This window comes from Streptomyces sp. NPDC002206, from assembly GCF_053593595.1.
Genome location: NZ_JBSFCW010000019.1, coordinates 56926 through 112051, shown reverse-complemented (window position 1 = coordinate 112051; position 55126 = coordinate 56926). Strand labels below are relative to the sequence as shown.

Below are 55126 nucleotides of genomic sequence, written 5' to 3'. Positions count from 1 at the left end.
GTCGTAGACGGCCAGTCGGTCGAAGGGGAGCGAGCGGGCGTCGACGAGCGTGAGGCCGGACGGTACGCCGATGTCCGCGGCCGGCCGGCCGACCCACCGCATGTTCGTCCAGGCAGAGCGGAATCCGGACTTCCGGTAGTTGGCCTGCTGGGCGACGACGCCGTCGAGTCCGACGTTGCGCCCGGCGAGCCGGTCCATGCCGGCGTGCCAGACCTGAATGCCGTAACCCTGGCCGCGAAGTTCCGGGCGGGTGAGATAGAAGCCCAGGAACCCGAAGCCGGAGCCGTACCGGACGACGGAGACGGAGGACACGGGCACACCGTCGAGCCGGCCGATGAGGAAGCCGCGCGGGTCGGTGGCGAAGAAGGCGTGGCCGTCGGTCCAGCCCGGGTTCCAGCCCTCGGCGTGGGCCCACTCGCCCAGCATCTCGATGTCGTCGGCGCTTGCTGTGGTGATCTCGAATGTCGGCACGGGGCACCTGTACCCGGGACACGATCGCTTCAAGGGCGGCTGTTCGGCCATTCGCCGCTCCGTTACCACCCCGTCCAGAGCAGGTGGTTGACCAGCAGGGCGACGACGGCCTGCGCGGTCAGCCAGCCGCGTCGGGTGTCCGGGGGAAGCAGCGCGGCGGCGGGCAGGAGCCAGAGGACGAACGGCTGCCAGATGCGTTCCGTCTCCGCCTTGCTCATCCCGGACAGATCCGCGACGAGGAGAGCGAGGAGCGCGGCCAGGGTGACGAGCATCAGCCGTTGCCGAGCGGAGGTGGTGCCGGTGCGCAGTGCGCGTACGGATCCCGGAGCGCCGGCCGCGGCCCGGCGGAGGCCGGCGACCGTGGCGAGACCGGCGGAGACCGTGGTGGCCGCGAGGTTCGCCCAGACCCAGTAGGAGTACGGGCGGATCCCGCCCGCCCCCTGGTAGTACCGCTCGACCAGCAGCCGGTACCCCTCCCACCAGTTGAAGCCCGCCAGGGTGAACGCGACGGGAACGACGAGCGCCCCGAGAAGGAAGAGGGGCACGGGGCGGGCCGTGCGGGTCAGGAGGAGGACGGTGAGGAGCAGGATCGCGATGAGCGTCAGACCGTACGAGAGGTAGCAGGTCAGGCCGTAGAGCAGTCCGGAACCGAGGGCGGCCGCGGCGGCCGGGCGGGGACTGTGGGGCCGGCGCGTCGCCGCCAGGGCGAGGAGCGCGACCGACCAGGCGGCGACCGCGGCGAAGTAGCCGTCCGCCGAGGCTCCCGTCCAGACCGCCATCGGCGCGAGGACGAGGAACGGCGCGGCGCCCCGCGCCAGGCGTTCGTCGGCCAGGGCGCGCACCGCGATCAGCGCGGCGACCACCGCGGAGCCGCCGAGCACGATGCACCAGACACCGGCCCATCCGCCGCCGCCGAGTCCGATCCGGTCCAGCAGGACGAAGGTGAGTGTGGCGCCCGGCGGATGACCGGCGACATGCGCGGGCCAGTTGTCCGGACGGCCGCTCAGGATGTGGCCGGTGAAGCCGTGCAGGGCCGCCCCGATGTCGCTGAACCGGCCGATGACCTGGAGATATTCGTGCTTCGTGGTGAGCCGTTCGGCGATGCCCCGGCCCCAGCCGTCGATCATCGCCAGCGAGAGGATCCAGGCCAGGGAGGCGGCCCACGCGGTGGCGAGCAGGCCCCGCCAGGGCAGCCGGCCGGCGAGGCCCGGCCCGTACGCGACGACGGCCGCGGCGACGACGACGGCGGCCGGGGTGCCGGGGCCGGTGTGCGGATACCAGGACGCCAGCAGGGGTGGCCAGTGGGCGACCAGGGTTCCATGGGCGTCCTGGATCGCGCGCCCGATCAGGACGGCCGCGGTGACGAGCAGGACACCCGCGGCGGCGGCGATCAGATCGCCGCGGCGGCCGGTGGCGCGCTGCTGCGGGGGGTGGGGGCCGGTGGTGCGTTCCTCGGTCTTCACGCAGGCACGCTATGCAGGGTGGGGCGGCTGCGGGCGGTGCAACCGGGCCACGTCACCGAACTGTCAGATCCGGCCCGGAGATCTTGGCCCGGTTGGCCGTCGCGAGGAGTGACGTCAGCGTTTCGTCAGGAGTCGTGCGGGCCCGGGCCCGGCAGCCCGGGCATAGCTTCGGGGCATGGGCGACACGCGTCACGGCAGAGCATCCCGATTCCCGTTCCCGGCGTTCCCGGACCGGTCCCGGGTCCGGGAACGGCTGCCTTCCGCGCCCGGGTTCTGGCGCAGTCCGGTGCGCGGTGTCCGGTTCACGGCGGTGCTCGGTCTCGTCCTCCTCGTCGGGCTGACGCTGGTGTTCGTGACGGGTCTGCTGTCGTACGCCGCGTACAACCCGGATCTTGCCGCGGTCAACGACAAGACGCCGGGCAAGGGGCTGCTGGGGTTCTACCTGTTCGCCTGGCCGACCGGGCCGCACTGGCTGTACCGGCTGGACCAGGGAGTGCATGTCACGGGCGGCATCGTGCTCGTACCGGTGCTGCTGGCGAAGCTGTGGTCGGTGATCCCGAAACTCTTCGCGCTGCCACCGGCCCGGTCGGTGGGGCATGCGCTGGAACGCGTCTCGTTGCTGCTGCTCGTCGGCGGGGCACTGTTCGAGTTCGTCACGGGGCTGCTCAACATCCAGGTGGAGTACGTCTTTCCGGGGTCGTTCTATCCGCTGCACTTCTACGGCGCGTGGGTGTTCTTCGCCGGGTTCGTCGCCCATGTCGGGCTGAAGCTCCCACGGGCAGTACGGGTGCTGCGCAGCGGGGAACTGCGCGGTGAGGTGGACGAGTTGGCTGCCCCCGCCCCCGATGCGCCGACCATCTCCCGACGCGGCGCGTTCGCCATGGTGGGCGCCGGATCGCTGCTTCTGCTGGTCACCTCGGTGGGCCGGAGTTTCGACGCGCTGCGGAGCACCGCTCTCCTCACCCCGCGCGGGGTCGCCGACCCCGGATCGGGACCCAATGGGTTCCAGATCAACAAGACGGCCGCGTCCGTCCGGGTCACCCCGGCCGACACGGGGGAACGGTGGCGGCTGACCGTCCAAGGCCCCGCCGGGGAACTCACGTTCACCCGGGAACAGCTGCTGGCCATGGACCAGTACAGCGCGGCGCTGCCGATCGCCTGCGTGGAGGGCTGGTCGACCTCGGACCAGTGGTGGCGCGGGGTGCGGCTGCGGGACCTGGCGGCGCTCGCGGGGTATCCGGACCGGCCGCCGGGAGTGCTCGTCGAGTCGGTGCAGCGCAGCGGGCCGTTCCGTAAGGCGGCACTGCGGGACAACCAGGTGCGCGACCCGCGCTCGCTGCTGGCGCTGGAGGTCAACGGCGAGACGCTGTCGCTGGATCACGGGTTTCCGGCACGGATCATCGTGCCGGCCGCGCCCGGTGTGCTGAACACCAAATGGGTGACCCGGCTGACGTTCGGAGAGCTGTGATGAGACGGAGCGGTGAGCAGGCGAAGCGGGCGAGGCCGACCGGGCCGGGGGCGGTCTTCAGGCGTTGGTACGGGGAAGGGCCGCTGCAACTCGTCCTGCTGGCGACCACGTTCGCGCTCGCGGGCTATGCGGGGGTGCGGCTGCTGGAGGGGGACACGTTCGCCGTGGTGGTGTGGTTCGTCGGGGCGGCGCTGCTGCACGATCTGGTGCTGCTGCCGGTGTACGCGACGGCGGACCGGGTCGTTCGCGTGGCGCTCGGACCGCGCACCGGTCTGGTCAACTTCGTCCGCGTACCGGCCTTCCTGTCCGGGCTGCTCCTGCTGATGTGGTTCCCGCTGATCACCCGGCAGGCGAAGCACTACGAGCCGGCGAGCGGACTGTCCCCCGACGTCTTCCTCGGGAATTGGCTGCTGATCACGGCTGCGCTGTTCGCGGTGTCGGCGCTCTGGCTCACGGTCCGGACCTTCCGGTCGCGGCGCAGGGCGACGAAGGGGCGGCCGTCCGCCACCCATTGATCGACCGGGTGCCAGCCGTTCGGCTGCGCGTACCGGAGCAGGGCAGGGGTGCCGATCCGGGCCCACGGGAAGTGCCCGTCCCCGGCATCGGTACGGTCCGGCCCGCCGGCCCCGTCCGGTGCGCGGCGGCCGTCGTACAACCGGACCTGGACCCGCTCGTCGATGTCCGGCGACGCGGTCTCCGCGATGAGCAGACCGCCGGGGGCGAGCAGCTCCGCGGTGCGCAGCAGGAGGCCGTGCGGGTCGCCGCCGATGCCGATGTTGCCGTCGATGAGCAGGACGGTGCCCCAGCGGCCCTCGCCGGGCAACGGGTCGAAGACGGAACGGCGCAGCGCCGATCCGCCGATCCGCAGTGTGTGGGCGACGGCCGTCTCGCTGACGTCGATGCCGAGCGCACGGTGGCCGCGGGCGGCCAGTTCCGCGACGAGCCGGCCGGGCCCGCAGCCGATGTCGAGGACCGGCCCTTCGCAGCGGCGCAGCGCGGACAGGTCGGCGGCGTCGGCGCCCCCGCACCAGCGCTCGACGTCCAGGGGGAGCAGCCAGCCGTCCGTGCGGCGGAGGAAGAGCGGACCGTGGCCGTTGCGCAGCGCGTCGGCGTACGGATCGGTGCTCCACGGGGTGATGTCCGGATGCGCCGTGCCGGGGTGGTCGGTGTCCGGGCGCTGGGTGTCGGGGCGCTGGGTGTCCGGGGGCGCGGGAGTCAGCACCGAGCGGTTCGGCACCGTCCCGCTCATCGGCTCGCCGCCCCGGTCAGCCGGGCGAGGGTCGAGGCGAACTGTCCGTGCGGTGCGGCAGCTGCGACGTGCGCGGCGTCCGCCGCGGTGTCCACGTCCCGCAGCGGCGGCAGATCGCGCACGGTCAGCCCCGCGTCGACGAGTCGGCGCCGCTGGACGGCGCCGGTCTCCGGGGCGGACATGGGCACACCGCGCACCAGGTCCGGGTCGGGTGCGGCCAGGCCCAGCGCCCAGAAGCCGCCGTCGTCGGCGGGCCCGAACCAGGCGTCGCACCCGTCCCAGGCGTCCGGGGAGAGCGCGGGCGTCAGATGGGCGGCGGTGATCTGAGGAGTGTCCATGCCGATGAGCAGCGCCGGTCCGACACAGCCGCCGAACGCCGCCGCGAGCCGCTCGTCGAGGCGGCCGGTGGACTGCGCGACGACTTCGATGCCGGGCGGCAGCCAGGGACCGGGCCGTCCGTCGAGTACGAGGACGCGCCGCCGGGCCGGCAGGGAGAGCGCCGTGCGCAGCGTGTCACTGAGTGCGGCCTCGGCGAGCTGTGCGGCTTCGGCGGGGGTGAAGGGCGGGGTCAGCCGCGTCTTGACGAGGCCGGGCAGCGGTTCCTTGGCGATCACGAGGAGAGTGGTGGGGCCGGTCGCGACGTCGCGGCGGGCGGGCGCCACGCTCATCGGGACGCCCCCGGGCGTACCGCCCGCGCCGAGGTTCGTTCCGGCGGCTCGCGCAGGACGGCGCGCATGTCGCGTACCGCCTGCCACGTTCCCCTCCAGGTGCCGGTCACCTTGGATCTGCCGGTGCGCGGGAGATAGGGGACATCCGTCTCCGCGACACGCAGCCCGGCGTCCGACGCGCGTACCACCATCTGCAGCGGGTAGCCGCTGCGCCGGTCGGTGAGGTCCAGTGCCAGCAGGTCCGCCCGGCGCCCGGCCCGCATCGGACCGAGGTCGTGCAGGCGCAGGCCCGTCCTGCGGCGCAGCATGCGGGCGAGCACCAGGTTTCCGGCGCGGGCGTGCAGGGGCCAGGCGCCGCGGCCCTCGGGGCGTCGGCGGCCCAGCAGCAGATCCGTGTCCCCGTCGGCGATCCGGCGTACGAAGCCGGGCAGCAGCCCCGGGTCGAGGGAACCGTCGCAGTCGCAGAAGCAGACGAACTCCGCCCCGGCGGCGAGCAGACCGGCATGGCACGCGGCGCCGAAGCCGCGCCGCGGCTCGTGCACGAGGGTCGCCCCGAGGGAGCGGGCGAGGTCCGCCGACCCGTCGGTGGAGCCGTTGTCGACGACGATGGCGCGCCAGCCGTACGGGATGCCGGCCAGCACCCGGGGCAGCGCCGCGACCTCGTTCAGACAGGGCAGGACCACATCGGCGCGCGGGGACTGAGTGCGGAAGGAGTCGGTCACCTTGCTCACCCTACGGAGCAGAAACCGGCATTTCGGGCTTCAGGTTCTTACGAAAGCCGGACGTCGGCCCTTCGGCGGACCGCCGACCGGCTCTCCCGGCAACCGGGATGCCAAAGTGGCTGTATGGAGAACATCCCGGACGCCCCGGGTTCCGGCACCGCCCCCGGCGTTGCGCGCGGCCATGTCCTTGTCGTGGACGACGATCCGACGGTCGCCGAGGTGGTCGTCGGCTATCTGGACCGGGCGGGTTACGACGTCCGGCGGGCCGGCGACGGTCCGGCGGCGCTGGAGTGCTTCGCGGCTCGCCGGCCGGACCTGGTCGTCCTCGACCTGATGCTGCCCGGCATGGACGGCTTCGAGGTCTGCCGCAGGATGCGGGCGCACGGCCGTGTGCCGGTCATCATGCTGACGGCGCGCGGGGACGAGGACGACCGCATCCTGGGCCTGGAGACGGGCGCGGACGACTACGTCACGAAGCCGTTCAGCCCGCGCGAGCTCGTGCTGCGCGTCGACGCGGTGCTGCGCCGGGGCCGGGGAGCGGCGCCCGGCGCGGACGCCGCCCGGGCCCCGCTGGAGTGCGCCGGACTCCGTCTCGATCTCGCGGCCCGCCGCGCGGTGCGGGACGGCCGCGAGCTCGCCCTCACCCTCCGGGAGTTCGACCTCCTGACCTTCTTCCTGCGCCATCCCGGCCGGGTGTTCACCCGGGAGGAACTGATGCGGGAGGTCTGGGGGTGGGACTTCGGGGACCTGTCGACGGTGACGGTCCATGTGCGGCGGCTGCGCGGCAAGGTCGAGACGGATCCGGCCCGTCCGCAGCTGATCCAGACGGTGTGGGGCCTGGGCTACCGCCTGGACCCGGCCCCGGCCCCGGTCCCGGCCCGGCAGGACGGCACGAGAACCGCCCCGCCGGGCGCCCCGACCACTGATGCGGACCCCTCATGACCGACCTCCTCCTCATTGCGCTCTTCGCGTTCCTGGGCGCCGCAGCAGCCGGGCTTCTCGGTGCACTGGTCCTGCGCCTCTTCCGGCACCGTTCGCTCGTCGTGTCGCTGGCCGTCGTCGCCGCCGTCGCCGTGACCGCGATGCTCGCCGGGACCCTCGCGGTCGCCTGGGCGATGTTCCTGTCGCCGCACGATCTGACCGTCGTCACGACCGTCGTCGCCATGGCCGCCGTGGTGTCCCTCGCCACCGCGATGCTGCTGGGCCGCTGGGTCGCGGCCAGGAGCCGGGACCTGGCGCTCGCGGCCCGCTCGTTCGGCGACGGCGGTACGTTCGCCGCCCCCGAGGAGCAGGCGACCGCCGAACTCTCCTACCTCGCAAAGGAACTGGCGGCCACCAGCGCCAAGCTCGACAGCTCCCGGGAGCGCGAACGCGCACTGGAGACGTCGCGCCGTGAGCTCGTCGCATGGATCTCGCACGATCTGCGGACCCCGCTCGCCGGGCTGCGGGCCATGTCGGAGGCGCTGGAGGACGGCATGGCCGCCGACTCCGGCCGCTACCTGCGGCAGATACGGACCGAGGTGGAACGCATGAACGACATGGTCGGCGACCTCTTCGAACTCTCTCGGATCCACGCCGGATCGCTCACCCTGACCCCCACCCGCATCTCCGTGTACGACCTCGTCGGCGACGCCCTCGCAGGCGCGGACCCGCTGGCGCGCGAGCACGGGGTACGGCTGGTCGGCGACCGTATCGACGCCGTACCGGTGGAGGTCGACAGCAAGGAGATGAGCCGGGTCCTGGGCAACCTCCTGATCAACGCGATCCGCCGTACCCCGGCCGACGGCACGGTGGCGGTGGCCGCTCGCCGCGCCGAGAGCGGGGTGGTGCTGTCGGTGACGGACGGCTGCGGTGGCATCCCCGAGGAGGACCTGCCGAGGGTCTTCGACACGGGCTGGCGCGGCAGCCACGCCCGTACGCCACCCGCCGGTGCGGGACTCGGGCTGGCGATCGTCCGCGGCATCGTGGAGGCGCACGAGGGCCGGGCAGAGGTCCGCAACGTAACGGGCGGCTGCTGCTTCGAGGTCACCCTCCCGGCGGCCGCTCAGGCATGAGCGGGCCGTCCTCGACCGCCCGCCGGGCCCGGCCTCAGCTCCGCCTCCGCGAACTCCTTCATCCCCTCCGCGAACCCCACCTCCGGCCGCCAGCCCAGCTCCTCCCGCAGTCGGCGCGAGTCCGCCGTCACATGGCGCACGTCCCCGAGCCGGTACCCACCGGTGATCTCCGGTGCCGGGCCGCCGTGCGCGCAGGCCAGTGCCGTGGCCATCTCGCCGATCGTGTGCGGTTCGCCGCTGCCCGTGTTGTACGCGGTGAAGCTGCCGGCTGCCCGTTCCCGCACGGCCTCCAGCGCCACTGCGTTGGCGGCAGCCACGTCGCGTACGTGGACGAAGTCCCGCCGCTGGCAGCCGTCCTCGAAGACCTGCGGCGCCTCGCCCCGGGCCAGCGACGAGCGGAAGAACGACGCGACACCCGCGTACGGGGTGTCGCGCGGCATCCCCGGCCCGTACACGTTGTGGTACCGCAGGGCCGTCGCCCGGCCGCCCGTCGCCCGCGCCCACGCGGCGGCGAGATGTTCCTGGGCGAGCTTCGTCGCCGCGTACACATTGCGCGGGTCGGCCGGTGCGTCCTCGGTGACCAGGCCCGGGTTCAACTCGGCCCCGCAACGCGGGCAGCGCGGTTCGAACCGGCCCGCCGCCAGATCGTCCACGGCTCGCGGCCCGGGCCGGACCTGCCCGTGCAGGGGACAGTCGTACCGCCCCTCGCCGTACACGACCATCGACCCGGCGAGCACCAGATCGCCCACCCCGGCGCGGGCCGTCTCCGCCAGCAGGACCGCCGTCCCCAGGTCGTTGCAGCCGACGTACTCAGGGGCGTCCGCGAAGTCCTTGCCCAGGCCGACCATCGCGGCCTGGTGGCACACCGCGTCGACTCCCCGCAGCGCATCGGCCACGGCGTCCCGGTCCCGTACATCGGCGACGATCATTCCTTCCCGGCCGCTGCGGGCACCCCCGCCGTGCGCCGACTCCAGCAGCGCGTCGAACACGACCACTTCGTGGCCGCGCGCGACCAGCGCCTCGGCGATGTGTCCCCCGATGAACCCGGCTCCGCCGGTGAGCAGTACGCGCATGACGCCACGTTAGGTCCTCGGGCGCGCTCCGCTCCGATGCCGTACGGGCACGTCACCGGAGCGTAAGGACCAGGATCACCGGGTCGCGCTCGGTCAGGGCGTCACGATGGGGAAGTCCGGGTCGGTGGTGTCCAGGACCGAGACCAGGGTCCGGAGCGCGCCGATGTCCCCGGTGTGCTCGATGGTGTCGAGCCCCTTCCCGGCCAGCAGGTCCAGCAGCTGCGGCCGGGTCAGGGTGAACGTCACGTCGGCGGGGGTGCCTTCGAAGCCGGGGGCGCCTTCGAAGCCGACGGCGGCGTCCGCCGGATCCATCCTCGTCGGTACGAGGACACCGTTGCGCAGGCTGGTGCGGAACTGCTCGTCCAGATCGGTGAAGTGCCAGTCGAGAGTGGCCCGGTGGTCCCATGCCTCGGGGCCGTTGATGCGGATGGCGAGCGAATCGAAGATCTGCTCGACGCTCAGTGCGTCGGGCACGCTTCCGGTGGAGGAGGCGGTCCTGGTGACGCCCTGGCGCAGTTCGAGGGCGCCCATGAGGTAGCAGTTGCGCCAGGTCGCGTTCTCGGCCCCGTGGGCGAGCTGCTCGAAGGTCCGGGCGAGCAGTTCCTTGGCCCCGGTGTGGTCGGGCTGCGCGAAGACCGCGTGCTTGAGCAGCTGTGCGGCGAACCGCAGATCGCCGTCGGAGACGTACTCCCCGGCGCGGGCGACCACCGCGTCGACGCCACCCATGCAGTCGACGTACCGGCGGGCGGACTCGGTCGGCGGGTGCTCCCACAGCGAGGAGGGGTGGCCGTCGTACCAGCCCAGGTAGCGCTGGTGGATCGCCTTCACGTTGTGACTGACGGAACCGTGGTAGCCGCGGGCGTGCCAGGAGCGGGCGAGGCCGGGCGGCAGTTCGATCACCTCGGCGATCTCGGTGGCGGTGCGGCCCTGGTTGGCCAGGCGCAGGGTCTGGTCGTGCAGATAGGCGTACAGGTCGCACTGCTCGGACAGGAATGCGGTGAGCCGCTCCGTGCCCCAGGTGGGCCAGTGGTGGGAGGCGAAGAGGACGTCGCTCTCGGAGCCGAAGAGCTGGACGGCCTCGTCGAGGCAGCGGGACCAGGTCCGGGCGTCGCGGACCACGGAGCCGCGCAGCGACAGGATGTTGTGCAGGGTGTGGGTGGCGTTCTCGGCCATGCACAGGGCGCGGTGTTCGGGGAGATGGAAGTTCAACTCCGAGGGTGCCTCGGTGCCGGGCGTCAGCTGGAAGTGGAACACCACGCCGTCGACCGTCTCGACCTGTCCGGTGCCGGTGATCTCGATGGTGGCCGGGAGGAGGCCGGGGGTTCCGGTGGAGGTGGTGAAGCCGAGGCCCGTCCCGACCAGACCGGTGGGGCCGGGGTCGAGGTTCGTGCCCGAGCAGTAGGCGCCGCGCCGCAGCACGGCCGTACCGGCGTACAGGTTCTCCGTGCCCGAGTGCTCCATGAAGCCCTGCGGGGCGAGGATCGGTACGCCGTCGACCTGCTCGGCCCGGCCGATGACGCCGTGGACGCCGCCGAAGTGGCCGAGGTGCGAATGGGTGAAGAGCACGCCGGTGACCGGGCGGTCGCCGCGCTGCTCGCGGTAGAGCGCGAGGCCGGCCGCGGCGGTCTCGGCGGAGGCGAGCGGGTCGACGACGATCACACCGATGTCGCCCTCGATGAGGGTCATGTTCGACGTGTCGAAGCCGCGGATCTGGTAGATGCCGTCGGTCACCCGGTACAGGCCGGCGCGGGCGCACAGCTGGGACTGCCGCCACAGGCTCGGGTTGACGGTGTCCGGGCAGTCCCCTTCCAGGAAAGCGGTGCCGGCGAAGTCCCACACCATGCGTCCGTCGTCGGTGGTGATGGTCGTGGACGAGGGGCCGGCCACGAAGCCCCGGTCGGCGTTCTCGAAATCGGTGCGGTCCGCGAAGTCCGGCGTGACCGGAGCGGCAGGTGTGCCCGATGCGGCGGCTGTGGTCATGCTGATCTCCTGGGGCCGATGGCGATACCAGCCGCCGAGCTGGGCATCTGGCCGATGGCGTCGCCCACGAATCCCTCCCGGGGCACGTGAAGCGCCGTCCCGGCCCCGTACCGCAGGACGCTTCAGTCCGTAAAAGTCCGTCGGTACACGACTATTTGGGTATGCCTGACGTTACGCAACCGGGGATGCGCCGAGGGAAGCACCGGTGACCGGCCGGCCGTCAGGCGAGCAGGAACGCGCCCGCCGTCGCCGCGCCCAGCGACGCTCCCGCCACCACCTGTGCGGCGGTGTGGTACCCGAGCGCCACCCGTGACCAGCACACGGCGGCCGTCATCGGGTACGCCAGGAGCCACCACGGGGAGTGGACGGCGGCGAGCAGCGCGACGACCGCCGAGGCGACCGACGCGTCCACCGAGATCTTCCAGACGGTGTTGACGGCCAGCAGGACGACCGTCATCGCCCACAGCGCCAGCATCGCCACCAGGATCCCGGTCGGCGCGTGCCCGAGGACCATGACGACCGAGCCGGCACCGATCGAGCCCAGGATGACGAAGAAGATCGGCGCACGCTTCGTACGGTCGACGACATGCCGGTCGCCCCAGGTGCCGCGCCCCCGCTCCCATTCGATGTAGCCGGCCGGGACGAGCCCCGCGCACAGGGCGCCGAGCAGGCCCCACAGCAGACCGGTCCAGTGGCCCGCGGCGGCCGGCCCGATGGCGAGCATGCCGATCAACAGGACGTTGCGGGGTTGGAGCACGTCCGTGACCCTGCGGGCGGCCGACGCCCCGGCGCCGACGGTGGGGTCGATGGTGGACGTCACGCCGTCTTCTCCAGGGCGGTGATGGACGCCAGGACGCACCGGGCCCGGTCGTCGGTGATCGTTCGGTACGCGGCCGCCACCTGCACCAGCCACGCCACTTCGCCGTCCTGGTCGGTGGCGTGCTGCGTGCCGACCGCCCCGGCCGGTCCTGCGGGGGCGCCGGCGTTCCTGGCCGTCAGGGCGGCCTTGATCCAGTAGGCGTCGGCGAGCGGTCCGGACTTCGCGGGGTCCGGCGTGTCGGCGGCGGCCGCGGCCTCGGCGGCCGGCAGCAGGCCGTCCGGTACGTAGTGGCGCAGCTTCTCGACCGCGTCCGCGATGTCGGCGGCCCACCGGTCGATCCGCAGATCGGCGGGGGTGTCGAACCGGGTCAGTTCTCGGCGCAGCGACCGCGGCGGCTCGAACGGCTGGTCGGGAAACGCGGTCATCAGCTCGTACCACAGGGCGTGCAGCCGGCTCTGGGCCCGCCACAGCTTCGCCCGGCGGCCGCCCTTGCTGAAGGCGGGGAGGGACGCGCCCACCGCGAAGAACGCGAACAGCACGAGCTGCGCGGCCTCGGTGACCTCGTCGAACTCCAGCGCGAAGGCCGGGCTCGGCCGGTCGATGACGCTGACCCACAGGAACAGCGTGCGGCTGACGGTGTAGCCGACCCCGATGAACATCGCGAACGTCATCATGCCGAGCCCCACCCGCAGATGACGCAGCCGGGTGCCGGCGGTGGCCAGCGCCCACTGGTACGCGCAGACCGCGGACGCGGCGCCCAGGTAGAGGTAGAACACGCTCATGTACAGCGTCGCGCCCCACTGGCCTGCGTGGTCGGAGACGAAGCGGTCCGACGGTACGGAACGGTCGACGACGGTGAAGAAGAGCACCGTCAGCAGGACCAGCGTGGCGACGGATGCCTTAGCCGCCACCTGCTGGATCGTCCGGGCGAACCGTACGTGCCGTGGGATGTCCCCGGCGTCGGGGTACCGGCCGTAGATGGCGACGATGTAGCTGAGGATCGCCAGGATCGCGACGGTCGCGGTGTAGTGCTTGATCAGGACCGAAAGGTCGGTGACCGGGCTGTCGTTGAGGCCGATCCGGACGACCCGGGTCTTGGTCCACAGGGCGGCGGCGAATCCGGCGTAGCAGCCCCACAGGGCCCGGCGACGCTTGTCCTCCTCGTCGCCCCACAGGGCGGCCGGCATGCGCCACACGGCGACGGCCGTCATCAGGCCGGCTATGAGATAGCCGGCGAGGTCGAGCGGGGTCACGGCGAAATTCCTCTGGGTGGGGGACGGCTGGAGGGCGGGGCGGGGAGGGCCGGGTGGTCAGGTCCGGCGGAACAGGCCGCGGCGACGGCGGTGTGCGACGGGGCGGGAGAGCGAGTTGGCGAGGCGGCCCATCATGTCGTCGCTCGTCACGTCCCTGGCCATACGGGGGATGAGCGAGGCACCGAACTCGGCGACCCGCTCGTCATGGGTGTCGTACTGGGCGCGCGCCTGCACCGTGCCGTCGCCCGCCCGCAGTGCGTCCGCGACACCGGAGTCGAGGACCCGGGAGATCAGGGACGTGTCGAAGACGGGCAGCAGCCGCTGGAGCTGCTCAGCGTCGAGCGACGTGCCGTGGTCGAACCACTCGTGGCACAGCTCGTGCAGGATGACGTGCTGTGTCTGGTACGCGGTCGGGCGCCGCCGGTAGAGCACGAAGCTGGTCCGGGCGGAGGCCAGGCGCAGCCCGCAGGCGGCGTTGACCCGCGCCAGCCGGTCGGGCATTTCATGCAGCACGATGGTGCGCCCGCGGGCCGCCTCCATGTTCGTCACCAGGCCGGCGACGGAGAACGGGGCGGGGATGGGAAGGTCGGCCAGCCCGGCCTCGCACTCTTTCCGCAGTGCACGCAGGGACATGAGGTCTACTGCTCCGACCGGCCGTCGGCTGCGTCGCCCCGGCGGTCCTTCGCGTCCTCCAGGAGCGAGAGCGCGAACTGCAGGAGCTCCGGCGGAAGACCGTCGTCGTCGAGGCCACGGCCTGCCAGCCCGCTGATCTCCCCGGTGCGCCGCTTCGCGAGGAATCGCAGCCCCGCGACGACATCGTCGACGACCTCGGACTCCTCCTTGAAGAAGCGCCAGTCGACGCCGAAACCCAGCCCCAGGGCCTTGAGGATCTCCTCGGACGGCTGGGTGACCTTCCCGGCGAGGATGTTCGAGAAGTAGCTGTGCGACAGCGAGCCGCCGCGCTCCTTGACCAGGTCCGCGAAGACCCGCCCGGAGATCTTCTGGCCGGGGAAGGTCTCCTCCACCATGTACTCGACCTTCTGCTGCAGCGTCCGCAGCTCCGGCGCGTGTTCTTCGCCGTTGTCCATCGGGGCCCCCACGTCCACGTCCGCCGTACGCGCGTCCGTCCGAGCGGAACATCCTGCTCCGGTGCCAGGAGCGGGCTTGCGCAAACACTCTACGTCACTGTTAACTCGAAAAAACATGGGCAAGGGACCACGAGGGGAGTCCCTTGCCCATGAAGTCGTCGTACGTCCGCGCGGGCCCGCAACGAGTCGTAGCCCTTCACGACGGGGGATGCGTGAAGGGCTACCCGTCCATTATGGCCACCGGCCGGGCCGTCATCAACTGACCGTCCGGTCAGTGTGCCCTGACCAGGTGTGCGGACAGGCGTACGAGGACGCGTGCGGCGGCCCTCGCGCTCCGGGCGCGACCCTCTCCGGCAGGCAGATAATTTCACCTGACAGGCCCGGGAAATCTGTCGCGGCTATGATAGAGATGATGGCTCGCACCATGAGAGTTTCTTTTTCGGTCAACGAAATCAGAGACACTCCCGATGTCTCTCGCCGCGGGCCCGGAAGAGGTGCAAATGCCCGCAGAGACCCCTCCGCATGCCGCCGGTCGACTCGATGACGACGACTACCCCGCCTACACCATGGGGCGCGCCGCGGAGATGATCGGCGCCACGCCGGGCTTCCTCCGGGCGATCGGTGACGCCCGCCTGATCACGCCCCTGCGGTCCGAGGGCGGCCACCGCCGCTACTCCCGCTATCAGTTGCGTATCGCGGCCCGCGCCCGTGAGCTCGTCGACGGCGGCACGCCGATCGAGGCGGCCTGTCGCATCGTCATCCTGGAGGACCAGCTGGAGGAGGCACTGCGCCTCAACGCGGAGCTGCGCCGGCCCACGGCGGGTTCGGCCGGTGGGGCGGGTGCGGGGTCCTGAGGCCGGTCCGCGGGACAGAATATCTGCTGCCGCAAGCGCAGAATTTTATGCAATGCGCGATGAAGGTTTATGACACATCGGACGGAGTGTAATTACTTGCCGCGCCCGGACGCCTCCATCGTGCTAGTGTGGATGTCAGTTGCAGTTGTGGTTCCCAAAACTCCAAGTGCTCTCGCCGACGTTATGTGCCGGTGGGTGCGCTTTTGTATTTCCGGCATTCTTATTCCGGACGGGGTAATCATCGCGGCGACGCGGGTTCCGCACAGTGCGGGTCCCCGGGCACTGCCCCAGAAGGAGATAAAACATGGCTACTGGCACCGTTAAGTGGTTCAACGCGGAAAAGGGCTTCGGCTTCATCGAGCAGGATGGTGGCGGCGCTGACGTCTTCGCCCACTACTCGAACATTGCCGCGAGCGGCTTCCGTGAGCTGCAGGAAGGCCAGAAGGTGAACTTCGACGTCACGCAGGGCCAGAAGGGCCCGCAGGCGGAGAACATCACCCCCGCGTGATCCTGCGAATGCTCCGGCGCTGACGCGCTGACACGCACTTGCGCAGCTGGGGCCCGCACCTTGGGGTGCGGGCCCCAGCTCGTTGCTTTTTCCGGGCCCGCCACCGTGCGCCGCCCCCAAGTCCCTGTGACGGACACGGTTCATCCGTGTCGGACACGGCTCATTCTTCGCAGCCGGGCTTCGTCCACGCATTTCATCGGCCCGTTCTTGCGATTCCTGCGCCGCTCCGCCGCAGCGAATTCCTCGATACGCGCCATATCGAGGAAGGGTTCTGCATGAACCGCACAGCTCGCACGAACGACCGATACTCCCGCAGCGGCGGCTTCCGCTCCCAGGCCGGCAGTGGCCAGGGCGGCCAGAGCCGCTACGGCGCCCCGGGCCGCTCCGCCTCCGGATCGCGTTCCGGTTCCGGTGGCTACGGCCGTCGGCCCGCCGCCAAGCAGGGCGAGTTCGCCCTGCCGAAGACCATCACCCCCGCGCTGCCCGCCGCCGAGGCGTTCGCCGATCTGGACCTGCCCGCGCCCCTGCTGGCGGCGCTCGCCACCGAGGGCGTGACCACGCCGTTCCCGATCCAGGCGGCCACGCTGCCCAACTCGCTCGCCGGGCGCGACGTCCTCGGCCGCGGCCGCACCGGCTCGGGCAAGACGCTCGCCTTCGGCCTCGCCATGCTGGCCCGTACCGCAGGCCGGCGCGCCGAGCCCCGGCAGCCGCTCGCCCTGGTCCTCGTCCCCACCCGCGAGCTGGCCCAGCAGGTCACCGACGCGCTCACCCCGTACGCCAAGTCGCTGAGGCTGCGCCTGGCGACCGTCGTCGGCGGGATGTCGATCGGCCGGCAGGCCGGCGCGCTGCGCGGCGGCGCCGAAGTCGTCGTCGCCACCCCCGGCCGGCTCAAGGACCTCATCGAGCGCGGCGACGTCCGCCTCGACCGGGTCACCATCACCGTCCTCGACGAGGCCGACCAGATGGCCGACATGGGCTTCATGCCGCAGGTCACCGAGCTGCTCGACCAGGTGGCGCCCGAGGGACAGCGGATGCTGTTCTCGGCCACCCTGGACCGTAACGTCGACCTGCTGGTCCGCCGTTACCTGCACGACCCGGTGGTCCACTCCGTCGACCCGGCGGCCGGTGCGGTCACGACGATGGAGCACCACGTGCTGTACGTCCACGGCGCCGACAAGTACGCCACCACGACGGAGATCGCGGCGCGCGACGGCCGGGTGATCATGTTCCTGGACACCAAGCACGCCGTGGACAAGCTCACCGACCACCTCCTCAACAGCGGTGTACGGGCTGCCGCGCTGCACGGCGGCAAGTCGCAGCCGCAGCGCACCCGCACCCTGACCCGGTTCAAGACCGGGCACGTCACGGTGCTGGTCGCCACGAACGTCGCGGCCCGCGGCATCCACGTCGACAACCTCGACCTGGTCGTCAACGTCGACCCGCCGAGCGACCACAAGGACTACCTGCACCGCGGCGGTCGCACCGCCCGCGCCGGCGAGTCCGGCAGCGTCGTCACGCTGGTGCTGCCCAATCAGCGACGTGAGATGACCCGCCTGATGGCCGACGCGGGGATCACCCCGAAGATCGCCCAGGTCCGCTCCGGCGAGGCCGAACTGAACCGGATCACCGGGGCGCAGGCCCCGTCGGGTGTACCGGTCACCATCACGGCACCGGTGACGGAGCGCGCCAGGAGCGGCGCGTCGTCGTCCCGTGGCCGCCGCAGCCGCCCGGCACAGGCGCGCCGCACGTCGTCCTCGTCGTCGCAGTCGTCCTCCTCGGCCCGCGGAGGGAGCGGCAGTTCGCCGCGCAGGTCCTCGGGCAACCGCGCGGCCTGAGTGATCCTCGGCCTACTGATCCCGTTCCTTCTCTTCAACCCCGTTGAGGCACTATGCGCTGCGTAATCGCCCGCTTCCCCTTCGACCTGTTCAAGAGCGAGGTCATGGATTCGATGAAGGGCATCAAGCCGGAGCCAGTCACAGGTGATTCGGTGGTCATCGGCCGCCGGGTCTATCCGGTCAAGCAGGTCGGCGAGGTGATCACCCGCCAGGACCGCCGCGACTTCACCTCCGGCGAGGTGACCCGCGCGCTGACCCGTCTGGGCTTCACCTGCCGTACCGCGGATGTACCCGTCCCGGCGACCGCGCCGACGCCGCTCGAGGCGGCGTCGGCGATGCTCGGATCGGCGACGACCGTCTGACGCCTGGGCGGGTGAGCGGCACGAGGGCCGGGGGCCGGGACGCACGTCCCGGCCCCGGCCCTTTCGCGCGTGCGTACCGAACGGGCCTACGTCCACAGGGCATCGGCGATCGCGACCCCCGCGAACACCGCGACCAGCCCCGCCACCACGCTCGCCACTACGTTGGCCGCCGCGTAGAACTTCGCCCCGTCCTCCGTCAGTCGCAGCGTCTCGTAGCTGAACGTCGAGTACGTCGTCAGCGCCCCGCACAGCCCCGTACCCACGAACAGCTGCACCTGCGACGACGACGCGCCGGCCGCCACCGCTCCGGTGAGCAGGCCCAGCACCAGGGAGCCGGCCACGTTGACCGTGAACGTCCCCCACGGGAAGACCGTGTCGTGCCGGGACTGGACCGCCCGGTCGGTCAGATAGCGCAGTGGTGCGCCGATCGCCGCACCGACGATCACCAGCAGCCAGTTCACCGGCTCTCCTCCCGGCCGGGGTAGTGGATGACCTCGCAGGCGTCCAGGACGACCACGCCTTCCCCGATCACCTCGTCGACGAGCGGCAGGAACGCGCGGATCCGCTCCTCCGTGTCCACGATGACGACGGCCACCGGCAGGTCCTCGCTCAGCGACAGCAGCCGCTGGGTGTGGATCATCGACGAGGCGCCGAACCCCTCGATGCCCCGGAACACACTCGCGCCCGCCAGCCCCGCCCGGTGTGCCCGGTGCACGATCTCGGAGTAGAGGGGCCGGTGGTGCCAGCCGTCGGACTCCCCGATGAGGACCGTCAGGCGCAGACCCCGCTCGGTCACCCTGGTCCCCTCGGTCACCCTGTTCTCCTCGGTCTCGTTCGTCCTCTTGGACTTCCTCGTCATGGCTGCCTCCACGCCAGCACGCGGCGCGTCAGCCACACCGCACTCCACACCGCGGCCAGCGCCGCCAGCAGGGTCAGCCCGAGATACGCGATACCCGTACGGGCACGTCCGGCGTCCACGAGCCGTTCGATATCCACCGCGTACGTGGAGAACGTGGTGAACCCGCCCAGTACCCCCGTACCGAAGAAGGGCCGCACCAGCCGGTGCACCGACCGGACCTCGCTGATGACCGCCATGAACACGCCGATAGCCGCACACCCGACGACATTCACCAGCAGCGTCGTCCAGGGGAAGCCGCCCGGCGGAGTCGTCCAGATCAGCGAAGCCCAGTAACGGCCGCACGCCCCGAGCGCACCGCCGAGGGCGACGACGGCGACGACAGGCCCCTGCCTGCCGGACCACCTTCGGCCGGACCACCGTCGGCCGGACCGCTCGGCCCGCTGCTCGGGTACGGACATGGCAGCCTCGGCGTCGTCGGGTTCATCCGCCGCAGATCCCTGAGACCTTGTGGGTACGGGGGACACGTGGGGCTGCTGGGCTCCCATGGGCATACGTCTCCTACCTGCTGGGTGCCCGTACGCGGGCACACTCCACCGCAAGTAGGGACCGTTGGCGGCACTGCTGCCGCGGTTCGGGTACGGCGGGCCCCACCGCCGCGCAGCAACCGTCAGTCACCATCACAGTCCCTGCTCGCACCAGAGTATCGCCCGCGTGTGCGCCCCGCCCGGCGCAGAGGCTCCGGATGACAGGTGCTCGGCCGGGTCAGCACCTGCCCGGCCGTGCGTACAGCGTGACCTGGCCACCCTTGGCCTGCACCCGGCGGCAGACGACGAATTCCTGCCGTAGGACGTCCCGCTTGACCGCCTCTTCGGGAAACGCGTCCTCCGGCTGCCCCGGAGGATCGGTGAGCGCCACGATCCGGTCGAACGCGCGCAGCCGGACCCGGATCCGGTCGGCCGAAAACTCGGTGCCTTCAAGGGTGTTGTCGGACCTCGGTCCCCGCTGCAGGGCCAGATCGGTCAGGCCCCGGAAATCGTCCGGGTAGGAGAGGGCCCATTCCCTTCGTCGCGACGGCATGAAGAGCACGCCGGCGCCGTCCGACGCCATGGCCCGCACCTGGGTGGCGATGGCGGTGACGTTGTCCTTGCGGCTGTCGGGGGTGCGCATCTGGAGCGTCACCGGGAGGAGCGCGACGACCACACCGGCCGCCGCGATGCCGAACACCACGGTCCGCGACCGGGACGCCGCCGGCCGGGCGGTCCGTCCCGCGGCGTCCCACAGCCGGTCCACGGCCACTCCGATGAGCAGGGCCAGGGCGAGCTGGGAGTAGAGGACATAGCGGTCCAGGTACATCGGGTCGTGGAGAGAGGCGAGGAGGAGCGCGGCCGTGGGCACGATCAGCAGCGGGAGGGTCAGCCTGACCAGACGGAGCACGCCCGCCCGAGCCCTCGTACCCGTGGCCGGTTCGGCCGGCTGCGTCGCGTACCCGGCGCAGAGCACGCCGACGAGGGTGACGGCCGCGATGACGAGCCATTCGCCCGGATGCGGCCACCCGATCCAGGAGACCTGCCCCGACTGGTGCGTGGACCGGAGGGCGAGCGGGGCGACCGCGACCACGGACAGCCCTGCGGCGACCGCCCAGGACCGCATCAGGGCACGGGGCAGCCGCGAGAGGTACAGCGTCAGGCCGTGGGCGGGCAGGGCGAGGACCGCGAATTCGTGGAGCCATCCGGCGGCGACGACGGTGAGTGCGTACGCGGTCCAGCGCCGGCGGGAGGAATTGTCGACGGCGCCGACGAGCAGATAGGTGGAGAGGGCGATGAGCGCGCACACCATTGCGTAGGAGCGGCCCTCCTGCGCGTACATCTGGACGATGGGCAGGAGAGCGAAGGCGAGACCGCCGATGAGTCCGGTACGGGGGCCCACGAGGCGGCTTCCGGTCGACGCCACCAGAAAGGCGGACACGGAAGTCGCGAGCACCGACGGGAGCCGGAGTGTCACGAGACTGTCGCCCCCCACGGCGAACAGCGTGTGCATGAAGAAGTAGTAGAGGCCGTGCACCGCATCGGCATTGCCGAGCAGATGCCAGATCTCGGAGAGGCTTCGATGGGCGACCTGGTACGTCACCGACTCGTCGCGCCACATGGAGTTTTCGCGACGGATCCCCCAGAGGCCCATCAGTAGTGCCAGTAGCGCGGGCAACAGGCCGGCCCGGTATCGGGACGGTGGCGCGGAGCCCCGTTCCGGACCCGGTTCGTGGCGTCTCTCGGGACGGCGCGTCGCGCGCAAAGCGGCCGGATTCTGCGGAAGGTTGATGGCGCACTCCGATTCGGCGGCGAAAGGGTGCAACGGACCCGGGTCTGCGCGCCCGTCAGCGTACCCAGAACCCGGGAAGTCCGGGAAGAGTCAGCCCTGTTCCCGCACGGCGCGTGCGGAATCGAGATGGCCTTTTTTCATCGATTCAGGCCCTTGGAATAAGTGGCGTGCTCGCGTATCGACTTCTGCCGGGCCCGTATCGCCTCGGCGACAGCGGCTACCTTGTGGATCGGGCGGCCGGTGCGACGCGCGCAGCTGCCCGGATGAACTCGCGGAGGCGCCGTTCCCGACTGCTAGGCTCGCGCGGATCAAGAGCGTGAATCACCGGAAAACGCCTGAGAACGCAAGGGAATGGTCGTGGAGAAGACTTCCCCAAAGGTCGTGGTGGTCGTCCCCACCTACAACGAGCGGACGAACCTGCCCATCCTCGTCGATCTGCTCACGGATCTGCACGTACCGAACCTGCATATTCTCGTGGTGGACGACAATTCGCCCGATGGTACGGGCGAGGTCGCGGACCGGCTCGCGGCCGAGACCTCGGGCCTGGTCGGCGTTCTGCACCGAACGGAGAAGAACGGGCTGGGCCGCGCGTATGTCGCCGGTATGACGCGCGCGCTCGAAGAAGAAGCGGACGTCGTCATTCAGATGGACGCCGACCTCTCCCACCCGGCCTCGGTGGTCCCGCTCATGGTCGGGAAACTCTTCGCCGACGATGCCGCAGTCGTGATCGGCTCCCGCTATGTGGAGGGCGGTTCGCTCGCGACCGAGTGGCCTTGGCACCGCAAGGCGCTCTCCGCCTGGGCTAATTTCTACGTCAACGCGATTCTGCGGCTGCATGTGAAGGACGCCACGGCCGGTTTCAAGGCATGGCGTGCGGACGCCCTGAAGGCGATCGATCTGCCGTCCATCCGCAGCAACGGGTATTCCTTTCAGGTGGAGATGAACTACCGGACGGTCAGGCGCGGACTGGGAATCGTCGAGGTGCCGATCAGATTCGAGGAGCGGGTCAACGGCGAATCGAAGCTCGGGCTGCACGTACAGATCGAGTCGGCGATCGCACCGTGGAAGCTGCTGTTCGGCAGGAAGAACGCCTGACTTCCGGTTCGTTCTCCGGGCGGCCGCATGTCGAGCAAGTCCCTCTGCCCTGAACACCGGTGGGCACCGGGCCTTCTCGCGCCCGTGGCCCGGCACGGCGCTCGGGTGACCGCCCCGAGGGCCTCGGGGGCCACCCCCACCGGGGGCCGTGACGCCTGCCGGATGGGAAAGAGGATTCCACTCGACAAGCCTTGTCCCATGACCACTTACAACAATCGGACCCTGCTTCTCGTGCTCTCCGCGACCGCCGTCGCCACGTCCTTGACGGCCGCCACCGCTCCGACGGCCCAGGCCACGCCGGCGGAGTCCAGCACTTCTGTCCCCGCCCTCACCTGGCGGCCCTGCGCCCAACCCGGCGGACCCGCCGGGCAGGAGTGCGCCGTCCTGCCCGTACCGCTCGACTACGCCGACCCGGCCGGCCCGCAGCTCGCCCTCGCCGTCTCCCGTCTTCGTAGTGACCGTCCCGCGGCGCGGCGCGGCACGTTGATCGTGATCCCCGGCGGGCCGGGCAGCGCCGGGGTGCAGCGGCTGACACAGAAGGGGGCGGCACTGCAGAAGGAAATGGCGGGGGCGTACGACCTGGTCGGCCTCGATCCGCGCGGGGTCGGCGGCAGTACGCGGGCGAACTGCGGGCTCGACGAGGACGACCGGTACATGACGAGCCTGCGCTCCTGGCCGGAGCCGGGCGGCGACATCACGGAGAACGTCGCCCGGGCCCGGCGTACCGCCGAGGCCTGCGCCCGCAACGGGGGCGCTGTGCTGCGCAGCTTCACCACAGCGAACGAGGTGCGCGACATCGACCGCTTCCGGCAGGCGCTGGGCGAGCAGAAACTGTCGGCGTGGGGGGTCTCGTACGGCACGTACGTAGGTGCCGTGTACGCGCAGAAGTACCCGCAGCACACGGACCGTTGGGTGCTGGACAGCGCCGGTGACCCCGACCCGGCCCGGGTCGCGCGCGGCTGGCTGGCCAACATGTCGCAGGCGGCGGACGACCGCTTCCGGGACTTCGCGGCCTGGGCATCGGATCCGGCGCAGGAGACCAAGGGGCTGCGGCTGGCCCGACGGGCCGAGGACGTACGGCCGCTGTTCCTCTCCCTGGCGGCGAAGCTGGACCGCGAGCCGAAGGCGACGACCACGGCAGGCGTTGCGCTGACCGGCAACCGGCTGCGACAGGCGCTGCAGAGCGCCCTCTACAGCGACGCCTCGTTCGAGCAGCCGGCCCGGCTCGTCCTGGCGGCCCAGGACCCGGCCACCACACCGGTTCTCCCGGCCGATCTCGCGAACCCGCTGCCGGACCAGGACGCCGCGGTCATGGTGGCCGTCATCTGCAACGACGTGCGCTGGCCGGCATCCGTCTCCTCGTACCGGAGGGCGGTGGCCGCCGACCGGGTGCGTCACCCGCTGACGGCCGGGATGCCGGCCAACATCACGCCCTGCGCGTTCTGGAAGGACGCACCCGCCGAGAAGCCGACCACGATCACCTCGGAGGGCCCGTCCGACATCCTGATGATCCAGAACCTCCGGGACCCCGCGACCCCGTACTTCGGCGCGCTGAAGATGCGTGAGGCCCTGGGCGACCGTGCGCGACTCGTCACGGTCGACCACGGGGGCCACGGCGTCTATCTGGGCAACGGCAACGTGTGCGGCACGGGCAAGGTCACCGAGTTCCTCACGACGGGGGTGCGCCCGGCGGAGGACGCGTACTGCGCGGACTGAATGGGCCGAGCAGGGTCCCGCCCGCGCAGCCTGCGGGACCCTACTTCGCCACGAACTGGGTGAGGATCGCCTGCACCTCGTAGATGTCGACGCCCTTGGTGAAGGTCTTCTGGATCGGCAACGAGGTGCCCGAGACCCAGATCTTGAGCTCCGCGTCGAGGTCGAACGTGCCGGCGGTCTCCACGGCGAAATGCGTGATGCTCCGATACGGCACGGAGTGGTACTCCACCTTCTTGCCGGTGATCCCCTGCTTGTCGACGAGGAGGAGACGCCGGTCGGTGAAGAGGATGGTGTCGCGTATCAGCAGGTACGCGGCGTGCACCTGCTCGCCCTGGCCCAGCAGCCGCGCGAAGTCCTGCTGCGCCGTCGCCGTATCGATGGTGTGCGCGTTTCCGAACAGTGCCATGTCGGCCCCCCATGTACTTGAAGTTGCATGTTTTTCGCACTGTATACGGGTCTGTACGGCGGCACGCGTGAACCGGTGGAGCGGCTCCGGGCGGCTCCACCCGGCCCCGTGGTGATCAGGGCAGGGATCAGGAATCAGGGGGGCTCTACGCCTTCAACAGGGAGAGGACTTCCTCGTCGGAGGTCTGGGAGAAGTCCCGGTACCACTCGCCGACGGCCGAGAACAGAACCGGCGTGGAGAGGCAGACGACCTCGTCCACCTGCGTACGCAGCCAGGCCACCGTGTCCGCGGGAGCCACCGGAACGGCCAGCACCACGCGGGCCGCGCCCTGTGCCCGTACGACCTGGCAGGCCGCCGAGGCCGTGGCACCGGTTGCGATCCCGTCGTCGATCACGATCGCGGTACGGCCCTCGAGCGCCAGCCGGGGACGGTCGTCACGGAACTGTTCGGCCTGCCGTACGAGTGCCGCCTGCTCGGCGCGCTCGACGGTGGCGATGTCCGCGGGATTCAGCCCTCCGCGTCGGACGACGTCGTCGTTGATCACCCGCACACCGCCCTCCCCGATGGCACCGAAGGCCAGCTCACGGTGGTACGGGACACCGAGCTTGCGGACCACGATCACGTCGAGGGGGGCGCCGAGTGCCGTGGCAACCGCCGCGGCCACGGGAACCCCGCCGCGCGGCAGACCCAGCACCACGGGTTTCTCCCCCGCCAGATGCCTGAGCGCTTCGGCGAGGCGCTGCCCCGCATCCGTGCGATCGGTGAACAACACAGTGGTTCACCCCCGACCCAGGGGAGACAGTGACCACGTACGTACCTACTTCGAAGCAACCCCATGTGCGGCGGTCCCGCAAGTCGGCGACATTCGACCGTATGGAACGAATCGGAGTGTCCGGAGCGGCCCTGATCGACATCGACGGCGTGCTCACCGTGGACTGGCAGCCGCTGCCAGGCGCTGTGGCAGCCATGGAGCGGCTGCGTGCCGCCGGGCTCCCGCTCGCCCTGGTCACCAACACCACGTCCCGCACGCGCGCCCGCATTGCCGCGAAACTGGCTGGGGCGGGCTTCCCCATCGGCGAGGACGACATCCTCACCGCACCGTCGGTCACCGCCGCGTATCTGCGCGAGCACTACCCCGGCGCCCGGTGCGCGCTGCTCAACAGCGGCGATGTCCACGAAGACCTGGCGGGCGTGACACTCGTCGACGTGGGGGAGGGCACCCGGGGGAACGTGGACGTGGTCGTCGTGGGAGGCGCGGGCGACGCGTTCAGCTACGCGGCCCTCAATGCGGCCTTCCGCCACATCCAGTGCGGCGCCAGGCTGATCGCGATGCACCGGAACCTGTACTGGCGCACGTCGGGAGGGTTCGACCTCGACACCGGGGCCTTCCTTCCGGGGCTGGAACGGGCCGCCCGGGTCGAGGCGGAAGTCACGGGCAAGCCCGCCGAGGCGTTCTACGCCACCGCGCTGGCCCACCTCGGCGCCGTCGCGTCCGAGACGCTGATGGTGGGCGACGACATCGAGACCGACGTACTGGCGGCGCAGCGCTTCGGCATCACCGGCGTACTGGTCAGGACCGGCAAATACCTGCCCGAGACACACAGGTCCGCCACCGGCACCCCGGACCACGTCCTGGACTCCTTCGCGGACCTGCCCGCGCTGCTGGAGGGGTGAGCCAGCGTCCTCTCGCGACCATACGGGCGCATCCGACGCCCCGTTCCGCGACCGTCCGGGGGACCCGCTCGCCGCGCCGAAACGTTCCGCCCTTCACGGCCCATAGCCTCGAAGCACCCTTTTTCGGTCCCAGTGAGCACCGCGAACCACACACCACGTGGAGTCCGCATGTCATCAGCCATCACGCCAGACCGGAGCCGAAGCCGGAACGGTCAGCGTGTCCTCACCGTCCTCGGCCTCCTGCTTGCCGGCAGTGTGGCCGCGTTCGGCCTTGCCTGGGTGACGCCGTCGAAGGAGCTGGCCGGCCTCGACCCACGCATCGCGTCGATCATGCACAAGCCCTACTACCCGCATGCCCAGTGGGGGCTGTTCCAGCAGAACCCGGCGACAGGCGAGATCGTGCAGACGCGCGCCGCCGACCAGTTCTTCATTCCCGGGTCGGTGGCCAAACTGTTCAGCGTCAGCGGCACCTGGCACACGCTCGGCAGTGATCACCGCTTCGTCACACCGGTGCACGCCGTCGGAGAGCGCCGGGGCGCGACCCTCACCGGGGACCTGGATCTCGTTGCCCAGGGCGACCTGACCCTCGGTGGCCGTACGCGTGCGGACGGCACCGTCGCCTTCACCACCATCGACCACACCTACGCCGACGATGTTCCCGGAGCGACCCTCACCCCGCAGAACCCGCTGGCCGGCATCGACCGATTGGCCGAGCAGGTACGCGCCTCGGGGATCACCAAGGTGGACGGCGACGTGATCGTGGACGCGCGGCTGTTCCGCCCCGACCCGGAGCTCAATCCGACCCCGACGCCGCTGATCATCAATGACAACCTGATCGATCTGCTCACCACCCCCGGCGACGGTCCGGGGGCGCCGGCCCGGCTCGACTGGCGTCCGCGGGTGGCGCCGTACACCGTGTCGTCCACCGTCCGTACCGTCGCGGCCGGCAAGCCCACCGACATCACGGTGACACCCTCCGCCGACGGCACCCGCATCAAGCTCTCCGGCACCATCGCCGCCGATTCCGACCCGGTTCTGCGGGTGTCGGACATCCGTGATCCGAACGCCTTCGGCCGTACTGCCCTGATCGAGGCACTGAAGCGGGCCGGGGTCGAGGTCACCGCCAAACCCGTGGGGCCCAACCCGGCCGGCCGGCTGCCCCGGTCGTACGAGGGGGCACCGGAGGTGGCCCGGTTCGCCTCGCCGTCCTACGACGAGTACGCCCGGCTCATCCTCAAGGTGAGCCACAACCTCGGGGCGAACCTCGGTGTCTGCCTGATGGCCGTCAGCACGGGCAGTTCCCGGTGCGCGGACGGCTTTCCCGTGCTTGCGAAGTTCCTGGACAGCGCCAAGGTGGACCGCAAGACGGTTCAGCTCGCCGACGGCCGCGGCGGCAACCCGAACGACCGCACCACGCCCCGCGCCGTCGCCCAGATCCTCACGCACTGGCAGAGCACCCCCGACGCAACCCGCTTCCGGGAGGCTCTGCCGACGCTGGGCGTCGACGGGTCCCTCGCGATCTCCTGCCGGAACTGCCCCGCCCGCGGCAAGGTCTCCGCGAAGACGGGCACCGTCGCGGGTGGAGACCTCGTCAACGACCGGCTGAGCGTCGGCGCGGAGGCCATCGCCGGGTATCTGGAGACCGCCAAGGGGCATTACGACGTGTTCTTCGCCGGGGTGAACGGTGCGTCGGCGCCCGACATCAAGGGCGTGCTGGCGATCGGGAACGACATGGCCGATATTGCCGCGTATCTCCAGGAGGGCCCGAGCGGCGCCTCCTGACGCCCGGCCCGGGGAACCCTGCCGCCGGGCCGCCGGGCCGCCGGGGCGGCCCGGCCCGGCCCATCTGCGCCATGACCCGCGGCGACGGTCGCCCACCCGCATGGAAGTGCACCAAGGGTGAAGGCCCCGGCCGGCGAACCCAACAGCGTCCGGCGAACCGGGCGGGGCCTTCACCCGATGGAGGCTGCGCAATCTCCCCGCAGTGTCGCTATCGGGCCGTGCCGAAGTCCTGAGTCCAGTAGTTGTTGGGCTGCGCGAGGCCGATGCCGATCTCCTTGAACGAGCAGTCGAGGATGTTGCGCTTGTGGCCCGGGCTGGACATCCAGCCCGCCATGACCTTCTCGGGCGTGGAGTAGCCGTAGGCGACGTTCTCGCCGTAGGAGCTCCAGCTGTAACCGGCACGCGTGATGCGGTCTCCGGGCGACGACCCGTCGGAGCCCGTGTGGGACATGTTCTGGTGGGATGCCATGTCCTTGCTGTGGTCCTGAGCGGCCTTGGTCAGCTTCGCGTTCATGGTCAGCGGAGAGCATCCGGCCTTGCTGCGCTCGTTGTTGACGAGCGTCAGTACGCGGGCCGTGGGCCCGGATGCCGGTGCGGTCGTAGCAGGTGCGCTGGGGGACGCGGTGGTCTGCGGTGCGCTGGGAGCCGCAGTGGGACTCTTCGATGCGCCCGCAGTCGGCCCATGACCCCAGGAGGAGCCCGTCCACCGCTGGTGCGAGCTCACGTGCTCCCAGTGGCCGGAGGGGCGACCGCCCGCATCACCCTGAGTATCCAGGCAGGCCATGGCGGCGGAGGGCACACCCACGGCTCCTACGGCGATGGCAGCGATGGCTATCGGCCGGTAGTACGACTTCCTGCGGTGCTTCCTCATGCGTGACCTCGCTCGGTGATCGCGGAGCGCCCCCAGGGGGTCCGGCTCTGCCCAGTTCCTGCACCTGGGCCGCGGAGACGCCTTGCGGCCGACATTCTTAGAACTGGTGTCGGGGTGCGGCAACAGGCGGCAGTACTACCTCGGCCCGTAGCCATGGACGGCTCTTGAAACGGGCGCGCAGGCGTGCTGGTCCGGCTCACGGGGTGGCGAGGAAGTCCGTTGGTCCGTCAGAAGCCCTTGTTCGTACCTGAACGGGCGAAAGTGTTGAGCGGGTCGAATACCGCTCGATCTCGCTCGGAGTATTTCTGTATCAAGACGGATAAAACGCACTATGCCGTCAAGCCTCGATCTACTATTCGACGACCTGAGTGCCGAAAGTCTGTGTGGCTGATGTCACGGGACGACGGGTGCACCGGCCTCGCCGTGCCACCGGTGGTGCGGACGCTGCTTCCCGTCTTCCGTTTCCCTCAGGACGTGGACCGTGCCGACGCGGCCGGAGGTGTGCGGCTCACCGTCCGTCCCAACGCGGCTGCCGCCCGCGCGAACTTCGCGGCGTCCACGACGGCCGCACCGCCCAGGTCGTTGTTGAAGTACACATACACATCGTTCTTGTCGGGCCAGGTGTCGACGATGCGACGGGCCCAGGACTTCAACGCCTGGCGACCGTAGCGCGGCAGCGGCTCTGCGATGCCGCCGTGAAACCGTACGTACCCCCACGACGCCGTACGCCACAGTGGCGTCACCGGGCGGGACCCCCGATCTGCCCAGCACAGCGCGCTGCCATGCCGTTCCAGCACCGCCCGGAGCTTCCGCTCCGCCTCCCACCACGAGGTGTGCCGGAGTTCGACGGCCACCCGAACCGTGTCGGGGAAGCAGGTCAGACAGGCGTCCAGAGCCTCGATGTCCTCCCGGAAGTGCGACGGCAGTTGCAGCAGCACGGGTCCCAGGCGATCGCCGAGACCCTGGGCGTGATCCATCAGCCGGTGCACCGGCTCCTCCGGGTCGCGCAGCCGCTTCAGGTGGGTCAGGTAGCGGCTGGCCTTGACCGCCATGACGAACCCCTCCGGGGTCCGCTCCCGCCAGGAGGCGAAGATCTCCGCAGTGGGCAGCCGGTAGAAGGCGTTGTTGTTCTCCACCGTGGCGAATTGCCGGGCGTACTCCTCCAGCCACAGCCGCTGCGGTTGCCCGGGTGGATAGAGAACGCCGCGCCAGTCCTTGTACTGCCACCCTGACGTTCCGACGAGCATGGGCATGGTCCGATGCCTGCCCGTGAGGCCGAAGGACGTAACGCCGGCCGCAACGCCTCACCCGGCGAGAGACCCGGAGGGCTCATGTGGCACAGGCGGTGCGAGAGCCGCATGGCGCACGCCGTCGGTCAGGTGTGTGTGCGCCACGCGGCGAGCAGTTCTCCGGGGCCGTAGACCGCCTGCGGTCCCGGGCAGGCGACTCCGTTGCGTGAAACCGCGACGAGCGGGACAGGGGCATCGGTTACGGCTGCCCGGTGCCTGCGCAGTTCGGCGAGGTCGTGGCTGTCGAACGGCGAGGTCTCCAGCCACTTGATCGAGCCGAGGAACAGCAGCTTTTTGGCGACGGGCTGCCGGTCGGCGCCCACCAGATCGATCTCGACGTCGTTGCTGCGGGTCCAGTAGCCGCCGACGGCCGGCGCGGCGGGCAACTGGTCGTCGGGCAGGGCGCGTGCGAGCGACTCTCGGATCAGCGGCTCGACCGCGCGCCCGCGCCAGGTGGTCCACCGGTCCCTGATCCGGGCGAGCGTGAGGTCCCCGCGCATGCGCTCGATCTCCGCCATGTGGGGTTCGATGAAGGCCAACCAGAACCGCATATAGGGGTCCGCCACCCGGTAGCGGCGTTCCTTGGAGAGCCGCAGGGAGACCGGCAGCTCGGCTGCCACCACACGCTTGTCGATGAGCAGCTCCGCCGCCCGGCTGAGAGTGCTGTGCGCGATGCCTCCGGCGGCCCGCGCGATGTTGCTGAAGGTCCGCTCGCCTGTGCCGATCGCGCGAAGGACTTCCCGGCCCATCGCCTGGGGTGGGAATTCCGCGGCCAGTGAGCGTTCCGCGGAGACCAGGAGGGCAGAGATCGGGTTGTCCAGCGCGGTGCTCAGGAACTCCCACACGGAGGCCCCTGGGCGCCACTCCCGGCAGAGCAGCGGGAGCCCGCCGGTGATCAGCGTGGCGTCGAAGGCGGTGGCGGGGTCCAGGTCGAGCATCTCAGCGATGTCGGCCGGGTTGAGCGGCCCCAGCACCATGTCGCGGCCACGCTGATGGAAGGGACGGTCGTAGCTGCCGAGTGCCTCCATCATCGACAGATCGGAACCGATCAGGAGCAGCAGCACCGGCTTGCGACTGAGCAGGCGGTCCCAGGTTCGCTGCAGCATCCCCTCGAAGGCGTCGACGCGGTCCATGAGGTACGGAACCTCGTCGATGACGACCACGCTCGGAGTGTCCTCGGGCACGATCTCCGCCAGCAGTCTGAAGGCCGCGTTCCACTGGCTCGGCGCTTCTTCGCAGTACAGGCCGCGCTCCGGCAGGGTGGAGGCCGCCACCGCGTCGGCCAGCTCGGCGAGCTCGTCCGCGGCCGACCCGCCGGCCGCGGTGAAGAACAGATGCGGCACCCCGGAACGCTGCAGGAACTCTTCGACCAGGCTGGACTTCCCGACCCGTCGCCGACCGCGCAGAAGCGTGCACTGCCCGGGTCTCCCGGACCCTGCGGCTGCCCGGACCTCGTCGAGTGTCCGTCCCAGGATGCGCAGCTCCCGGGCCCGTCCGATGAAGCGGTGCAAGGCGCACCTCCTGGCCATCCGGCCGGACAGATGGTTTCGCAAAAGATACTATCTCGCCCGCTAGTAAGCCTGGCGCCTGTCTCCCGGCCGTCGAGAACCGGGCAGCGATGAGGGCGTCCGCAGGCCCGCAGCGTCACAATGGAGGTGCGGGACGCGTCTGTCGTCCGCTGCGGAGAAGCGGGACCCTCTGATGCCGTACGTAGCTGTCACTGCATTGAGCCACACCGGGCTGATCCGCGATCACAACGAGGACAGCCTCGTGGTCGGACCGTGGACGCTGTGCGGCACCGTGACCGAGAACCCGCAGACGCTGCTGTTCCCCCTCGGCACACCGCTCGTCGTCGCGGTCGCCGACGGTATCGGCGGGCAGCCGGCCGGCGAGGTGGCCAGTGCGCTGGTAGTCCGCCAACTCGCTGCGATCGGACCTTCGTTGGACAGCGAGGAAGCCGTTCGTGACGCTCTGAAGGCCTGTAATCACGCGGTGTACGCAGCCGCCGACGGCCATCCGGAGCTGTCCGCCATGGGTACCACGGTCGCGGGTGCCGTCGTGCTGGCGGACACGCTGCTCGCCTTCAACGTCGGCGACAGCAGGGTGCTCGACGCGACTCAGGACGGACTTCGCCGGGTGAGCGTCGACGACAGCCCGCCGTTGGCGCCGGGCCGGCGCACCACGTCGCTCATCACGCAGGCGCTCGGTGGCGCCTCCCGGTTCAGCGCCGTCACGCCCCACGTAACGACGTCGCCGCTGTCCGCAGGCGATCGCTACCTGGTCTGCACCGATGGGCTGACCGACCCGGTGACGGAGGACGAACTCGACAGCCTGCTGCGGGTGCACAACGACGGCAGAGCCGCTTTCGAGCTGTGGAAAGCCGCCATCGAGGCGGGCGGACCCGACAACATCACGCTGGCGGTCGTTCGCATCGGCGAGTAGTGGCCGGCGGAAGCGGGCCACCGGAAGGCCCCGGCCGTGAGCTCGTCAGCCCGCACGCCTGCATCACCGTCCACCGGGACCCGGACGGCGATGAACCCGAACGGCAGCGACCGCAATGCGTCGTTCGGCTTGCGAAGCCCGCGCGAGCCGGGACGCCGGATGCGGGCGAACCTGTCGCTCTGGTCGGAGAATTCCTGGGCCATGGTGCTGCTGACCTTGGGCTGGGTGACGCCGACCGTCTCCACGTAGTCGTCCGTGGTGGGGCGGGCCCGGGTTCCGATGCCGACGGTGCGCTCGAACCGGGCCTGGGAGACGGTACGCGCGACGTGGGCGATGTCGGCGGGCGTGAATCCCTCACTGGCGGACGCGAGTGCCGCGTTGTCGGCCTCCGCGCCCGCTCGTGCCGGGTAGCTCTCCCACAGCGGCCCGGGCCCTGTGGTCGACAGGGCCGATGGGGGCAGTACGTAGTCGAAGCGACCGTGCCGCAGGAAGGCCGAGTCCAGCGTGGTCACGTTGTTGGTGGGCGACCCAGCTCGCTGCCGTTCTGTTCCTGAGCAACATCACCCTGACCGGTGGGGTGGCCCCGGCCCGCGCCTACATCGATGAGCTCCTGCCCGACGTACTCGACGGGAAGATCGAGCCGGGCCGGGTCTTCAACCGCACCGTCGGCCTCGACGAGGTGCCCGACGGATACCGGGCCATGGCCGACCGCCAGGCCCTGAAGGTCCTCGTCCAGCCCTGAGCCGATACGCCCCTGGGGTGCCGGGCGGTGTACGGCCGCTCGCAGCCCAGGGGTCGCGGGGGCGCTGTCCGTCAGGGCGCGGACGGGGACGGCCCGCGTTTCCGTCCGCGCACGTGGACGTCCGCGTGCGATGGCGACGAAGCGATCAGCCGATGCACACAGCGATCAGACAGATCTGTGTCGGAGATGCGGGATCACCCGCCGACGTGATCGGCAGCAGGTGCACAGCCGAGGGGCCTGAGGCGGGGTGTTCGGTGGAAGCGGGCGGCGTCGTCTCCGGGGCCCGGGCTGGGGTCTCGGCGTTGTCGGTGTGCGTCCCGGTGGCCGACTCGGGTGTGGTGTGCGGCGTGGTGCTCGAGGTCGCGGGAGAGGAGGCCGTGGCGGCGGCTTTCGGCTGCCGGCTCGGCGTCGTGGTGTGCGGCACGGAGACGGTGGCGCTCCGCTGCCGGCTCGTTGTCGCGGGGCGGTGTGGGCTGGGATGCCGCGGAACCTGGGTGTCCGGTTGCTCCGATGCCGAGTCGGTGGTCGCTGTCCGGGGTGTGTCCGCGGTCACCGGATCCGGCGGTGAGGCTGCGTGTGTGTGGCTGTTGGAAGACCTGGTGGCCGGCAGCGCGGCAACGGTCAGGCCGCCACCGACAAGGGCAACGGCCGTTGCGGCCACGGCCCGGCGCTTGTTCTTCTTCCAACGCGCCAGCTGCCGACGCCGAGCCGCCCGGCCCTGCCCGGTGGAGGCAGTGCCTTCCTGGCCGCTGGACGAACCAGTGGTCGATGCGTCCACCATCGCGTCTCCGGACGCGCCGCTGCCGATCGGGTCCGGCTCGGAGTGATGAGTGCCGGTGCAGGACCCCGGAGCAGGCCACTCCTCCGTGCGCCATGCCTGACTTGCCGTCGCGGTGGAGGCGGCCGTGCCGTGGGAGTGATGGACAGGCGGGGCAATGTCGGGAGCGTATGCGCCGCACCCCGGGCACACGAGCGCCCCATTGAGAATTCGGCGGCACGCGGAGCAGTAGTCCATCTGCGATCTTTCTGTGATGGCTGCGCCGCCAGGGACGCCGGCGACCTGTCTCGAGTTCGCACGCGGGATCGAGCGGGCAGTAACGCTACTGGCACTCGCCGAAGGTGATGCGCAGCCCTTGTGACGCTGCTGCAAAGATCTGCTGGCGGTGGTGCGTCCTCCTCCCGGACATGCCGTCACGAATACCGGGATGAGCGGCTGGGCTTCGCCGGCCTCGGGCCGCCGGACCGGGGCATTTACGTGGAGCGGGTGAAGGGAATCGAACTCGCGCTCCGGCTCGGGATTTTCCTCACCGGCGATCGGTGGGTGGAGGAGGCGTGGGTGCCGCCCTCGCCCTCCCGCTCTGCGCACGCCTGTGTGCACAGAGCGGGGCCGGCTCCGAGCGCTGAGGGGCTCAGCCGGAGCTCTCGTCCGCATGTGCCGCGGCGCGGCGGTATGCGGCGTTCAGCCGATGGCCCCACTGCCGAAGCTGATCGGACGGTCCGGTGAATAGAATCGGCTCATGTCGAAGCCCGACGAATTGCTCGTTGACGTCGCCGCCATGGTGGAGTCCGGGCAAAGCAATCAGATGTCCCTGACCGTGGTCACCGGTGGTGCTGTCATCACAGGTCGACTGGCTCCCGAAGCCGTCTGGCGACAGCGGGTGTCGGAGGTCCTGACGGATTCGGCCCACCTGGGAGAGTTCGCCGGCACGTTCACCGCCTCCACCCGGAAGGACGGGCCGCCCACGCATCTGCACTTCCACGTTGCACGGATCCTGCAGGGGGCTGTGGGGATTCCGGAGACGGGCGGGATGTACCGGGTCGCGATCGAGGAAGTCAGCGCCTGGACCGTGGGCGACTTCAGCTACCACTGAGACCTGCCAGGACGAGAACCGGACGACACGCAAGGAGGCCCGGTCGGCGCGCGCCGACCGGGCCTCCCTGCTGTTCAGGTGTCGGCTCGCGCCTGCCCGTGGGTCAGGCGGACAAGGGCGTGCCGAGCATCGCGGAAGCTTGCTGGAACGGGCTGAGGACGCGCGCGGGTGCAGCCTGGGGGAGGGTGCGGCAGGTGAATCCGAGGTGGGCCATGGCCCGGACGACTTCACCGGCACTGAAATCACGGCGGTCCTGGCGGGTGATGACCTCACCCACTTGCTTGGCGGGGTACTTGCGGCGGCCGATGGTCACGGAGTCGCCGGTGATCGGCTCGGGCTTGACGGCCTTCATCGATTCCAGCACGCCGCTCTTGGTCAGCTCGAACGGGAAGCGGGCGATGACACAGCGCATGATGCCTCACAGGGAGTAGAGGAGAACGGTCCGACCGGGGTGCTGCGGTTCAGCGGGAGACCACCGTGCTGTTCCTGGGGCGGTGCACGCCGGGCGGGGCCGAATCTGAACCGCCGTCAAAAGGTGCCTTGTGCAGGGATGGACCGGCGTCACGATCGCGAAGGTTCTAGGCTGCCGCGTCGAAGGCGGAGTGCCGCTGGGCGGTACGGCGCGTTGCCTGCGAGGGGCGACTGCGCCGGGGGCGTGAGGCGCCGCTGCGCTTGGGGCGCTCGGTCACCGGTGCCGTGATGACGACCGGGATGCCCGAAGGGGCCTGCGCGCCGGTGATCCGGCTCAGTTCGGCCTCGCCGGAGCGGACCTGGGTGGTCTGCGGACGGATCCCGGCGTCCGACATCAGCCGGACCATGGCGCGACGCTGGTTCGGGGTGACCAGGGTGACGACGCTGCCGGACTCGCCGGCGCGGGCCGTGCGGCCGCCGCGGTGCAGGTAGTCCTTGTGGTCGGTCGGAGGGTCGACGTTGACGACCAGGTCGAGGTTGTCGACGTGGATGCCGCGGGCGGCGACATTCGTGGCGACCAGCACGGTGACATGCCCGGTCTTGAACTGCGCCAACGTGCGGGTGCGCTGCGGCTGCGACTTGCCGCCGTGCAGCGCAGCGGCTCGTACACCGCTGTGGAGCAGGTCCTGGGTCAGCCGGTCGACGGCGTGCTTGGTGTCCAGGAACATGATCACGCGGCCGTCGCGGGCGGCTATCTCGGTGGTGGCGGCGTGCTTGTCGGCGCCGTGGACGTGCAGGACGTGGTGCTCCATTGTCGTGACCGCGCCGGCCGAGGGGTCGACCGAATGCACGACGGGGTCGGTCAGGTAGCGGCGGACCAGCAGGTCGACGTTGCGGTCCAGGGTTGCGGAGAACAGCATCCGCTGGCCTTCCGGACGGACCTGGTCGATCAGCGCGGTGACCTGCGGCATGAAGCCCATGTCGGCCATCTGGTCGGCCTCGTCCAGCACGGTGATGCCCACCTGGTTCAGCCGGCAGTCGCCACGGTCGATGAGGTCCTTGAGCCGTCCGGGCGTCGCGACGACGACCTCGGCACCACTGCGCAGCGCACTGGCCTGCTTGCCGAGCGACATCCCGCCGACGACCGTGGCCAGCCGCAGCTTGACGGAGCGGGCGTACGGAGTGAGCGCGTCGGTCACCTGCTGCGCCAGCTCGCGGGTGGGGACGAGGACCAGGGCCAGCGGCTGCCGGGGCTCGGCCCGCTGACCGGCGGTACGGGCCAGCAGCGCCAGGCCGAAGGCCAGCGTCTTGCCGGAACCGGTCCGCCCGCGGCCCAGGACGTCACGGCCCGCGAGGGTGTTCGGCAGGGTCGCACCCTGGATCGGGAACGGTACGGTCACGCCCTCGGCCACGAGCGTGGAGAGCAGTTGTCCGGGCATGTCGAGATCGGCGAACGCCTCGACGGCGGGCAGTGCGGGAGTGATCGTCTTGGGGAGCGCGAACTCACTCCGCCCTGCGGCGGGCCGACGGCCGTAGCCGCCGGGGCGGCTCGTTCCGCCGGAGCGGCTGGGGGCCGACGAGCCGAAGCGGCTGCCCCGGTCGCCGCCGGAGCCATCGGCGTAGCCGCCACCCGTACGGGTGCGGGAGAAGCGGTCGTTCGTGCGTGTGCGGTTCATGCGGAACCTTCCTCGATGCGGCACGTATCAAGGCGTTCCCGCAGCGAATGAGCAGCACGGTGAATCGCGAGAACGGGCCGAAGTGAAAGCGAAAGTTGATCCGAGCGGAAGAAGAAACAGCGTCATTCGCTGGAATTCGTGCAGAGCCTCGGGAGCCAGGGTCGTATTTCCGGAGTGGAATCTCATACGGAATATGCGTCTGGAGCCGGACGGGGCGCCCCGTGAGACGAGGCTGCGATGCTTGCCGCTGGAAGCGCCGTCGGCTGCGGGGGAGGGCTGCACCCTCAAATGGAACGAGCTGGGTCCCGCACCCCAAGGCGCGGGACCCAGCTCGTACTACGCGTCAGCGTCAGGCGGGAACGATGTTCTCGGCCGTCGGGCCCTTCTGGCCCTGCGCGATGTCGAAGGTCACCTTCTGGCCCTCCTGCAGCTCGCGGAAGCCCTGGGCGGCGATGTTCGAGTAGTGGGCGAACACGTCAGCGCCGCCACCGTCCTGCTCGATGAAGCCGAAGCCCTTTTCTGCGTTGAACCACTTCACGGTGCCAGATGCCATGTCAAATCTCCTTCGGGGCAGTGCCCGGAGTCCGCACTGTGCGGACTCCGCGTCGCGCGATGATTGCCCCGCCCGGAAAATGACCGGAAATACAAAAGTGCTCCCAACGGCAGAAAAAGCCGGTGGAGGCACTTGGAGTTTTTGGGAACCACAACTGCAACTGAGATCGACAGTAGCACGGTGGGATCGGCTCTGCGTGGTGAATAATTTCGCTCGGCCTGTTGTGTGAGATACCCTCATTGCGCCTTGTTCTGATTTCTCACTTCGCGACCACACATATTGGCTCGCCGTGAACGAAGTGTTTCTGCGAGGGGGCCGTCCGTCGGGCACGGACTGTTCCTCTTGATGCGCACCACCGGCGGGGCGGTTGCTGAGGCCTGTCCGACGGATCTTGTGACCGTCTCGGGTCGTTGGCATGGGCATGGGGCGGGGAGATTTGACGAGCGCGGAGTGGGTCCGGCTGAAGCCGCACCCACCGAAGTCCGGGAAGCGTGGCGGCCGTTGGGTCAGTCACCGCGGGGTCAGCAACGGCATTCTGCATCGGCTGCGCACCGGGGTGCCGTGGCGGGATCTGCCTGCGCGTTTCGGTCCGTGGAAGACCGTGTACGAGCGGCATCGGCGCTGGTCGGCGGACGGCATGTGGGACAGGATCTTCGCGGTCGTCCTGGCCGACGCCGACGCGGAAGGGCGGATCGACCGGTCGATGGTGAGCGTCGATTCGACCTCCTGCCGAGCCCACCAACACGCCGCCGGGGCCCGCAGGAGACCGCCTCGGGTGCCGGGAAAAGACGCACGCCCCGGCAGCGCCGTCCCGACGAGGGACTCGGACGCTCCCGGGGCGGCCTGACCTGCAAGATCCACCTCGCCGTCCCCGAGCCGAAGAACCAGCGGGCCAACTGCCAACGCCGGGGCAGCAAGGGGCGGCCGACCCGCCGGCTTCGACAAGACGATCTACAAGCGGAGGAACGAAGTTGAGCGGACGATCAACGCCCTCAAGAACTTCCGGGCCGTGGCCACGAGGTTCGACGAACGCGCCTACGTGTTCCACGGCCCGTCACCCTCGCCTCGATCAGACTCTGGCTCCGCCCATGAATGCCAGGCAGAAGCTAGACGCCGGTCTGTCCGTCGACGAGTTCACGCACGACATCGAGGTGACCGTTGTGGCGGGAAATCTCTTCGATGAGGTGGAGGACCACCCAGCGCAGGTCCACGTGGCGGCCGTCGCCGATAGGACGCTCGGCCGTTGAGTTCAGGTCGCGGTCGGCCACCAGGCGGCGATAGCGGGCGCTCTGTTCCTCGTACTCGGCGAGAAGCTGGGGCAACGGGATGTCGACCGCTGTCCGCATCTCGGGGTCGGGGTCGTCGTCGGTCGCCTCCGTGAGCGGCCCCTCGGGCTCCTCACCGAGAAACATCACCTGGACCCAGTGATACTCGACCCATCGCAGGTGGCTGATCAGCCCGCACATCGTCATCAACGGTGAATTCGGGAGCGGTGCCTTGCGGGCGTCTTCCTCGGACACGCCCTCACACTTGGCTCGCGCCGTGTCACGGGCGTAATCCAGGAAGGTGGCCAGCTGCGTACGTTCGTCCCACGTGGGGGGTGTATCGGTTCGTTGTGTCATCGCGGGTGAGGCTTCCACAGCTCGGAGGCCTTGTCGCGTGATTTGAAGCCGCGGTGAAGGCGATCCGGCTGCCGTCGGGGGAGAAGACCGGGTTCTGGATGCTGGAGAGGGGCGTCGGCCACTGCGGTTCGGTGGCGGCGCCTGTCGCCACGTCCGTGATGCGCAGACCGTGCCCGGTGGACTGGACGACGCGCTGCCCGCCGGAGGACCAGTCGGCGCGGGCGTCGACCCTGCCTGGTGGTCGGTTGTGAGAGCGCGGACCTCACGGGTGGCCAGGTCCAGGATGTAGACGTCGGAGCCGGACTCCCAGCCGTCCGGCGTCCCGTACGAGGTGGCCTTCAGGAAGGCGAGTCGTCCAGCATCTGCAGTAGCTGGGCCGGCGCGATCACCGGCGGCGGGACCATCTCACTGCCGGCTTGCGCCAGTTCCTTGATGCCGGGGATTCCGTGTATCGCGGGCGTATCGAAAATCGCATACGCCACCGCAACGGCCCTCCGTCTCCAATGGGGGCATGAACCACAACGCATCCCTGTCAGCACGGCCCCGCCGCACGCGCAGGATCGTGCTCCTCGGCCTGGCGATCCTCGGCATGGCGAGCGCCGCGTTCGTCGTGCGGGGGCCGCTCATGATGTCCGCTCCGATGTGCATGGCCGGGCGGTGGCACGGCTGCTTCGACACGTTCAACGGCGTGGTGCTCATGACGTTGGTCGCGCTGCCGTTGGCCGCGCTGGTGGTGTGGGCTCTGGCGCGTGGTCGGCGTGCCGGCGGCGTCACATCGGCGTGGCGGATGTCGCTGGCCGAGGTGGGCATGGTTCACGGGACGGTGCCGTTCCTGTGGCTGACGATGATGCCGGGCGGCGGGGCCGGCATCGTCCCCGCCCGGGTGAGCCTGGTACCGCTGCGGGACCTGGTCACGATGGGTCCGCTCGGGATCGTCGGCAACCTGCTGGTCTTCGCGGCGCTGGGGTTCTTCGCCCCGATGCGGTTCGCGGCACTGGCGTCCGTGCCGCGGATCCTGGCACTCGGGGCGGGCTGCTCCGTCCTGGTCGAAACCGCACAGTACGTCCTGCGGCTGGACCGGGTGTCCTCCGTGGACGACGTACTGGTCAACGCCGCCGGAGCCGTGCTGGCCGCGCTGGCGTCGCGCCGCTGGTGGCGCACCACGGCGAAAGCGCCGTCGGACCAGCCTCGCCCCGCGCCGGCATCGGCACCGGCAGGCTGAGTCGCGTGTCCGGTGTGCACACGTCTTTGCATACGTCGGCGATATGTTGTGCTGCTTAGGCTTCGGACATGCGCGTACTGATCGTGGAGGACGAGCCCTACCTGGCCGAAGCCGTCCGTGACGGTCTGCGGCTGGAGGCGATCGCCGCCGACATCGCCGGCGACGGCGACTCCGCCCTGGAACTGCTCAGCGTCAACTCCTACGACCTCGCGGTCCTCGACCGCGACATCCCCGGCCCCTCCGGCGACGAGGTCGCCCGGCGCATCGTCGCCTCCGGCAGCGGCATCCCGATCCTCATGCTCACCGCTGCCGACCGGATCGACGACAAGGCTTCCGGGTTCGAGCTCGGCGCCGACGACTACCTCACCAAACCGTTCGAGCTGCGGGAGCTCGTCCTGCGGCTGAGGGCGCTCGACCGCAGACGCGCGTACGCCCGGCCCCCGGTCCGCGAGATCGCGGGCCTGCGGCTCGACCCCTTCCGCCGGGAGGTCTTCCGCGACGGACGCTACGTCGCGCTCACCCGCAAACAGTTCGCCGTGTTGGAAGTCCTCGTCGCAGCCGAGGGCGGGGTCGTCAGCGCCGAAGAGCTGCTGGAACGGGCCTGGGACGAGAACGTCGACCCCCTCACCAACGCCGTGCGCATCACCGTCTCCGCACTGCGTAAACGGCTCGGCGAACCGTGGATCATCGCCACGGCGCCCGGTGTCGGCTACCGCATCGTCGCCGGCCCCGACACCACCCGCCCCGGCAGTACGCATGCATAGACGCCCAGGGCTCAGCGTCCGACTGAAACTCACCCTCAGCTATGCCGGGTTCCTCGCCGTCGCCGGCGCTCTCCTGCTGGCCGTGGTGTGGGTGTTCCTGCTGCGTTACGTACCCGACACCCCCAAGGGCCTTCTCGGGATCGCGCCCAACCGCTACCTCCTGGTGCGCACCTTCGCCCCCGCCGCGGCCGTGGCGATGGCCTTCCTGCTCGTGTTCGGCCTTCTGGGGGGATGGCTCCTCGCCGGCCGGATGCTCGCGCCACTCACACAGATCACGGATGCGGCACGGGTGGCCGGGAACGGGTCGCTGTCCCACCGGATCCGCATGAAGGGCCGACAGGACGAATTCCGTGAACTCTCCGACGCGTTCGACTCGATGCTCGAAGAACTCGAGTCCCACGTCGCCGAGCAGCAGAGGTTCGCAGCGAACGCCTCCCACGAACTGCGCACCCCGCTGGCGATCTCGCGGACGCTCCTCGACGTCGCCCGCAAGGACCCCACGAGGGACCGGGGCGAACTCATCGAACGCCTGCACGCTGTCAATACGCGGGCGATCGACCTCACCGAGGCCCTCCTGCTGCTCAGCCGCGGCGACCGCGGAAACTTCACCCGCGAGAGCGTCGACCTCTCCCTCATCGCCGAAGAAGCCGCCGAAACGCTGCTTCCCCTCGCCGAACAGCGCCGGATCACGCTCGACGTCACCGGCGGGGCGGCCCGGACCAGCGGCTCCGCGGAGCTCCTGCTGCGGATGGTGACGAACCTCGTCCAGAACGCCATCGTCCACAACCTTCCCGCCGGCGGCACCGTGACGGTCCACACCGAGGCGCACGGCGACACGAGCGTGCTGCGGGTCGAGAACACGGGCCGTCGGCTCCCACCGGAACTGGTACCGACCCTCACCGAACCCTTCCAGCGCGGAACGGAACGCGTACGCACCGACGAGCACGCCGGCGTCGGCCTCGGCCTGGCCATCGTGCACAGCATCGTCCGCGCCCACGACGGGACCCTCGACCTCGTCCCCCGCCCCGCCGGCGGTCTCCTCGTCACGGTCCGGCTTCCCGGCACGCCGTAGGCATCGTCCCCGAGCGGGGCCCACCAGATCGCTGACTGGAAGTTCGGTGCAGGCCAGGGTGACCCGTGGCAGCGATTGGTCAGCGGAGCTTCGAGAGGCTTTTGGGTTCGTTCCGCAGTTACGGAACAGCCTGAACGATCTCGTGCATGGTTGGCGGTCGGGCATCGCGTCGAGCACGCCCTGTCCCGACTGCGGCTGAAACACCCACAGCGACCTCAGCCGGCCTTGGTCGGCCGCCTCGCGACCACCATCATCGCCGTGCCGATAAGCCCCCCTGCCACTCCCAGGCCGCCGACGGCCGGTGTCCGAGATCATGCCCACGGTGTTCCGCTTCGCATCCTTCGGCTGGATCGGCGTGGAAATCTTCTTCGTGATCAGCCGCCTGCACGAGGCCATGGACGCCCGGCTGCTGGTCGCCCTCGTCATCGCCGGCCCGCTCCCGAGCCGGCCCTTGGCCGCGTGCCCCCGGCATGCCTGCGACACCTGCACGGGCTCGCCGTGGCGGGCCCTGCCGGCGGCGACCATTGCGCGGTGCGGTTGCTCGCGCCGGCCGAACGGCTGGGGGTGCTGCGGGAGTTTCAGCCGACGATGTCTGCGGCGCGGGCCCGGCGGGCGGCGGAGGATGTGGGCGGGGCGGCGTACGCCGACGCGGTGTCGGGGTACGCCGCCCTGGGGCGGGACGAGTTGCGGGAGGCGGCCCGCGCTGTCATGGCGGTTACTTCGGGTCGCGGTTGAACGCTGCTGTCGACCAGCGGTAGCCGAGCACGGCCAGGCCGACGCACCAGGCGGTCGCGATCCATCCGTTGTTGCCGATCTCGGTGCCCAGCAGCAGGCCGCGCAGGGTTTCGATGGCCGGGGTGAACGGCTGGTATTCGGCGATCGGCTGGAACCAGCCCGGCATGGTGTCGGCCGGGATGAAGGCGCTGGAGATGAGCGGGAGGAGGATCAGTGGCTGTGCGCTGTTGGCGGCCGCTTCGGCGTTCGGGCTGGCCATGCCCATGCCGACCGCGATCCAGGTGAGTGCCAGGGAGAACAGTGCGAGCAGGCCGAGGGCTGCCAGCCACTCCAGGGGTGTGGCGCCCGTGGAGCGGAAGCCGATGGCGACGGCGACGGCGCCGACGAGGACCACGCCGGCGATGCATTGCAGGACGCTGCCGACGACGTGTCCGATGAGCACGGACCCGCGGTGGATCGCGAGCGTGCGGAAGCGGGCGATGATGCCCTCGTTCATGTCGGTGGAGACGGAGACCGCGGTCCCGATGACGGTGCCGCCGATGGTCATCATCAGGATGCCCGGGACGATGTAGGCGATGTAGTCGGAGCGGTCGGTGCCGCCGATGCCCGCGCTCATCACGTCTCCGAAGATGTAGACGAAGAGCAGGAGCAGCATGACCGGGGTGAGCAGCAGGTTCAGGGTGAGGGACGGGTAGCGGCGCGCGTGCAGGAGGTTGCGGCGCAGCATCGTGTTCGAGTCGCGGACGGCGAGGGAGAGGGTGCTCATCGGACGGTCTCCTTGGACTGGTCGGGCTGGTTGGGCTGGTTGGGGACGCTGGAGCTGGTCAGGGCGAAGAACACGTCGTCGAGGTCGGGGGTGTGCACGGTCAGTTCGTCCGCCTCGATGCCGGCGGAGTCCAGCCAGTCGAGGAGGGAGCGCAGCTCGCGCTGGCTGCCGCCGCTGGGGATGGTCAGGGACAGTGCCTCGTCGTTCCGGGTGACTTCGCGCAGGGCGACGGCGGCGGACTGGTAGGCGGTCGGGTCGGTGAAGCGGAGCCGGATGTGGCCGCCGGGGATGAGCCGCTTGAGCTCGTCGGTGGTGCCCTGGGCGGCGATCTTGCCGTTGTTCAGAACCGCGATGCGGTCGGCGAGTTCGTCGGCCTCCTCCAGGTACTGGGTGGTGAGGAAGACGGTGACGCCGCCCGTGACGAGCTCGCGGATGATCTGCCACATGTTGTGGCGGCTGCGGGGGTCGAGGCCGGTGGTGGGTTCGTCGAGGAAGATGATCCGCGGGTTTCCGACCAGGGTCATGGCGAGGTCGAGGCGGCGCTTCATGCCGCCGGAGTAGGTGGAGGCGGGCTTCTTCGCTGCCTCCACCAGGTCGAAGCGCTCCAGGAGTTCGGCTGCGACCCGCCGCCCCTCGCTGCGGGAGAGGTGGTGCAGGTCGGCCATGAGGAGCATGTTCTCCTCGCCGGTGATCAGGCCGTCGACGGCGGAGAACTGGCCGGTGACGCCGATCGCGGCGCGCACGGCCTGCGGGTCGGTGGCGAGGTCGTGGCCGTCGATGCGGATCTCGCCGGAGGCGGGGTCGGGGGTGATGAGGGTGGAGAGGATCTTGACGGCGGTGGTCTTGCCGGCACCGTTCGGGCCGAGCAGGGAGAAGACGGTGCCGGCCGGCACCGCCAGGTCGACGCCGTCGAGGACGACCTTGTCGCCGTAGGACTTGCGCAGCCTGTTTGCCGTGATGGCTGGGTTGGTCATGATCGGTACTCCTCAGAGGCTGCGGGCGACGATGTCGCCGTAGGCGGTGGTCGCGTGGATGTTCAGGCCGGCGGCGCCGTCGGTGTTCTTGAGCGCGTTGTGGATCCGGCCGTAGGTGGTGCCGGCGTCCAGGGAGGCGGAGACCCCGCGGGCGGCGCCGACCGACACCTCACCGGCCTCGGTGTGCAGCACGACCGTGCCGCGTACGGCCTCGGCGATCCGGATGTCGCCCTTCTTGGTGCTGATCTCCGCGGGGCCGCCCAGGCGGCCGACCGAGACGTCACCGGCGAGGAGGGTGAGGCGGGCGCTCGCGGTCTCGTCGAGCTTGACCGAGCCCTGCGCGCCCTCGAAGGCGACGTCGCCGAGCTGTCCGACGCCGCGGAACTCGGCGCCGGCCGCCTTCGCCTCGATACGGGAGCCGACGGGCAGCTGGATGGTCACCTCGACGGATCCGGAGCTGCCGAGGATCCGGTTCTTCGCCGGTGAGGCCTCGACCCGCAGGACGCCGTCGCCGTATTCGACCGTGATCTGCTCCGCCGCCTTCACGTCGCGGCCGTTCGAGGCGTCCGCGGGCAGGATCTCGACCGCGGTGTCGGCCCGGTCGGCGGCGATGAACCGGATGCGTCCCGCGGGGATGTCGAGGATGGCGGAGATCGGGGCGGGGGTGTCGAACTTCTGCATCGTGCTCTCCTTCGGGTCGGTGTTTCCGATGAAGGAAAAGCTACGTTGCGTTCATAAATCCTTCAATAGAGTCGTTGCGCATAATCACAATCAACGCAGGTAGAGGCCAGGAAATCGTTGCAACGGTCCAAAAGCTAACGCAACGGCAGCCGTCCGCTCGTTGCAATGGAGTGAAGTGAACGCTACGCTGGAGGCGTCAAGTACCTGGTACTTGGTCCCAGTCGGACGGTGGCTGCTTGACCCTGCAGCCCGACGCTTGCCCTCTGGCCGGGCACGCTGCCGTGCAGCCGAAACGGTGGGGCTACGGCACGTTGGTGAGCGCCGTCGGAATGTCCGGTTTCAAGTTTCCCGGCCCCTTCAACGACGCTCCGCTTGCCCACCGGCCCCTGGCGATCACAGGCTTCGTGCTGTGGCTTGCCGGAATGGGTCGCGCAGATGGTTGTGCAGCGCCCCGGCCGTACCCGGTGAGCGAGAGCCGCGATGAATCGCTCGCGGTCGAGCAGGACCGTGGCGAAGCTTGCCGAGGGGGCCGTTGTCTGTCGGCGGAGATCTGGTTGGATGCCGAAGCGGCGCACGATCAGCGTTCCGGCACGGATATGGCACGGGACGCTTGGACAGGTCCGGACAAGCAGGAAGGGCCCGGGTCCATGCCCTGGGCCTTCGTCGTGGAGCGGGTGACGAGAGTCGAACTCGTGCTCCGAGCTCGGGAGTCACCGGCGCCTACGCGGCCGCAGGCTGCTACGGCTGCACCTGCTGCCCGCGTTCGGCCCCCGGATCAGGCACGGCCCGCGCCTTCCGCCAGGGCATCAGCTCCGCCGAGTCACACACTCTCGGGCGGGTAGGAAGCTCACCAAGTCAGCGTTCATGAGGGCCTGATCGACGACCGCCCCGACATCCGGCACCCGTCTCAGGAGCGAGGTGGGGCGAGTCGGGGCCTGACCGGCGGGATGCCGACTTCGGCGGCTGCCGGCTGTGACCTCCGCCGGCAGCCGCAGTTCCCCATGAGTCGCCGCCCGATCCGGCGCGGTTGTGGCACGGGTGTCGGCGTTCGTATGAATACCCAGCCGGGGACACGGATACGTCCCCAGCGTGCTGGACTCCGGAGAGTTGGGCCATCCGCTGTCCAGCCTTGGATACGCGGGTGGCCCCAGCGCCTCGCCGGCCCAGGTCCGTTGGGGAGCGCACGGCTCAGCGTGGGATCAGTGAGCCCTCTCCCGTGTCCGTCAGGCGCGCCTGGTTGCCGCCCGGCGCGCAGTTGCGGCCGTTGGGATAGGTGGGCTGCGGGCTGATATCGGTCTGTCGGTCGAGCACGGTGGCGCCTCGCTGGTTCTTGAATACCGGCGTGACATGTATCGAGTGCTATTGCACGTCGACGTAGTCGCCGGTCGCCGAAACGGCAGGGGTGGTCGAGGTGCCGGCGAAGTTCCAGCGCCAGTAGCCGTCCACTGAAGCGGTGGTCGTGGTCTTGAGGTCACCCGTGCTGGAGGTGTTCACCGTCTTGATGGTGGTGTAGGTGCTGGTGCCCGCTTTGCGGAACTGGAGCTTGACCGGCTGCGCGGTGTAGCCCGCGTAGACGTCGGTATCCCAGTTCGCCCGGGTGAGCTTGCCGGTGACCGTGAGGGTCTTGCCCTTGGCTATCGGTTCCGGACCGGCGTTGACGGTCAGCTTGGAAAACCGCTGGAGGCGGGTGGTCGTGTAGGCGTCCCGCTGGGTCCGGCTGTCGTCGTTGGCCCATACGTCGACTCCAACCTTCCAGGTCCCGGCGTCGGCGTTGGTGAGCCACCAGTCCGGTTCGAAGGTGAAGGTCTTCGAGCAGGTGGAGGTGGTCGCGCTGGAGGCCACGCAGTCCGCGGGGGTGGTGTCCTCATTCGGCGTGATGTAGTCGTCGGGGTTGTTGGGATCCGTTCCGCGCCACAGATGGAAGTCCGCGTCCCAGATGCCCGACGGATCGGTGGCGGTCACCGAAACCGTGACCGTCTTGTCGGCGAGGCCGACAGCGATGCTTTTACCGCCGTTGACGGAGACGTTGGTGATCTGGATGTCGCCGACGGTCTCGTCCGCGTACGCGGCTGGGCCGATGAATCCGCCCAGCGCGGAGGCGGCGGCGAGCACAGCGAAGATTGCGCGCTTGCGCATTGATCTCCCCACAGTGAAGAGGGCGCGCCCGCTGGATACATGACACGGCCGGCGCGATGAGGGGCCAACTGTAAGCAGTCGAACGTCTCTTCACAACGGCTGATTGATCATTCCGAATCCGTCGGAGGCACGGCGGAGGGGCCGGGGCTGGTCAGTCATGAGGGTGCTGCCCGTTGATCGCGATCCTGCACGTCGCGGGAGGGGCCACAGTCGACGATCAGCCGACCCCGGGCCGTCGCAACGGCCCGATCCCGTTCATCCAGGGCACGGACGCCAGACCGGTTCCGCCACCGCACGCTGTCTACGGCGAGAACTGGAATGACTGCCCCCGTACCGCCCTGTGACGTTTGAGACTGCAGCTGCGCTTGATGTACCGGGCTGCCTGTGTGACGGCTGTGCCCAAACCACGGCAGTCAATGACCAGGAGGATGCGGATGGCTCCGCGTGCAGCAAGGCACCGGCGTTCAGTGAAACGTCGTGTTGTCGCCGGGGTTTCTGTCGCCGCGGCGGCCGGGATCGCGGTCACCGCGACGGTGACCATGAATGCCGAGGCCGCGTGGACGTCGGCGTCGAATGTGTCGGCCTCCGGCTGGATGGCCGACGACTCCCCCAGGGTCTCGGTCGACCGGCAGGGTGACGCTCTGCTGGCCTGGACGGCGGGCGACCTGTCGACGACGTACTCCTACCGCCGGGTCCAGACCAGGGTGAAATTCGCGAACGGCACGACGGGAGCGATCCGCACCCTGTCGCCGGACGGCGCCTCGGTGGCCTGGCCGGAGGCCGACTCCGACGACACCGGCGACTCGGCGGTGGTCTGGGAACAGGACAGCCAGGTCGTGGGTCGACGGATCGCGGCCTCGGGCAGCCTCGTCGGACCGGTCCAGAAGCTCTCCACGTCCGGTCCCGCGACCGGCCCGGTGGTCGCCGTGACACCGGGCGGCACCGCGATGGCGGCGTGGACGGAGATCCGCGACGGAAGCTGGTACGCGGTTGCCCGCCGCCTCAAGCTCGACGGAACGCTCGGCGCGCCCATCACCCTCGGCTCGGGCTCGGCCGAGAAGCCGGCCATCGGCGTCGACCGCAACGGCCAGTTCGTCATCGCCTGGGTGCGCGGCTCGGAGGTCGTGGCCAAGCGAATCACGTCGACGTCCGTTTCCTCGGCGAAGGTGCTCACCTCGTCGATCGCGTCGTACGGCGGTTTCGGCATGGTGCGTGTCGGCGTCGACCGGGACGGCGACGCGGTCGTCAGCTACCACTCCGGCGGCGGCGATCGTTCGCAGGTCTGGGCCTCGCGCTGGAGCCGCACCGGCACGCTGGCGTCCCCCCTGCGCATCTCGGCCTCCACCGACAACGTGGGCTTCCACCACGCCCTCGCGACCGACCTCGACGGCGACTCGGTGATCGTGTGGACCCGCTACAACAGCAGCAAGCTCGAGTTGGTCGGCCGTCGGCTGTCCGCGGGCGGCACCCGCGGCAGCGTCACCACCCTCGGTCTCGGCGACCGGCCCGACCTCGCTCTCGACGACGACGGCGACGGCATGCTGGTTTTCCACACGGTCGTCCCCACGTCAACGATCCCGTACAGCTACACCAAGAGCAGCGCCCGCCTGGTCAGCCGTTCCGGCATCTTCGGCACCACGAAGACGCTCACGTCGGACGGCCGGGTACCCCAGGTCGACGCCCGCCCGAGCTCCCGGTTCACGGTGATCTGGCAGCAGGCCACCCACCCGGGCACGATCAAGTCCGTCACCGGCCCCTGACCGGCGTCGGGGCGGCACCCGGGAGCACACGTCGTGCAGGACACGCAGCACGAAGCCATGAGCCACATCGATCGGCTGCTCGGGAGGCACCCCGGTCGTCAGAGACCGCCCCCGTGGATGGCAAAGGTCACCTACGAACACTCGTAGGTGACCTTTCCGCAGTTGCACCGGCGCGGCGAACTGCGAGGGTTACGCGGCGAGTTGGGTGGAGGCCGGGCATCACCGCCTATGACGGGCGTGATTGCTCCAGCGCTGACCAGCGCGGTCAGCGAACGCTTCATGGCCGTGGATCGTATTCGCCCAGGTGAGGCCACTCACCACCGCCTGATGTGCCACGGAGCCCAGTGCCGCCGGGTTCACGAGCCGGGGCTGTGGCATCAGCTTCCCTGAGGGATAAGATCCGCTGCCGACCTGCGGGAAGTCCGAACGGGCGGCTTCCAGGGGGTGTGAAGTGGCTGGAGCAGTCAGGGTGCCACGCGGGCAGGCCCGGCTTGCCTGCGGCGCGCTTGCCACGTTCGCGCTGGTGACTGCCGCGGCCGGGCTGGCAGCGTGGCACAAGTACCAACTGCTGGCGGGACCGCTGGCGCCAGGGCCGTACGTCGACAACCCATTGGTCGGGGTCGACACGTATTTCAGAAACCTGATGGGCTGGCGGACGGGGCTGCTGCTCGTGGTCTTGCTCCAGTTCAGCATCTGGCTCGCCAACATGCGCGACCTCGCTGATGTGATCTGGCGCCAGGGACAGCGTCGGCACCGGGCGTGGCTGGTCTTCGGCTGGGTGATACCGCTGGGGCAGCTCTTCATACCCAAGATGTTCATCAACGACCTGTGGGCTGCCAGCCGGCCGGAACCGGAGCGTCGTCGCGGACATCCCCTGCTCACGGCATGGTGGCTGTTCGTCCTCGTCGCGGCGAATGCATACAGCGATGCCCCCGAGGAACTGAAGAAGGCGGCCACCACGAGCCAGGCTCGCCAGGCCCTGCGTCAGATCATGTTCAGCGATGGTCTGGACATCTGTGCCGCTGCGCTATCGATCATCGTCGTCTGGCAGCTCATTCGCAGGTTGGAGCGCGCCGCACTGACTGCGACAGCGCCTGCTGTCCGCCCGGCAGGCCAAGCGGGATCCTGAGGATCCCTGGGTATTTGCATGTCCACGCGGTCGGTGGAGTCTCCATGGGCGACGTCAAGCGCCTCCGGGTGCGAACGATGGCCGAAGAAGTGACACGCCTGGTTCCCGACCTGCGGTCACGTCATCGATCAACGCTGTGACCTGCTGCTGAGCTGTCGGCAGTTGTCAGCGTTGGTCATCGTTGAGCGCCCTCCCACGGCCCCGAGACGGCCCCGGGAGGGCGCTCCGTGGTGCGACGACATCCGCTTCAGAAGTTCGATCCATGGGCGGTGTGGGCTGCTCGCGTACCAGCTCACCGGGCGGTGCGGAACCCTGTTCAGGTCGCCGGGATCCGTCGCCGTCCGGCGACGTTGATGTCAACTGGTGATGTCAGACTGCTGGGTGTTCGTCCGGCCGAGGGTCGCGTACGAACGCGGTACACCGCTCGTCACGGACTCCCATGACGTGGAAGTTCCGGCGGGCCTCCGTGAGGCTGAGCCGGCCGTTCGGACCGCCTCGAACCCGGGGTGGCTTCGCCACCGCGGCTGCAACATCCGAGGGTGTTGAAGCCGTCTGTAACAGGACACCCCGGACAGCTCTCATTTTGACTGTCCGGGCGGTTGTCGCAGGTCAGCGTCCCAACCGGACAGTCGGACAGCTGGGACACCTCGCTTGTCCCTGGTCGAAGCCCATGAGTGGCTTCGGTCAACGCGGGTGGCGGGAGCGAAGCGCCGTGGGAACACCAACCGTCTGGCGGTCCGTAGTCGTGCTGGGGGCTGTTCGGGTACCCGACGCGGCGTGGCCGTCTATCGGCACGCTGCGCCGGGCAATCTGGGTGTCGGAGGTGATCTTTGTGGCGGACGAGGACGCCATGCGCCGAACGTCGACGGGTGGGGACGCGGGGGACGGGGTGGGTGGGGCAATCTTGGATGCCTTGTTCACCCAGTCACCGGTAGGGCTGCACATCCTGGATACGGAGCTGCGGGTTGTGCGGGTCAACGCCGCCGCGCGGGAGATGCGCGGTGTGCCGGTCGAAGGCCTGGTCGGGTTGCATTTCGCCGAGGCATACGCCGGCCTGTCCGCGCCCGACGAGGTGGAGGCGATCCTCCGTGGTGTGCTGGAAAGCGGTGTGCCCGTGCGCGAGTACCTGGTCCGCGCGCGGGTGGCAGCCGAACAGGGGCGGGAAGAATGCGGGTCGATGTCGGTGTTCCGCTTGCAGGACCCGCAAGGGGCGGTCCTGGGACTGGCTGCCACGGTGGTCGACGTCACGGAACAGGAACAGACGCGTGCCCGGATGCGTGCGCTGAATGCCGTGCGCGAGCGTGTGGGTCAGACCCTGGATGTGATCGCCACCTGCCAGGAGCTGGTGGAGGCCTTGGTGCCCGGCTTTGCCGACTTCGCCATGGTGGACATTGTGGATGCCGTGGTACGCGGCGAGGAGTCCCCGACAGGGCCACTCGCTGAGGATGTTGCTCTGCGCCGTGCCGCCTTCCGCGCCCGCGACGGCCTGCAGGGACAGTCCTATCCGGTGGCTGACATGCGGAGCCTGAACTTGCTGACCCCCTACGCGCAGGCCATGAGCGACTTCCGTCCCCGCCTCGTGCCCCTGAGTCCCGACATCCCGTGGCTCGACGCCTCCAGGGCCAGGGGGGTCCGCGTATCCGGAGCGCACACGCTCATCGTGGCGCCGCTGGTCTTGCGCGGAACGGCACTGGGAGTGCTGAGCCTCCTTCGCACCGGTGGGTCCGATCCCTACAACGAGGATGATGTCGGACTTGCCGTCGATGTGGCCTCCCACACCGCCCTGTGTATCGACAACGCCTGCCGATTCACCCGCGAGTTCACCATCGCTGCGACGGTCCAGCGGTACCAGCTGCCCCGCTATCCCGCCTCTCACAGCACGGTCGAGACCGCCCACCTGCACGTGCCCGGCTTCAGCGGTGGGGGAGGCTGGTTCGACTCGATTCCCTTGTCCGGCGCCCGCACTGCCCTGGTCGTCGGAGAGGTCGCCGGCAGTGGCATCCAAGCGGCCACCACCATGGGGCAACTGCGCACTGTCATCCGCTGTCTGGCTGCACTGGACCTGCAGCCCGACGAGCTCCTCGCGCGCCTCAACGACACCGCAGCCTTCCTGGCAGCAGAGCGCGCGGCTCTGCCCCCCGGCGACCCCCTGCACCGCCAACCGCTCTCGGCGAGCTGCGTCTACGCCGTCTACGACCCGGTCACCCGCACGTGCACCTTCGCACGGGCCGGGCACACCCCACCCGTGATCACCCGCTCCGACAGCAGCACCGAGGTCCCGGACACCACCCCAGGGCCGCTCCTCGGCAGCGCGGAAGGTCCCCCCTTCGCCGCCACCACCACCGACCTCCCCCACGGCAGCATCCTCGCCCTCTACACTTCCGCGATCCTGCCCACACCCCCCGCCGAATCCGACGGTGCCCCCGCACTCCTGCGCGACGTCCTCGCTCGACCCGGCCGTCCTCTCAAGGACCTGCGCGACGACATCCTCCGCACCCTCCGCAACAAGGACCGCCCCGGCGACGCCGTCCTCCTCCTCGCCCGCACCCGGCCCTTCCCCGCCCACTCCCTGGCCACCTGGCTCCTCGACCACGACCCCACAGCGGCAGCCATCGCCCGCGGACACACCCGCCGGACACTCGCAGACTGGAACGTCGACGAAGACACCGCTTACGCAGCCGAACTGATCGTCAGCGAACTCGTCACCAACGCGATCCGCTACGGCGCCCCGCCCCTGCAACTACGCCTCATCAGAGACCGCACCCTCACCTGTGAAGTGCACGACGACAGTGCTGTCTCCCCCCACCTGCGCCACGCCCGCACGGTCGACGAAGGGGGACGCGGCCTGTTCATCGTCGCTCAACTCGCCCAAAGATGGGGCACCCGCTACACCACCGAAGGCAAGACAGTCTGGAGCGAACAGACCCTCCCCACTCCGGCTTCCCCTCACTCCGAGCCGACAGCCGAGTCCGTCCGATAAGCGGCGATCCGTCCCGGCCGTGCGTGATGCGCAACCGCATGGACGGATGGATGCCGAGGTCATCGATAGCGCCCGATGTCCGCTTCGCGGCACGGTGGGGTTTGTCGCTGCTGACCGTGGTTCTCCTCCGCAGATGGTGCGGAGGTGGTGCGACGTGGTGCGCGTTCCTGAGAGAAGGAGGACACCTCCGGCGCCCGCGACTCACGAGGGGTGGCTTCGCCACCGGGCTGCAACATACGGGGATGCTTCTGATCCGTAGCTCTATGTGGATCGGTCAGCGACGGTCATAGCGGTCGCAGTAAGTCCCTACAAGGTGGTTGCTGGACATGTTCGGCTGCTGAAGTTGCTGTACTTCCCTGCTGTACAGCAGGGATTGTGATGGGTGCTTGCCGTCACATCAGTCGACTTCATTGGGCCGGGCCGAGTACCTCGTCGGCGCTGCGGGGCTCTGTGCGCGGCTGTTGGTTGAGCTTGTGGCGCTCGATGGAGGAGTGCCGGTAGACCTCCTTGCGGGCCCGCATGATGTTGCCCAGGGGAGCGTGCTCGGCGGTGACCCGCCAGGGCGTGAAGGACAGCGCGTCCATCTTCTCCAAGTTTTCCGGGCCGGAGATGTCCTGCTGTGGCAGCCGCAGCTTGGCCACGGTGACGGACGGCGAGAGCTGCTCGGGCCACTCCACGGTGGTGTCCTCCACCGGCATGCGCTCCAGGTCGGTGCAGAGCTGGACCTGGATGTCGAAGGCGTAGGGCCGCTCCTGCAGTTCGGCTTGCAGGGCCGGTCGAAAGACCTCCTGCCCGGAGGCCGGGTCGATGTCGCGCCGGACCACCGCGGCGGCGAAGGACGGGTCGGGGGTGATGCGCACCTTGGCGATGTAGTCCCCGTGCCGGACGGCGCCCATCGTCCAGTAGCTCGACAGCAGCAGGTTTGCCGGAGGGGTCTTTGACAGGCGCAGGAAGGCCAGGAACTCGTCCCATGCCCAGTTGTCCTGGTCCAGCGTTCCCTTTCCGGTCACGAACTCGGTGAAGAAACGATGCGCGCCGGGTCGGCCCTGGGAGAAGTAGGCCGGCGCGTTCAGGAACAATTCCTGGATGAAGAGGTAGTGCTCGACCGTGTTGCAGAAGAAGATCGGTCCGTTGATGTTGGCGTAGTCGAATGTGCCCGTGTCCGGTTCGTCTTCCAGCAGGGTCGGGCCGGGGATGTCGAACATCTTCAGCGCCAGTCCGGTGGCGGCGCCCAGTCGCGCGTCGGCTCCGGCGTGAGGCGAGCCGTTGGAGAAGCGGATGAGCGCATCGTGGGTTCCCGGGGTCGCGTAGATTCCTTGGGCGTATTCGGGGGGCAGCCCGTCCAGGATCTCCACTTCGCCTCGGACCAGCCCGTAGCCCTTGGCATGGGCGTCGCGGAGGGCCCGGCCGGTACCACCGGCCTTGACCGACTCGGCGATGTAGCTCTCGGTCCTTTCGATCACCGTCTGCAGGTGCTGGTCGAAGTGCGGGTCGTCGTCCTCGACGTCCGGCGTGTAGGGGACGAACTGTGCTGCCATGACGTCGACCTCTTCTCGAAGACCGTGGTGGGGCCCCAGGGGGCAGGAACTGCCCTCAGTCCTCCAGCTCCGCGAGCCAGCGCAGGGCACGCAGACCCGGCAGGAAGCAGTACTCGCCGCCTCGGGTGACCACGAAGCTTGGCAGGTTCTGCAGGCGGCGCCGGACCGGCTTCTCC

At 69.9% G+C, this 55126-nt stretch carries 53 protein-coding genes and 3 pseudogenes (2 of these 56 running past the window's edge); 23 read left to right on the top strand and 33 right to left on the bottom strand.

From position 1 onward, the window contains the following. Positions 1-471 carry the 5' portion of a GNAT family N-acetyltransferase gene (locus ACWCP8_RS28245; protein WP_451118913.1) on the bottom strand. It extends 381 nt beyond the left edge of the window, so 471 of the gene's 852 nt are visible here — the first part of the coding sequence; it begins with the start codon at positions 469-471; its stop codon lies off the left edge, out of view. A gap of 62 nt (positions 472-533) precedes the next feature. Further along, positions 534-1934 carry a hypothetical protein gene (locus ACWCP8_RS28240; RefSeq protein ID WP_451118911.1) on the bottom strand — a complete coding sequence of 467 codons (1401 nt, stop codon included), beginning with the start codon at positions 1932-1934 and terminating at the stop codon, positions 534-536. 175 nt (positions 1935-2109) lie between these two features. On the opposite strand from ACWCP8_RS28240, the gene ACWCP8_RS28235 reads away from it, so the two are divergent. Next, positions 2110-3402 carry a molybdopterin-dependent oxidoreductase gene (locus tag ACWCP8_RS28235; RefSeq protein WP_451118909.1) on the top strand — a complete coding sequence of 431 codons (1293 nt, stop codon included), beginning with the start codon at positions 2110-2112 and terminating at the stop codon, positions 3400-3402. Between the two features lie 358 nt (positions 3403-3760). Here ACWCP8_RS28235 and ACWCP8_RS28230 read toward each other — a convergent pair whose 3' ends face one another. From ACWCP8_RS28230 to ACWCP8_RS28220, 3 genes are read right to left on the bottom strand one after another with little or no spacing between them, the layout of a single operon-like run. Further along, positions 3761-4651, bottom strand: a complete 891-nt coding sequence (locus ACWCP8_RS28230) for a class I SAM-dependent methyltransferase (protein ID WP_352266655.1) — start codon at positions 4649-4651, stop codon at positions 3761-3763. Beyond that, a complete protein-coding gene (locus ACWCP8_RS28225; protein WP_451118906.1) occupies positions 4648-5319 on the bottom strand; it encodes a TIGR04282 family arsenosugar biosynthesis glycosyltransferase in 672 nt (223 codons plus the stop codon). The genes ACWCP8_RS28230 and ACWCP8_RS28225 overlap by 4 nt, the downstream gene beginning before the upstream one ends. Beyond that, the gene (locus tag ACWCP8_RS28220) at positions 5316-6050 is read right to left on the bottom strand and encodes a glycosyltransferase family 2 protein (RefSeq protein WP_352266657.1); all 735 of its coding nucleotides are present in this window, start codon (positions 6048-6050) and stop codon (positions 5316-5318) included. The genes ACWCP8_RS28225 and ACWCP8_RS28220 overlap by 4 nt, the downstream gene beginning before the upstream one ends. A 114-nt stretch (positions 6051-6164) precedes the next feature. Here ACWCP8_RS28220 and ACWCP8_RS28215 point away from each other — a divergent pair, with 114 nt between their 5' ends. Continuing rightward, the gene (locus tag ACWCP8_RS28215) at positions 6165-6983 is read left to right on the top strand and encodes a response regulator transcription factor (RefSeq protein ID WP_451118904.1); all 819 of its coding nucleotides are present in this window, start codon (positions 6165-6167) and stop codon (positions 6981-6983) included. Beyond that, the gene (locus tag ACWCP8_RS28210; protein ID WP_451118903.1) at positions 6980-8095 is read left to right on the top strand and encodes a sensor histidine kinase; all 1116 of its coding nucleotides are present in this window, start codon (positions 6980-6982) and stop codon (positions 8093-8095) included. Before ACWCP8_RS28215 ends, ACWCP8_RS28210 begins: the two co-directional genes overlap by 4 nt. On the opposite strand, the gene ACWCP8_RS28205 is transcribed toward ACWCP8_RS28210, so the two are convergent. From ACWCP8_RS28205 to ACWCP8_RS28180, 6 genes are all read right to left on the bottom strand, one after another. Beyond that, a complete protein-coding gene (locus tag ACWCP8_RS28205; RefSeq protein ID WP_352266660.1) occupies positions 8086-9168 on the bottom strand; it encodes an NAD-dependent epimerase/dehydratase family protein in 1083 nt (360 codons plus the stop codon). The genes ACWCP8_RS28210 and ACWCP8_RS28205 overlap by 10 nt on opposite strands. A gap of 93 nt (positions 9169-9261) precedes the next feature. Beyond that, entirely contained in the window at positions 9262-11148 is a 1887-nt protein-coding gene (locus ACWCP8_RS28200; protein ID WP_451118900.1) for an alkyl/aryl-sulfatase, read from the bottom strand. Between the two features lie 220 nt (positions 11149-11368). Continuing rightward, positions 11369-11968 carry a phosphatase PAP2 family protein gene (locus ACWCP8_RS28195; protein WP_352266662.1) on the bottom strand — a complete coding sequence of 200 codons (600 nt, stop codon included), beginning with the start codon at positions 11966-11968 and terminating at the stop codon, positions 11369-11371. Continuing rightward, positions 11965-13221: an MAB_1171c family putative transporter gene (locus ACWCP8_RS28190; RefSeq protein WP_451118898.1), complete on the bottom strand. Its 1257-nt coding sequence runs from the start codon at positions 13219-13221 to the stop codon at positions 11965-11967. The genes ACWCP8_RS28195 and ACWCP8_RS28190 overlap by 4 nt, the downstream gene beginning before the upstream one ends. Before the next feature lie 57 nt (positions 13222-13278). Further along, entirely contained in the window at positions 13279-13854 is a 576-nt protein-coding gene (locus tag ACWCP8_RS28185; protein WP_352266664.1) for a toxin, read from the bottom strand. A gap of 5 nt (positions 13855-13859) precedes the next feature. Further along, on the bottom strand, positions 13860-14309 hold the full coding sequence (locus tag ACWCP8_RS28180) for a hypothetical protein (RefSeq protein ID WP_267003845.1): 450 nt from the start codon (positions 14307-14309) through the stop codon (positions 13860-13862). 500 nt (positions 14310-14809) lie between these two features. Between ACWCP8_RS28180 and ACWCP8_RS28175 the strand changes: the two genes are divergently transcribed. From ACWCP8_RS28175 to ACWCP8_RS28160, 4 genes are all read left to right on the top strand, one after another. After that, the gene (locus tag ACWCP8_RS28175; protein ID WP_267003843.1) at positions 14810-15163 is read left to right on the top strand and encodes a MerR family transcriptional regulator; all 354 of its coding nucleotides are present in this window, start codon (positions 14810-14812) and stop codon (positions 15161-15163) included. A 304-nt stretch (positions 15164-15467) separates the two neighbouring features. Beyond that, a complete protein-coding gene (locus tag ACWCP8_RS28170) occupies positions 15468-15671 on the top strand; it encodes a cold-shock protein (protein WP_015609674.1) in 204 nt (67 codons plus the stop codon). A 275-nt stretch (positions 15672-15946) separates the two neighbouring features. After that, a complete protein-coding gene (locus ACWCP8_RS28165) occupies positions 15947-17506 on the top strand; it encodes a DEAD/DEAH box helicase (RefSeq protein WP_451118895.1) in 1560 nt (519 codons plus the stop codon). A gap of 53 nt (positions 17507-17559) precedes the next feature. Further along, positions 17560-17868: an SCO5918 family protein gene (locus ACWCP8_RS28160; protein ID WP_352266666.1), complete on the top strand. Its 309-nt coding sequence runs from the start codon at positions 17560-17562 to the stop codon at positions 17866-17868. 86 nt (positions 17869-17954) lie between these two features. Here ACWCP8_RS28160 and crcB (ACWCP8_RS28155) read toward each other — a convergent pair whose 3' ends face one another. The 4 genes from crcB (ACWCP8_RS28155) to ACWCP8_RS28140 all read right to left on the bottom strand — a co-directional run bounded on the left by crcB (ACWCP8_RS28155) (position 17955) and on the right by ACWCP8_RS28140 (position 20872). Continuing rightward, a complete protein-coding gene (gene crcB, locus ACWCP8_RS28155) occupies positions 17955-18329 on the bottom strand; it encodes a fluoride efflux transporter CrcB (RefSeq protein ID WP_451118893.1) in 375 nt (124 codons plus the stop codon). After that, complete coding sequence (locus tag ACWCP8_RS28150; RefSeq protein ID WP_451118891.1) at positions 18326-18727, bottom strand: DUF190 domain-containing protein; 402 nt, start codon at positions 18725-18727, stop codon at positions 18326-18328. Before ACWCP8_RS28150 ends, crcB (ACWCP8_RS28155) begins: the two co-directional genes overlap by 4 nt. After that, a complete protein-coding gene (gene crcB / locus ACWCP8_RS28145; RefSeq protein ID WP_352266832.1) occupies positions 18724-19185 on the bottom strand; it encodes a fluoride efflux transporter CrcB in 462 nt (153 codons plus the stop codon). Before crcB (ACWCP8_RS28145) ends, ACWCP8_RS28150 begins: the two co-directional genes overlap by 4 nt. A 304-nt stretch (positions 19186-19489) precedes the next feature. Further along, on the bottom strand, positions 19490-20872 hold the full coding sequence (locus ACWCP8_RS28140) for a glycosyltransferase family 39 protein (protein WP_451118889.1): 1383 nt from the start codon (positions 20870-20872) through the stop codon (positions 19490-19492). Positions 20873-21400: 528 nt separating this feature from the next. Between ACWCP8_RS28140 and ACWCP8_RS28135 the strand changes: the two genes are divergently transcribed. Together ACWCP8_RS28135 and ACWCP8_RS28130 are read left to right on the top strand one after the other, a co-directional pair. Further along, positions 21401-22138: a polyprenol monophosphomannose synthase gene (locus ACWCP8_RS28135; protein WP_451118887.1), complete on the top strand. Its 738-nt coding sequence runs from the start codon at positions 21401-21403 to the stop codon at positions 22136-22138. Positions 22139-22336: 198 nt separating this feature from the next. Next, a complete protein-coding gene (locus tag ACWCP8_RS28130; protein WP_451118886.1) occupies positions 22337-23854 on the top strand; it encodes an alpha/beta hydrolase in 1518 nt (505 codons plus the stop codon). A gap of 40 nt (positions 23855-23894) precedes the next feature. Here the strand turns inward: ACWCP8_RS28130 and ACWCP8_RS28125 are convergent, their stop codons facing one another. Further along, on the bottom strand, positions 23895-24260 hold the full coding sequence (locus tag ACWCP8_RS28125; RefSeq protein ID WP_030931508.1) for a PH domain-containing protein: 366 nt from the start codon (positions 24258-24260) through the stop codon (positions 23895-23897). A gap of 154 nt (positions 24261-24414) precedes the next feature. Next, positions 24415-25032, bottom strand: a pseudogene (locus ACWCP8_RS28120) (phosphoribosyltransferase); the annotation flags it as partial. A 101-nt stretch (positions 25033-25133) separates the two neighbouring features. Here ACWCP8_RS28120 and ACWCP8_RS28115 point away from each other — a divergent pair. Then, positions 25134-25934 (top strand): HAD-IIA family hydrolase, encoded by an 801-nt coding sequence (locus ACWCP8_RS28115; protein ID WP_451118884.1) that lies wholly within the window; start codon positions 25134-25136, stop codon positions 25932-25934. Positions 25935-26102: 168 nt separating this feature from the next. Beyond that, positions 26103-27716, top strand: coding sequence for a D-alanyl-D-alanine carboxypeptidase/D-alanyl-D-alanine endopeptidase (gene dacB, locus ACWCP8_RS28110; protein WP_451118882.1), 1614 nt, complete (start codon positions 26103-26105; stop codon positions 27714-27716). Positions 27717-27924: 208 nt separating this feature from the next. Here dacB and ACWCP8_RS28105 read toward each other — a convergent pair whose 3' ends face one another. The 3 genes from ACWCP8_RS28105 to ACWCP8_RS28095 all read right to left on the bottom strand — a co-directional run bounded on the left by ACWCP8_RS28105 (position 27925) and on the right by ACWCP8_RS28095 (position 31387). Continuing rightward, positions 27925-28587 (bottom strand): CAP domain-containing protein, encoded by a 663-nt coding sequence (locus ACWCP8_RS28105; RefSeq protein ID WP_352266674.1) that lies wholly within the window; start codon positions 28585-28587, stop codon positions 27925-27927. A 467-nt stretch (positions 28588-29054) separates the two neighbouring features. Further along, positions 29055-29840 carry a DUF72 domain-containing protein gene (locus ACWCP8_RS28100; protein ID WP_451118880.1) on the bottom strand — a complete coding sequence of 262 codons (786 nt, stop codon included), beginning with the start codon at positions 29838-29840 and terminating at the stop codon, positions 29055-29057. Positions 29841-29962: 122 nt separating this feature from the next. Continuing rightward, positions 29963-31387 (bottom strand): ATP-binding protein, encoded by a 1425-nt coding sequence (locus tag ACWCP8_RS28095; protein WP_451118878.1) that lies wholly within the window; start codon positions 31385-31387, stop codon positions 29963-29965. Between the two features lie 190 nt (positions 31388-31577). On the opposite strand from ACWCP8_RS28095, the gene ACWCP8_RS28090 reads away from it, so the two are divergent. The 3 genes and pseudogenes from ACWCP8_RS28090 to ACWCP8_RS28080 all read left to right on the top strand — a co-directional run. Then, positions 31578-32318, top strand: coding sequence for a PP2C family protein-serine/threonine phosphatase (locus ACWCP8_RS28090; RefSeq protein ID WP_352266677.1), 741 nt, complete (start codon positions 31578-31580; stop codon positions 32316-32318). Positions 32319-32354: 36 nt separating this feature from the next. After that, positions 32355-32567 (top strand): hypothetical protein, encoded by a 213-nt coding sequence (locus tag ACWCP8_RS28085; RefSeq protein WP_451118876.1) that lies wholly within the window; start codon positions 32355-32357, stop codon positions 32565-32567. A gap of 298 nt (positions 32568-32865) precedes the next feature. Beyond that, positions 32866-33060: pseudogene (locus ACWCP8_RS28080) on the top strand (IMP dehydrogenase); the annotation flags it as partial. Positions 33061-33205: 145 nt separating this feature from the next. Here ACWCP8_RS28080 and ACWCP8_RS28075 read toward each other — a convergent pair. Then, on the bottom strand, positions 33206-34075 hold the full coding sequence (locus ACWCP8_RS28075) for an SCO2400 family protein (protein ID WP_451118874.1): 870 nt from the start codon (positions 34073-34075) through the stop codon (positions 33206-33208). 502 nt (positions 34076-34577) lie between these two features. Between ACWCP8_RS28075 and ACWCP8_RS28070 the strand changes: the two genes are divergently transcribed. After that, positions 34578-34931 carry a hypothetical protein gene (locus ACWCP8_RS28070; RefSeq protein ID WP_352266680.1) on the top strand — a complete coding sequence of 118 codons (354 nt, stop codon included), beginning with the start codon at positions 34578-34580 and terminating at the stop codon, positions 34929-34931. Between the two features lie 103 nt (positions 34932-35034). On the opposite strand, the gene ACWCP8_RS28065 is transcribed toward ACWCP8_RS28070, so the two are convergent. The 3 genes from ACWCP8_RS28065 to ACWCP8_RS28055 form a co-directional block, all read right to left on the bottom strand. Beyond that, on the bottom strand, positions 35035-35343 hold the full coding sequence (locus ACWCP8_RS28065) for an SCO5918 family protein (protein WP_352266681.1): 309 nt from the start codon (positions 35341-35343) through the stop codon (positions 35035-35037). A 166-nt stretch (positions 35344-35509) separates the two neighbouring features. Beyond that, entirely contained in the window at positions 35510-37018 is a 1509-nt protein-coding gene (locus tag ACWCP8_RS28060; protein ID WP_451118871.1) for a DEAD/DEAH box helicase, read from the bottom strand. 349 nt (positions 37019-37367) lie between these two features. Then, the gene (locus ACWCP8_RS28055) at positions 37368-37571 is read right to left on the bottom strand and encodes a cold-shock protein (RefSeq protein WP_019056860.1); all 204 of its coding nucleotides are present in this window, start codon (positions 37569-37571) and stop codon (positions 37368-37370) included. Between the two features lie 421 nt (positions 37572-37992). Here ACWCP8_RS28055 and ACWCP8_RS28050 point away from each other — a divergent pair. Further along, positions 37993-38663, top strand: a pseudogene (locus ACWCP8_RS28050) (IS5 family transposase). A gap of 14 nt (positions 38664-38677) precedes the next feature. Here the strand turns inward: ACWCP8_RS28050 and ACWCP8_RS28045 are convergent. Both ACWCP8_RS28045 and ACWCP8_RS28040 read right to left on the bottom strand, forming a co-directional pair. Further along, on the bottom strand, positions 38678-39193 hold the full coding sequence (locus ACWCP8_RS28045; protein ID WP_355999468.1) for a DinB family protein: 516 nt from the start codon (positions 39191-39193) through the stop codon (positions 38678-38680). Between the two features lie 338 nt (positions 39194-39531). Next, a complete protein-coding gene (locus ACWCP8_RS28040) occupies positions 39532-39675 on the bottom strand; it encodes a hypothetical protein (protein ID WP_352266684.1) in 144 nt (47 codons plus the stop codon). A gap of 29 nt (positions 39676-39704) precedes the next feature. On the opposite strand from ACWCP8_RS28040, the gene ACWCP8_RS28035 reads away from it, so the two are divergent. From ACWCP8_RS28035 to ACWCP8_RS28020, 4 genes are all read left to right on the top strand, one after another. After that, positions 39705-40415: a VanZ family protein gene (locus tag ACWCP8_RS28035; protein WP_451118869.1), complete on the top strand. Its 711-nt coding sequence runs from the start codon at positions 39705-39707 to the stop codon at positions 40413-40415. Between the two features lie 68 nt (positions 40416-40483). Beyond that, on the top strand, positions 40484-41179 hold the full coding sequence (locus tag ACWCP8_RS28030) for a response regulator transcription factor (protein WP_451118867.1): 696 nt from the start codon (positions 40484-40486) through the stop codon (positions 41177-41179). Continuing rightward, positions 41172-42251, top strand: a complete 1080-nt coding sequence (locus ACWCP8_RS28025; RefSeq protein ID WP_451118865.1) for a sensor histidine kinase — start codon at positions 41172-41174, stop codon at positions 42249-42251. Before ACWCP8_RS28030 ends, ACWCP8_RS28025 begins: the two co-directional genes overlap by 8 nt. A gap of 531 nt (positions 42252-42782) precedes the next feature. Then, positions 42783-42986, top strand: a complete 204-nt coding sequence (locus tag ACWCP8_RS28020) for a hypothetical protein (RefSeq protein WP_451118863.1) — start codon at positions 42783-42785, stop codon at positions 42984-42986. On the opposite strand, the gene ACWCP8_RS28015 is transcribed toward ACWCP8_RS28020, so the two are convergent. The 4 genes from ACWCP8_RS28015 to ACWCP8_RS28000 form a co-directional block, all read right to left on the bottom strand. Further along, on the bottom strand, positions 42967-43752 hold the full coding sequence (locus ACWCP8_RS28015) for an ABC transporter permease (protein WP_451118861.1): 786 nt from the start codon (positions 43750-43752) through the stop codon (positions 42967-42969). The genes ACWCP8_RS28020 and ACWCP8_RS28015 overlap by 20 nt on opposite strands. Beyond that, on the bottom strand, positions 43749-44726 hold the full coding sequence (locus ACWCP8_RS28010; protein ID WP_451118859.1) for an ATP-binding cassette domain-containing protein: 978 nt from the start codon (positions 44724-44726) through the stop codon (positions 43749-43751). The genes ACWCP8_RS28015 and ACWCP8_RS28010 overlap by 4 nt, the downstream gene beginning before the upstream one ends. Positions 44727-44738: 12 nt before the next feature. Next, a complete protein-coding gene (locus ACWCP8_RS28005; protein WP_352266689.1) occupies positions 44739-45407 on the bottom strand; it encodes a DUF4097 family beta strand repeat-containing protein in 669 nt (222 codons plus the stop codon). A 1359-nt stretch (positions 45408-46766) separates the two neighbouring features. Further along, complete coding sequence (locus ACWCP8_RS28000; RefSeq protein WP_451118857.1) at positions 46767-47543, bottom strand: DUF5707 domain-containing protein; 777 nt, start codon at positions 47541-47543, stop codon at positions 46767-46769. Between the two features lie 467 nt (positions 47544-48010). Here ACWCP8_RS28000 and ACWCP8_RS27995 point away from each other — a divergent pair, with 467 nt between their 5' ends. Both ACWCP8_RS27995 and ACWCP8_RS27990 read left to right on the top strand, forming a co-directional pair. Further along, positions 48011-49303: a hypothetical protein gene (locus ACWCP8_RS27995; RefSeq protein WP_352266691.1), complete on the top strand. Its 1293-nt coding sequence runs from the start codon at positions 48011-48013 to the stop codon at positions 49301-49303. Positions 49304-49772: 469 nt separating this feature from the next. Beyond that, positions 49773-50432, top strand: a complete 660-nt coding sequence (locus ACWCP8_RS27990) for a DUF4328 domain-containing protein (RefSeq protein WP_451118855.1) — start codon at positions 49773-49775, stop codon at positions 50430-50432. Positions 50433-50801: 369 nt separating this feature from the next. Here ACWCP8_RS27990 and ACWCP8_RS27985 read toward each other — a convergent pair whose 3' ends face one another. Next, positions 50802-51014 (bottom strand): CPCC family cysteine-rich protein, encoded by a 213-nt coding sequence (locus tag ACWCP8_RS27985; protein WP_352266693.1) that lies wholly within the window; start codon positions 51012-51014, stop codon positions 50802-50804. A 130-nt stretch (positions 51015-51144) separates the two neighbouring features. On the opposite strand from ACWCP8_RS27985, the gene ACWCP8_RS27980 reads away from it, so the two are divergent. Continuing rightward, positions 51145-53412: a SpoIIE family protein phosphatase gene (locus ACWCP8_RS27980; RefSeq protein WP_451118853.1), complete on the top strand. Its 2268-nt coding sequence runs from the start codon at positions 51145-51147 to the stop codon at positions 53410-53412. A 407-nt stretch (positions 53413-53819) separates the two neighbouring features. Here the strand turns inward: ACWCP8_RS27980 and ACWCP8_RS27975 are convergent, their stop codons facing one another. Next, positions 53820-54950, bottom strand: coding sequence for a catalase family protein (locus ACWCP8_RS27975; RefSeq protein WP_451118852.1), 1131 nt, complete (start codon positions 54948-54950; stop codon positions 53820-53822). 55 nt (positions 54951-55005) lie between these two features. After that, positions 55006-55126 carry the final stretch of a Dyp-type peroxidase gene (locus ACWCP8_RS27970; protein WP_451118850.1) on the bottom strand. Its footprint extends 1232 nt past the window's final position, so only the last 121 of its 1353 coding nucleotides appear in the window; its start codon lies beyond the right edge, outside the window — the gene reads right to left on this strand; the stop codon is at positions 55006-55008.

Bases quoted from the DNA above. Each gene is read 5' to 3' on its own strand.
- ACWCP8_RS28170 (WP_015609674.1), top strand. From the start codon at position 15,468: ATGGCTACTGGCACCGTTAAGTGGTTCAACGCGGAAAAGGGCTTCGGC.
- ACWCP8_RS28030 (WP_451118867.1), top strand. From the start codon at position 40,484: ATGCGCGTACTGATCGTGGAGGACGAGCCCTACCTGGCCGAAGCCGTC.
- ACWCP8_RS28230 (WP_352266655.1), bottom strand. From the start codon at position 4,651: ATGAGCGGGACGGTGCCGAACCGCTCGGTGCTGACTCCCGCGCCCCCG.
- ACWCP8_RS28065 (WP_352266681.1), bottom strand. From the start codon at position 35,343: ATGCGCTGTGTCATCGCCCGCTTCCCGTTCGAGCTGACCAAGAGCGGC.
- ACWCP8_RS28005 (WP_352266689.1), bottom strand. From the start codon at position 45,407: ATGCAGAAGTTCGACACCCCCGCCCCGATCTCCGCCATCCTCGACATC.
- ACWCP8_RS28225 (WP_451118906.1), bottom strand. From the start codon at position 5,319: ATGAGCGTGGCGCCCGCCCGCCGCGACGTCGCGACCGGCCCCACCACT.
- ACWCP8_RS28215 (WP_451118904.1), top strand. From the start codon at position 6,165: ATGGAGAACATCCCGGACGCCCCGGGTTCCGGCACCGCCCCCGGCGTT.
- crcB (WP_352266832.1), bottom strand. From the start codon at position 19,185: ATGTCCGTACCCGAGCAGCGGGCCGAGCGGTCCGGCCGACGGTGGTCC.
- ACWCP8_RS28055 (WP_019056860.1), bottom strand. From the start codon at position 37,571: ATGGCATCTGGCACCGTGAAGTGGTTCAACGCAGAAAAGGGCTTCGGC.
- ACWCP8_RS28035 (WP_451118869.1), top strand. From the start codon at position 39,705: ATGAACCACAACGCATCCCTGTCAGCACGGCCCCGCCGCACGCGCAGG.
- ACWCP8_RS28150 (WP_451118891.1), bottom strand. From the start codon at position 18,727: ATGACGAGGAAGTCCAAGAGGACGAACGAGACCGAGGAGAACAGGGTG.
- ACWCP8_RS28160 (WP_352266666.1), top strand. From the start codon at position 17,560: ATGCGCTGCGTAATCGCCCGCTTCCCCTTCGACCTGTTCAAGAGCGAG.
- ACWCP8_RS28200 (WP_451118900.1), bottom strand. From the start codon at position 11,148: ATGACCACAGCCGCCGCATCGGGCACACCTGCCGCTCCGGTCACGCCG.
- ACWCP8_RS28205 (WP_352266660.1), bottom strand. From the start codon at position 9,168: ATGCGCGTACTGCTCACCGGCGGAGCCGGGTTCATCGGGGGACACATC.
- dacB (WP_451118882.1), top strand. From the start codon at position 26,103: ATGTCATCAGCCATCACGCCAGACCGGAGCCGAAGCCGGAACGGTCAG.
- ACWCP8_RS28165 (WP_451118895.1), top strand. From the start codon at position 15,947: ATGAACCGCACAGCTCGCACGAACGACCGATACTCCCGCAGCGGCGGC.
- ACWCP8_RS28015 (WP_451118861.1), bottom strand. From the start codon at position 43,752: ATGAGCACCCTCTCCCTCGCCGTCCGCGACTCGAACACGATGCTGCGC.
- ACWCP8_RS28185 (WP_352266664.1), bottom strand. From the start codon at position 13,854: ATGTCCCTGCGTGCACTGCGGAAAGAGTGCGAGGCCGGGCTGGCCGAC.
- ACWCP8_RS27975 (WP_451118852.1), bottom strand. From the start codon at position 54,950: ATGGCAGCACAGTTCGTCCCCTACACGCCGGACGTCGAGGACGACGAC.
- ACWCP8_RS28060 (WP_451118871.1), bottom strand. From the start codon at position 37,018: ATGAACCGCACACGCACGAACGACCGCTTCTCCCGCACCCGTACGGGT.
- ACWCP8_RS28105 (WP_352266674.1), bottom strand. From the start codon at position 28,587: ATGAGGAAGCACCGCAGGAAGTCGTACTACCGGCCGATAGCCATCGCT.
- ACWCP8_RS28125 (WP_030931508.1), bottom strand. From the start codon at position 24,260: ATGGCACTGTTCGGAAACGCGCACACCATCGATACGGCGACGGCGCAG.
- ACWCP8_RS28000 (WP_451118857.1), bottom strand. From the start codon at position 47,543: ATGCGCAAGCGCGCAATCTTCGCTGTGCTCGCCGCCGCCTCCGCGCTG.
- ACWCP8_RS28010 (WP_451118859.1), bottom strand. From the start codon at position 44,726: ATGACCAACCCAGCCATCACGGCAAACAGGCTGCGCAAGTCCTACGGC.
- ACWCP8_RS28140 (WP_451118889.1), bottom strand. From the start codon at position 20,872: ATGTGGCGCGACGAGTCGGTGACGTACCAGGTCGCCCATCGAAGCCTC.
- ACWCP8_RS28075 (WP_451118874.1), bottom strand. From the start codon at position 34,075: ATGGACTACTGCTCCGCGTGCCGCCGAATTCTCAATGGGGCGCTCGTG.
- ACWCP8_RS27985 (WP_352266693.1), bottom strand. From the start codon at position 51,014: ATGAGAGCTGTCCGGGGTGTCCTGTTACAGACGGCTTCAACACCCTCG.
- ACWCP8_RS28090 (WP_352266677.1), top strand. From the start codon at position 31,578: ATGCCGTACGTAGCTGTCACTGCATTGAGCCACACCGGGCTGATCCGC.
- ACWCP8_RS28045 (WP_355999468.1), bottom strand. From the start codon at position 39,193: ATGACACAACGAACCGATACACCCCCCACGTGGGACGAACGTACGCAG.
- ACWCP8_RS28115 (WP_451118884.1), top strand. From the start codon at position 25,134: ATGGAACGAATCGGAGTGTCCGGAGCGGCCCTGATCGACATCGACGGC.
- ACWCP8_RS28130 (WP_451118886.1), top strand. From the start codon at position 22,337: ATGACCACTTACAACAATCGGACCCTGCTTCTCGTGCTCTCCGCGACC.
- ACWCP8_RS28025 (WP_451118865.1), top strand. From the start codon at position 41,172: ATGCATAGACGCCCAGGGCTCAGCGTCCGACTGAAACTCACCCTCAGC.
- ACWCP8_RS28070 (WP_352266680.1), top strand. From the start codon at position 34,578: ATGTCGAAGCCCGACGAATTGCTCGTTGACGTCGCCGCCATGGTGGAG.
- ACWCP8_RS28175 (WP_267003843.1), top strand. From the start codon at position 14,810: ATGCCCGCAGAGACCCCTCCGCATGCCGCCGGTCGACTCGATGACGAC.
- ACWCP8_RS28100 (WP_451118880.1), bottom strand. From the start codon at position 29,840: ATGCCCATGCTCGTCGGAACGTCAGGGTGGCAGTACAAGGACTGGCGC.
- ACWCP8_RS28210 (WP_451118903.1), top strand. From the start codon at position 6,980: ATGACCGACCTCCTCCTCATTGCGCTCTTCGCGTTCCTGGGCGCCGCA.
- ACWCP8_RS28180 (WP_267003845.1), bottom strand. From the start codon at position 14,309: ATGGACAACGGCGAAGAACACGCGCCGGAGCTGCGGACGCTGCAGCAG.
- ACWCP8_RS28235 (WP_451118909.1), top strand. From the start codon at position 2,110: ATGGGCGACACGCGTCACGGCAGAGCATCCCGATTCCCGTTCCCGGCG.